The organism is Arthrobacter sp. AG367 (genome assembly GCF_007828995.1).
Lineage (GTDB): Bacteria > Actinomycetota > Actinomycetes > Actinomycetales > Micrococcaceae > Arthrobacter.
The window spans coordinates 512,745-563,236 of the sequence record NZ_VIVE01000003.1 but is presented as its reverse complement, the minus strand read 5'-3'; the positions used below and the strand labels follow the sequence as shown (position 1 = coordinate 563,236).

At 62.3% G+C, this 50,492-nt stretch carries 45 protein-coding genes and 1 pseudogene (1 of these 46 only partly in view); 20 read left to right on the top strand and 26 right to left on the bottom strand.

The window, feature by feature from the left end; translation table 11 throughout:
* Window positions 1–167 precede the first annotated feature (167 nt).
* From FB478_RS12300 to pxpA, 5 genes are read right to left on the bottom strand one after another with little or no spacing between them, the layout of a single operon-like run.
* Window positions 168–1,154, bottom strand: a complete 987-nt coding sequence (locus FB478_RS12300; RefSeq protein WP_144600675.1) for a biotin-dependent carboxyltransferase family protein — start codon at window positions 1,152–1,154, stop codon at window positions 168–170.
* Entirely contained in the window at window positions 1,144–2,049 is a 906-nt protein-coding gene (locus FB478_RS12295) for an allophanate hydrolase subunit 1 (protein WP_144600674.1), read from the bottom strand. Before FB478_RS12295 ends, FB478_RS12300 begins: the two co-directional genes overlap by 11 nt.
* Window positions 2,046–3,395, bottom strand: a complete 1,350-nt coding sequence (locus FB478_RS12290; RefSeq protein WP_144600673.1) for an acetyl/propionyl/methylcrotonyl-CoA carboxylase subunit alpha — start codon at window positions 3,393–3,395, stop codon at window positions 2,046–2,048. The genes FB478_RS12295 and FB478_RS12290 overlap by 4 nt, the downstream gene beginning before the upstream one ends.
* A 9-nt stretch (window positions 3,396–3,404) precedes the next feature.
* On the bottom strand, window positions 3,405–3,644 hold the full coding sequence (locus FB478_RS12285) for an acetyl-CoA carboxylase (protein WP_018770516.1): 240 nt from the start codon (window positions 3,642–3,644) through the stop codon (window positions 3,405–3,407).
* 13 nt (window positions 3,645–3,657) lie between these two features.
* Window positions 3,658–4,422, bottom strand: a complete 765-nt coding sequence (gene pxpA, locus FB478_RS12280; RefSeq protein WP_144600672.1) for a 5-oxoprolinase subunit PxpA — start codon at window positions 4,420–4,422, stop codon at window positions 3,658–3,660.
* A gap of 100 nt (window positions 4,423–4,522) precedes the next feature.
* On the opposite strand from pxpA, the gene FB478_RS12275 reads away from it, so the two are divergent.
* Window positions 4,523–5,968 (top strand): helix-turn-helix domain-containing protein, encoded by a 1,446-nt coding sequence (locus FB478_RS12275; RefSeq protein ID WP_144600671.1) that lies wholly within the window; start codon window positions 4,523–4,525, stop codon window positions 5,966–5,968.
* Here the strand turns inward: FB478_RS12275 and FB478_RS12270 are convergent.
* Window positions 5,965–7,020: a LacI family DNA-binding transcriptional regulator gene (locus FB478_RS12270; protein WP_144600670.1), complete on the bottom strand. Its 1,056-nt coding sequence runs from the start codon at window positions 7,018–7,020 to the stop codon at window positions 5,965–5,967. The genes FB478_RS12275 and FB478_RS12270 overlap by 4 nt on opposite strands.
* A gap of 267 nt (window positions 7,021–7,287) precedes the next feature.
* On the opposite strand from FB478_RS12270, the gene FB478_RS12265 reads away from it, so the two are divergent.
* From FB478_RS12265 to FB478_RS12235, 7 genes are read left to right on the top strand one after another with little or no spacing between them, the layout of a single operon-like run.
* Window positions 7,288–8,307, top strand: coding sequence for an asparaginase (locus FB478_RS12265; RefSeq protein WP_144600669.1), 1,020 nt, complete (start codon window positions 7,288–7,290; stop codon window positions 8,305–8,307).
* A gap of 44 nt (window positions 8,308–8,351) precedes the next feature.
* Window positions 8,352–9,242, top strand: coding sequence for a polysaccharide deacetylase (locus FB478_RS12260; RefSeq protein WP_018770511.1), 891 nt, complete (start codon window positions 8,352–8,354; stop codon window positions 9,240–9,242).
* Entirely contained in the window at window positions 9,239–10,630 is a 1,392-nt protein-coding gene (locus FB478_RS12255; protein ID WP_144600668.1) for an MFS transporter, read from the top strand. Before FB478_RS12260 ends, FB478_RS12255 begins: the two co-directional genes overlap by 4 nt.
* On the top strand, window positions 10,617–11,384 hold the full coding sequence (locus FB478_RS12250; RefSeq protein ID WP_144600667.1) for an SDR family NAD(P)-dependent oxidoreductase: 768 nt from the start codon (window positions 10,617–10,619) through the stop codon (window positions 11,382–11,384). The genes FB478_RS12255 and FB478_RS12250 overlap by 14 nt, the downstream gene beginning before the upstream one ends.
* A 20-nt stretch (window positions 11,385–11,404) precedes the next feature.
* Window positions 11,405–12,139 (top strand): SDR family NAD(P)-dependent oxidoreductase, encoded by a 735-nt coding sequence (locus FB478_RS12245; RefSeq protein ID WP_018770509.1) that lies wholly within the window; start codon window positions 11,405–11,407, stop codon window positions 12,137–12,139.
* Between the two features lie 41 nt (window positions 12,140–12,180).
* Window positions 12,181–12,519 carry a hypothetical protein gene (locus FB478_RS12240; protein WP_144600666.1) on the top strand — a complete coding sequence of 113 codons (339 nt, stop codon included), beginning with the start codon at window positions 12,181–12,183 and terminating at the stop codon, window positions 12,517–12,519.
* On the top strand, window positions 12,516–13,619 hold the full coding sequence (locus FB478_RS12235; protein ID WP_144600665.1) for an NADH:flavin oxidoreductase: 1,104 nt from the start codon (window positions 12,516–12,518) through the stop codon (window positions 13,617–13,619). Before FB478_RS12240 ends, FB478_RS12235 begins: the two co-directional genes overlap by 4 nt.
* Before the next feature lie 54 nt (window positions 13,620–13,673).
* Here FB478_RS12235 and FB478_RS12230 read toward each other — a convergent pair whose 3' ends face one another.
* Window positions 13,674–14,102: a MarR family winged helix-turn-helix transcriptional regulator gene (locus tag FB478_RS12230; RefSeq protein ID WP_144600664.1), complete on the bottom strand. Its 429-nt coding sequence runs from the start codon at window positions 14,100–14,102 to the stop codon at window positions 13,674–13,676.
* Window positions 14,102–14,518 carry a polyketide cyclase gene (locus FB478_RS12225; RefSeq protein WP_144600662.1) on the bottom strand — a complete coding sequence of 139 codons (417 nt, stop codon included), beginning with the start codon at window positions 14,516–14,518 and terminating at the stop codon, window positions 14,102–14,104. The genes FB478_RS12230 and FB478_RS12225 overlap by 1 nt, the downstream gene beginning before the upstream one ends.
* Window positions 14,519–14,870: 352 nt before the next feature.
* Here FB478_RS12225 and FB478_RS12220 point away from each other — a divergent pair, with 352 nt between their 5' ends.
* Complete coding sequence (locus FB478_RS12220) at window positions 14,871–15,944, top strand: class I SAM-dependent methyltransferase (protein WP_144600713.1); 1,074 nt, start codon at window positions 14,871–14,873, stop codon at window positions 15,942–15,944.
* Between the two features lie 198 nt (window positions 15,945–16,142).
* A complete protein-coding gene (locus FB478_RS12215; RefSeq protein ID WP_144600660.1) occupies window positions 16,143–16,874 on the top strand; it encodes a hypothetical protein in 732 nt (243 codons plus the stop codon).
* Window positions 16,875–17,385: 511 nt separating this feature from the next.
* On the opposite strand, the gene FB478_RS12210 is transcribed toward FB478_RS12215, so the two are convergent.
* From FB478_RS12210 to FB478_RS12165, 10 genes are all read right to left on the bottom strand, one after another.
* Entirely contained in the window at window positions 17,386–18,945 is a 1,560-nt protein-coding gene (locus FB478_RS12210) for an HD domain-containing phosphohydrolase (protein ID WP_144600711.1), read from the bottom strand.
* 58 nt (window positions 18,946–19,003) lie between these two features.
* Window positions 19,004–19,759 (bottom strand): hypothetical protein, encoded by a 756-nt coding sequence (locus tag FB478_RS12205; protein WP_144600659.1) that lies wholly within the window; start codon window positions 19,757–19,759, stop codon window positions 19,004–19,006.
* An 84-nt stretch (window positions 19,760–19,843) separates the two neighbouring features.
* Window positions 19,844–20,593 (bottom strand): SDR family oxidoreductase, encoded by a 750-nt coding sequence (locus FB478_RS12200; protein WP_144600657.1) that lies wholly within the window; start codon window positions 20,591–20,593, stop codon window positions 19,844–19,846.
* A gap of 95 nt (window positions 20,594–20,688) precedes the next feature.
* Window positions 20,689–20,823, bottom strand: coding sequence for a hypothetical protein (locus FB478_RS21375; protein ID WP_261377392.1), 135 nt, complete (start codon window positions 20,821–20,823; stop codon window positions 20,689–20,691).
* Window positions 20,824–20,844: 21 nt separating this feature from the next.
* On the bottom strand, window positions 20,845–21,222 hold the full coding sequence (locus FB478_RS21370) for a hypothetical protein (protein ID WP_261377391.1): 378 nt from the start codon (window positions 21,220–21,222) through the stop codon (window positions 20,845–20,847).
* A gap of 586 nt (window positions 21,223–21,808) precedes the next feature.
* Complete coding sequence (locus FB478_RS12185) at window positions 21,809–22,150, bottom strand: hypothetical protein (RefSeq protein WP_144600655.1); 342 nt, start codon at window positions 22,148–22,150, stop codon at window positions 21,809–21,811.
* A gap of 245 nt (window positions 22,151–22,395) precedes the next feature.
* Window positions 22,396–25,881 (bottom strand): DUF3376 domain-containing protein, encoded by a 3,486-nt coding sequence (locus FB478_RS12180; protein ID WP_186447791.1) that lies wholly within the window; start codon window positions 25,879–25,881, stop codon window positions 22,396–22,398.
* A gap of 579 nt (window positions 25,882–26,460) precedes the next feature.
* Window positions 26,461–26,880 carry a hypothetical protein gene (locus tag FB478_RS12175; RefSeq protein WP_144600651.1) on the bottom strand — a complete coding sequence of 140 codons (420 nt, stop codon included), beginning with the start codon at window positions 26,878–26,880 and terminating at the stop codon, window positions 26,461–26,463.
* 351 nt (window positions 26,881–27,231) lie between these two features.
* The gene (locus FB478_RS12170) at window positions 27,232–28,890 is read right to left on the bottom strand and encodes a thiamine pyrophosphate-binding protein (RefSeq protein ID WP_144600648.1); all 1,659 of its coding nucleotides are present in this window, start codon (window positions 28,888–28,890) and stop codon (window positions 27,232–27,234) included.
* A 116-nt stretch (window positions 28,891–29,006) separates the two neighbouring features.
* On the bottom strand, window positions 29,007–29,510 hold the full coding sequence (locus FB478_RS12165; protein ID WP_144600646.1) for an Lrp/AsnC family transcriptional regulator: 504 nt from the start codon (window positions 29,508–29,510) through the stop codon (window positions 29,007–29,009).
* Window positions 29,511–29,603: 93 nt separating this feature from the next.
* Here FB478_RS12165 and hisC point away from each other — a divergent pair, with 93 nt between their 5' ends.
* Window positions 29,604–30,695 carry a histidinol-phosphate transaminase gene (gene hisC / locus FB478_RS12160; protein WP_144600645.1) on the top strand — a complete coding sequence of 364 codons (1,092 nt, stop codon included), beginning with the start codon at window positions 29,604–29,606 and terminating at the stop codon, window positions 30,693–30,695.
* 44 nt (window positions 30,696–30,739) lie between these two features.
* Window positions 30,740–32,149 carry an amino acid permease gene (locus FB478_RS12155; RefSeq protein ID WP_144600643.1) on the top strand — a complete coding sequence of 470 codons (1,410 nt, stop codon included), beginning with the start codon at window positions 30,740–30,742 and terminating at the stop codon, window positions 32,147–32,149.
* A gap of 141 nt (window positions 32,150–32,290) precedes the next feature.
* On the opposite strand, the gene FB478_RS12150 is transcribed toward FB478_RS12155, so the two are convergent.
* Together FB478_RS12150 and FB478_RS21240 are read right to left on the bottom strand one after the other, a co-directional pair.
* Window positions 32,291–33,355, bottom strand: coding sequence for a hypothetical protein (locus FB478_RS12150; RefSeq protein ID WP_144600641.1), 1,065 nt, complete (start codon window positions 33,353–33,355; stop codon window positions 32,291–32,293).
* Between the two features lie 13 nt (window positions 33,356–33,368).
* Window positions 33,369–34,478: a hypothetical protein gene (locus tag FB478_RS21240; protein WP_222430065.1), complete on the bottom strand. Its 1,110-nt coding sequence runs from the start codon at window positions 34,476–34,478 to the stop codon at window positions 33,369–33,371.
* A 646-nt stretch (window positions 34,479–35,124) separates the two neighbouring features.
* Between FB478_RS21240 and FB478_RS21365 the strand changes: the two genes are divergently transcribed.
* From FB478_RS21365 to FB478_RS21350, 4 genes and pseudogenes are all read left to right on the top strand, one after another.
* A complete protein-coding gene (locus FB478_RS21365) occupies window positions 35,125–35,469 on the top strand; it encodes an amino acid permease (protein WP_315898345.1) in 345 nt (114 codons plus the stop codon).
* Window positions 35,391–35,705, top strand: coding sequence for a hypothetical protein (locus tag FB478_RS21360; protein ID WP_315898344.1), 315 nt, complete (start codon window positions 35,391–35,393; stop codon window positions 35,703–35,705). Before FB478_RS21365 ends, FB478_RS21360 begins: the two co-directional genes overlap by 79 nt.
* Window positions 35,621–36,046, top strand: a pseudogene (locus FB478_RS21355) (amino acid permease); the annotation flags it as partial. The gene FB478_RS21360 and the pseudogene FB478_RS21355, both read left to right, overlap by 85 nt.
* Window positions 36,047–36,098: 52 nt before the next feature.
* Window positions 36,099–36,284 (top strand): hypothetical protein, encoded by a 186-nt coding sequence (locus FB478_RS21350; protein WP_261377400.1) that lies wholly within the window; start codon window positions 36,099–36,101, stop codon window positions 36,282–36,284.
* 765 nt (window positions 36,285–37,049) lie between these two features.
* Here the strand turns inward: FB478_RS21350 and FB478_RS12130 are convergent.
* Complete coding sequence (locus FB478_RS12130) at window positions 37,050–39,296, bottom strand: hypothetical protein (protein ID WP_144600639.1); 2,247 nt, start codon at window positions 39,294–39,296, stop codon at window positions 37,050–37,052.
* Window positions 39,297–39,488: 192 nt separating this feature from the next.
* Here FB478_RS12130 and FB478_RS12125 point away from each other — a divergent pair, with 192 nt between their 5' ends.
* Window positions 39,489–39,818 carry a nitrilase-related carbon-nitrogen hydrolase gene (locus FB478_RS12125; protein ID WP_261377390.1) on the top strand — a complete coding sequence of 110 codons (330 nt, stop codon included), beginning with the start codon at window positions 39,489–39,491 and terminating at the stop codon, window positions 39,816–39,818.
* A 388-nt stretch (window positions 39,819–40,206) separates the two neighbouring features.
* On the opposite strand, the gene FB478_RS12120 is transcribed toward FB478_RS12125, so the two are convergent.
* Both FB478_RS12120 and FB478_RS12115 read right to left on the bottom strand, forming a co-directional pair.
* A complete protein-coding gene (locus FB478_RS12120) occupies window positions 40,207–41,157 on the bottom strand; it encodes a hypothetical protein (protein ID WP_144600637.1) in 951 nt (316 codons plus the stop codon).
* 976 nt (window positions 41,158–42,133) lie between these two features.
* Complete coding sequence (locus tag FB478_RS12115) at window positions 42,134–42,376, bottom strand: helix-turn-helix domain-containing protein (protein ID WP_144600635.1); 243 nt, start codon at window positions 42,374–42,376, stop codon at window positions 42,134–42,136.
* Between the two features lie 655 nt (window positions 42,377–43,031).
* On the opposite strand from FB478_RS12115, the gene FB478_RS12110 reads away from it, so the two are divergent.
* The gene (locus FB478_RS12110) at window positions 43,032–44,408 is read left to right on the top strand and encodes a DNA cytosine methyltransferase (protein ID WP_144600707.1); all 1,377 of its coding nucleotides are present in this window, start codon (window positions 43,032–43,034) and stop codon (window positions 44,406–44,408) included.
* A 99-nt stretch (window positions 44,409–44,507) separates the two neighbouring features.
* Here the strand turns inward: FB478_RS12110 and FB478_RS12105 are convergent, their stop codons facing one another.
* A complete protein-coding gene (locus FB478_RS12105) occupies window positions 44,508–45,713 on the bottom strand; it encodes an MvaI/BcnI family restriction endonuclease (protein WP_222430064.1) in 1,206 nt (401 codons plus the stop codon).
* Window positions 45,714–45,848: 135 nt separating this feature from the next.
* On the opposite strand from FB478_RS12105, the gene FB478_RS12100 reads away from it, so the two are divergent.
* Window positions 45,849–46,259, top strand: a complete 411-nt coding sequence (locus FB478_RS12100; protein WP_315898343.1) for a very short patch repair endonuclease — start codon at window positions 45,849–45,851, stop codon at window positions 46,257–46,259.
* 383 nt (window positions 46,260–46,642) lie between these two features.
* Here the strand turns inward: FB478_RS12100 and FB478_RS12095 are convergent, their stop codons facing one another.
* Window positions 46,643–48,070, bottom strand: a complete 1,428-nt coding sequence (locus tag FB478_RS12095; RefSeq protein WP_144600629.1) for an IS1380 family transposase — start codon at window positions 48,068–48,070, stop codon at window positions 46,643–46,645.
* A 526-nt stretch (window positions 48,071–48,596) separates the two neighbouring features.
* On the opposite strand from FB478_RS12095, the gene FB478_RS12090 reads away from it, so the two are divergent.
* Complete coding sequence (locus FB478_RS12090; RefSeq protein ID WP_144600627.1) at window positions 48,597–48,914, top strand: hypothetical protein; 318 nt, start codon at window positions 48,597–48,599, stop codon at window positions 48,912–48,914.
* 584 nt (window positions 48,915–49,498) lie between these two features.
* Here the strand turns inward: FB478_RS12090 and FB478_RS12085 are convergent.
* On the bottom strand, window positions 49,499–50,492 hold the 3' portion of the coding sequence (locus FB478_RS12085; RefSeq protein ID WP_144600625.1) for an ATP-binding protein. 770 nt of this gene lie beyond the right edge of the window; 994 of the gene's 1,764 nt are visible here — the last part of the coding sequence; its start codon lies beyond the right edge, outside the window; its stop codon occupies window positions 49,499–49,501.

The following is a 50,492-nucleotide window of genomic DNA, read 5'->3' as shown; positions in this document are numbered from 1 at the left end:
GGCATGGCTGCACCACTACAATCACCACAGGCCCCACACCGCAATCGGAGGCCACCCGCCCATCAGCCGCTTAACCAACCTGCCTGGGCAGTACAACTAGCCCAAGCGCTTCGGCTGATGCGCCGGGCAGAGGCGGGTCCCATATTGTTGGGGCCCGCCTCCACATGTCAGCGGCTGGCGCCCAGCGCCGCCCACGCCTTATTGCGGCGTTCAGCAAGATCGCGGCGCGCCTCCAAAGCATCCGCAAGGCTGACGGGCACAAAACGGGTCGCCGTTCCGGGAGCCGCCCTGGCAACCAGATCCATGTCGGCGCTGATCACGGTGCCCACCATCGCGTAGCCGCCGCCGGAGACGGCATCGCGGTGCAGGATGATCGGCTGGGTGCCGCCGGGAATCTGGATGGATCCCACGGCATACCCCGCGTCCACGATGTTGGAAGGGTCCGAGCCGGCGCCGAACGGCTGTTCGCGCTCTTTCCATTTCACCCCAGGTCCGGAGTAGCGAAGACCCATCCGGTCGGCCACGGGAGTCACTTTCCACTCCTCGTGGAGGAGATTGCCCAGGCCTTCGTCGGTCAGGCGGTGGTCGTACAACCCCAGCACGATCCGGACTTCCTGCTCCTTGGCGAAAACGGGCCGGTATTCATCCGGGACGCTTTCGGCCTGGGGGAGGCTTCCGCCGTTGAGGGGAGCGCCCACGGGGACAACGTCGCCCGCCTCGAGCTTGCGGCCCTTGAACCCGCCGATCCCGCCCAGGCTGTACGTGGACCGGCTGCCCAACACCTCCGGGACGTCGATGCCGCCCTGGACGGCGATGTAGTAGCGGGTGCCGCCCTGGATCACGCCGAAGGAAAGCTGGTCCCCGGCCTTCAGCAGCAGGCGGCTCCACTGCGGCCGCGGCTCCCCGTTGACCTTCACCTCCACAGGAGCGCCGGTGACGGCGATGACGGCGTCGCTGTCGGTGGTCAGCACCGGGCCCAGGTAGGTGCACTCAAGGACCGCTTCCCGTGCCGTGTTTCCCACCAGGGCGTTTCCCAGTTCGGTGGAGTACTGGTCCATGGAACCGCTTTGCGGTATGCCCACGTTGTAGTGGCCCGTTCGCCCCTGGTCCTGGACCGTGGTGGCCAGGCCCGGGTTTCCGATTTCAAATGCCATTGAGGGCCTCCATGAGTTCACGGTTGTAGCCTTCCGGGTCGGCCAGCGCCCTGGACAGGTCGAACGTCACCGGTGCCTGGCGGTAGCGGAAGGTGCCAGCGGAGATCTCCGCCTGGATGGTGTTGTATTCCGCCTCCGTGACCGGTTTGAACTTTACGATGTCCCCGGGGCGGAAGAACACCATGAAGTCCTTGAAGTCCGCCAAGGCCTGGCCGGGGTCGAAGATGGGGGCGGCGGCCACTCCGAACATCTGGTACCCGCCGGCGCCCCGGACCGAATAGATGCAGCCGAAGCATCCGCCGTGCCCCACGGTCAGCTTGGGGGTGTCGGTCCGCGGGCTCAGGTACTTGGGCACCTCCAGCTGCTTCTCGCGGTCCACCAGCTGGAACAGGAACGGCAGTCCGGCCACGAAGCCCACCATGGACACCAGCCACGGCTGTTCGTGGTGCCGCTGGATGAACTCCGTAGCATCCTTGAGGTGGTTGACCTTAGCCGCGTAATCGATGTCGCTGCCTGCAGGCTCCTGGTGGAACCCTTCACGGAACCGCTGGGCCACTTCCGCGGTGAAGGGGTCCTCGTACCAGACCGGAACCTCGACGATCCGGGTCTCCAGTGCCCGTTCCTGGTGGGACGTCAGGTCCCGCTCGATGTCGCGCACAGCAGTTTCCAGCTGTTCCGGAGGTAGGACGTCGGGGTCGAACCGCACTAGCAGGGATGCGTTGGCCGGGCAGATGTCAACGATTCCCGGAAGCGCGGCGTCGGATAACCTGCCGGCGATGGACATCACCTTGAAGTTCGCGGGCAGGCTCATCGCTTCGGAGACTTCCACGAACAGGAATTCGTCCCCGCCCCAGGTGTAGCGCGCACCCGGGAGGATGGCGGCTTCGGTGGTCATTTTGCCCCCATGAGGTCGGCTGCGGTTTCAATGAACTTGGAGTGGTGGCTGACTTCGGCGAATTCAGGCCGCGCCAGCAGCGCCAGGTGGACGGGGACGGTGGTCTTGACCCCTTCAATGTGTGTTGCCTCCAGCGCCGCCAAGGTGGCCGCGATGGCGGCGTCCCGGTCCGCGGCGTGGACGGCCAGCTTGGCCAGGAGGGAGTCGTAGTAAGGGCTCACCACCGAACCTGCTTCCACCCCGGTGTCCACGCGGATGCCATCACCCGATGGCCAGTCCAGGGACCGGATGGTTCCCGGGCTGGGGAAGAAGTGGTGGCTGGGGTCTTCCGCGTTGATGCGGCATTCGATGGCGTGGCCGCTGAAGTGCACGTCGTCCTGGGAGATGGACATGGATCCGGTGGAGGCAATCAGGAGCTGCTCGCGGACCAGGTCCACGCCGGTGATTTGCTCGGTGATGGGGTGCTCCACCTGGATGCGGGTGTTCATCTCAATGAATGCGGCCTCATGGTTCCCGGGGTCGTACAGGAACTCCACCGTCCCCGCCCCGTGGTACCCGCACTGGCGGGCAAGGGCCACGGAGGACTCCCGGATGGTGGCCCGGACGGCGTCCGGGAGGTTGGGTGCAGGGGCTTCCTCCAGTACCTTCTGCGAACGGCGCTGCATGGAACAGTCGCGGTCGCCGAGGTGGATGAAGTTGGTCCCGTCGCCCAGGACCTGCACCTCCACATGGCGGGCATGCTCCACGAACCGTTCCAGGTAGACGGTGGGGTCGCCGAAGATGGCGGCGGCCTCGCCCCTGGCCATCTCGATGGTTTCCAGCAGATCGCTTTCGTCATGCACGAACCGGATGCCCCGGCCGCCACCGCCGGCGGAGGCCTTCACCACCAGCGGGTACCCAATCGAACGCGCAATGTCGACGGCGTCCGCCTCCGGATCCAAGGGGCCGTCAGACCCCTTGAGCACGGGGACGCCGGCGTTGGCTGCCGCTTCCCGGGCCAGGGATTTGTTGCCCATCATGGAGATGGTGTCCGCGGTGGGGCCCACCCAGGTGAGGCCGGCCTCTGCCACCCTCCTGGCGAAGTCGGCGTTCTCCGACAGGAAACCGTAGCCCGGGTGGACGGCGTCGCACCCCTGCTCGAGGGCCGCAGCGACCAGGGCGTCCTGGTTCAGGTAGCTGGCGGTTGCCTGGGCCGGGCCCACCACCACGTAGTGGTCGGCTGTCCGGGCTGCCAGTGATTCCGCGTCGGGCTCGCTGACCCCCAGGACGGTTTCGATGCCCATGTCGCGGGCAGTCCTGGCGATCCGCACGGCGATCTCGCCGCGGTTTGCGATAAACAGTTTCATGGGCTGCCTTTATCCTTCCCGGATGACGACGATCGAGTCGCCCGGGTTGACCATGTCGCCTTCGTTGACTTCAAAGGATTCCAGGGTCCCGGCGACGTCGGACTGGATCTCGGTGAACTGCTTCATGATTTCCACGATGCCGATGGTCTGGCCGACTTCGATGGTGTCGCCTTCGTTGGCAAAGGGGGGTTTGCCCGGCCCGGGCTTGCGGTAGAAGACTCCGGGAAGGGGTGAAACGATGGTGGCCATGTGCTGCTCGCTTTCAGGGGTGGGCGGATCGGGATGAGTCGAGTGCCTTGCGCACGGCGGAGGCCACGGCGACGGCGTTGGGTGCATCCGAGTGGACGCAGATGCTCTGGAAGGCGATGTTCAGGGGAGTGCCGTCGACGGCGGGCACGGGCCCGCCTGCAACCGCCCGGATGACGCGTTCCGCGGCGGCGTCCGGGTCGGTGGGTGCGGGGCGTCGCTGGATGAGGAGCTCGCCGCCGGGGCCGTAGTTGAGGTCCACGTAGAGCTCCGCGACGAAGTCCACGCCCATGGCGCGGCAGACGGATTCATGGGCGGTGCCGGCCAGGCCGTAGAAGGGAACCCCGAACTGTTTGGCTGTTCCGGCCGCCGCCTGCATGAGCTCTTCGTCTCCGGCGAGCATGCCGTAGAGCGCGCCGTGGGGTTTGATGTGGTTCAGGGACAGGCCGTTCTTGGCCAGGAAGGCGGTCAGCGCCCCGGTCTGGTACAGGATGATCGATTCGACCTCCTCCGGTGTGAGCACCATGCGGCGGCGGCCGAAACCCATGGGATCGGGGAGCCCGGGATGGGCGCCCACGGCCACGCCGTGTTCGGCGGCAAGGGCCACCGTCCGGTTCATGACGTCCGGGTCCCCGGCGTGGTAGCCGCAGGCGACGTTGGCGACGTCGATGATTTCCATGAGCGCGGCGTCGTTGCCGAACTCGTGCAGGCCGAAGCCTTCACCCATGTCCGAATTCAGGAGCACCTGGGCAGGCGTGGTTTCCGTCACGTTTTTTTGCATGCAGGCAACGGTACAGAGGCGGCGAGCCGGCCGGAATTGGGCGGATCGCCGAATGTGCCCATGCGGATTATGCTTTTTGCACTAACCAGGAGGGCTTGCCATGCGTGTTGCCGATCTCGTCGCGGATACTGCGCTGAACATCCGCCTTGCCGTCCCGGGCAGCCCCGGACGCCTGGCCCGGCCCATTGCCTGGTGTGCCCCCACGGAGCACATGGACCCCACGCCGTTCCTCAGCGTCAACGCGCTGCTGCTCACCAACGGGATGGGCCTGAACGTCAGGGACTACCGCATCTGGGATGCCTACGTGGAGCGGCTGATGTCCGTGCCCGTGTCAGGCCTGGTTTTCGGCCTGGGCGCCGCGCACCGCGAACTGCCGCCGGGACTGGTGAAAGCCTGCGAAGCCCACGGCCTTCCCCTGCTTGAACTGCCTCCGGAAGTGCCGTTCGTCCAGGTGATGCGGCACGTTGACCAGCTCATTGCCGCCGAGCGCTATGCCGAACTGCGCGCCGGGTGGGACCTGGCGGATGAGTGCACCAGGCTGGCCGCGGGCGGCCATTCGCTGGCGCAGGTCCTGGAACGGGTGGCCACGACCATCCGGGCGCGGGTGGCGGTCCTTGACCACAACGGTTTTGAACTGATGTCCGCGGGGACGGCTGCGGGGGGCACGGCCCGGACCACCCTGAGCCTGCCCAGCGGCGGGATCCTCCGGTTCAGGCTGGCGATCGAGGGAATCAAGAGCAGCCTGGTGCTGCAGCCGCTGCTGGGTCCGGTGGCTGCGGTGATCGCCATGCAGCTGAGCTACACCCTCGGGTCCCGGTCGCCTTTGCATTCCCGCGAAGCCGCCCGGTTCATCGAGGCACTCTACGAGGCCAGGGGGACTCCGGCGCCCGCCCTGCGGCGCTATGCCGCGGAGGCCGGGTTCGAGCCGGACAGGGAGTGGGGCTCCGTGCTCATCGGCGGCGCGGGCGAGGTTGCACCGGCCAAGCTGCGGACCATCGCCTGGCGGGTCCGGGTGGGACTGCAGGCTGAATTCGGGACCGTGCGGTTCATGGAGGAAGCCGGCCTCACCACGGTGCTGGTGCAGCGCGGGGAAGCCGGGATGGAGCTCATGGAAGCCGTCCAAAAGTCCTTCCAGGACGCGCCGGAACTGTCCGCCGTCGTCTCCGGGTGCGGGAACCTGGACGAACTGCCGCTGGTGCTGCAGCTGGCCCGCCGCCGGGTGGGTGAGCCGGGGCTCCATCGGGCGCCGGTGGCTGACCTTGCCGGCGTGGTGGAAGGCCTGCCCGGCGCCGGGCTGGTGGCCATGTCCCGGCGCCTCCTGGCCCCGTTGATGTCCGACGGCGGCACGGCCTTGCGCGAAACGCTTGAGGCATACCTGCGGTACAGCGGGAATACCCGCGAAACCTGCAGGGAGCTCTTCATCCACCGCAACACCCTGACGTACAGGTTGCGCAAGATCGAGGAGCTTCTCCGGGTGGACCTGGATGACGGCGAGGTGCGGGCCACCTGCCTGCTGGCACTGCGGATCGTCGCCGCCGGAACCTAGTTGGCCGCCATCTCGGCGGGCGCCCTGGCGGCGCTGCTTTCGCGGACGAACAAGGTGGGCTCCAGCTGTACGGGTTCGGGTTTTTCGCCCCTGAGCACGGACTGGATGAGCTGCACCGCCGTCCGTCCAATGTCCGCCATGGGGGAGTGGACCGAGGTCAGCGGAATGGGAAGTTCGGCGGCCAGGGAGGTGTCGTTGTAGCCCACCACCGCCACGTCCTGTCCTACGGTGAGGCCGTGGGAGCGCAGGGCTCCCATCGCGCCGATGGCGGCGAAATCGTTGACCGCGAAGATTGCCGTGGGGCGCGGCCTGCCGCTGGCGAGGATCTTGTCCCCGGCCTCCCGGCCGCCGGCGGTATCGAACCTGGACCACACCACGTCGTCGTCGGAGATGGTGCCGCCCAGTGACCGCCAGCGGTCCAGGAAGCCCGCGGTGCGGTCGACGGCGGTGCTTGCGTAGGGCTCGCCGGCGATGACCGCCACCTGCCGGTGGCCCATTTCCCAGAGGTGGCTGGCCACGAGTTCGCCGCCCACGACGTCGTCGCAGGTGGCGGACGGGTAGCCCGGCACCCGGCGGTTCATCAGCACGAACGGGACCTTCCGGTCCGTCAGCTCCTGCAGGAGGCCGCCGTCAAGATGGGCGTCGCCAATGATCAGGCCGTCCACGCGGCGCGCCAGCATGAGGTCGATCTTCCGCCGTTGTTCGTCCGGGTCATCGCGGGAGTTCATCACGAACGCGGAGTAGCCCACCTCGGCCGACGCCTCGTCGATGCCCTCGTACATGATGGCCAGGACCAGGTCCGAAAGCCGGGGGACGATGACCCCCAGCAGCTTGGTCCGCCGGGTGCGGAGGCTGGCGGCCTGCGGGTCGGGGGAGTAGCCCAGCTTGCGGGCCAGTTCACGGACGCGCTCGGCGGTGGCGGCCGAGGCCGCTCCCTTGGCCACGTCGGAACCGGAATGCAGGACCCTGGAGACGGTGGACGGATGGACGCCCAGCTCCCGAGCCAAATCCTTCAGCGTGACCGTCCGGCCGCCGTCGGCCTTTTCTTTCATGTCCCTCTCCTGCCCACCGGGGCCACTGTAGCCCAGGTCTGCCCGGGCTGCCCGGAAGGGCGCCAAGGCAACCCTTGACGTGACCCGCTTCACATCCTATAGTCGTTCATCAGCGCTACCCAAACGTTTGGGTAGACCACCCCAAAAAAATCCTCCGGTGCCCCCACCCCCAGGCGCCGCCCCCCGTTTCCAGGCATCTCCCCATTTTCGTGGAAGGTCACCCAATCGATTGGGTTGCGTACCGCGCAGCAAACATCCGGAGCTGAAATGACTGTTACCGACTCCCACGTCGTGCTGCTGGCTACTGGAGGCACCATCTCGTCGCGTTCTTCCCAGGCCGGCGGCGCGGTCGCCTCCGATACCGGCGAGCAGGTGTTCAAAGCCCTCGGCTCGCGGGTGTCCCACCCCGTCCGGGTGCTGGACGTGTTCCAGAAGGGGTCCTACCTCCTGACGTTCGACGACATGCTGAGGATCTGCGCCACCATCCAGGACGTCCTCAAGGACCCCAGCGTCCTGGGCGTGGTGGTCACCCACGGCACCGACACGATGGAGGAGACCGCCTACCTCGCGGACCTGACGCACACGGACGAGCGGCCGGTGGTGTTCACCGGCTCGCAGCGGGCCGCCGACTCCGACGCTCCCGACGGGCCGGACAACCTGGCCCGGGCCATCGCCGTCGCGGGTTCGAAGGACGGGCGGGGAAAGGGCGTCATGGTCCACTTTGCGGGCACCATCTTCCCGGCCGCCGGCGTGCGGAAAAGCCAAACTCTTCGGCTGGATGCCTTTGCGAACCCCGATTTTGGGGTACTTGGCCAGGTATCAGCCCAGGGAGAAGTTGCCATGGACGGCAGCGGCGGCAGGCTCGAGGCCCTGCCCCTGCCCCAGCCGGGCGGCGGCTCCCCGCGGGTGGACCTGGTGGCCGCCTATCCCGGCGCCGATTCCACCCTGATGCACGCCGCCCTTGAAGCAGGAGCGGAAGGCATCGTCCTGCAAGGAACCGGAAGCGGCAATGCAAACGCCAGCCTCTGCGCAGAGGTGGCCGCCGCCGTCGCGTCCGGCGCCGTGGTGGTCACCAGCACCCGCGTGGATGCGGGACCGGTGGTGCCCATCTACGGGGCCGGCGGCGGTGGCGAGGACCTGCGCGTTGCCGGTGCCATCAGCTCCGGCCACCTCCGGCCGTCACAGTCGCTGATCCTGCTCAGCCTCCTGCTCAGGATCAATCCTGACCGGGACCGGATCACCGAAATTTTTGCCCAACGAGGGAGGCCCCCTGAACCTTCCGCCTGACACCCAGAACACCCCGGTTTTGAACGAATTGAAAGGAAAATCTCATGGCTAAGGACATCCAAGTCGCCTTCGGCGTGGACGTAGACGCAGTGGCAGGCATGCTCGGCTCCTACGGAGGAGAGGACTCCCCGTGCGACATCAGCCGCGGCCTGTTCAGCGGTGAAGTCGGCGGACCCCGGCTGATCCGTTTGTTCCAGAAATACAACCTCCCGGCCACCTGGTTCGTGCCGGGCCACTCAATCGAAACCTTCCCCGAACTGACGCAGATGATCGTGGATGCCGGGCACGAGATCGGGGTGCATGGGTATTCGCACGAGAACCCCATCGCCATGACCCGGGAGCAGGAGACCGCCATCCTGGACCGCGCGATTGAACTGATCGAAAAGGTATCCGGCCGCCGGCCCACCGGCTACGTTGCACCGTGGTGGGAGTTCTCGCCTGTCACCAACGAGATCCTCCTGGAGCGCGGCATCAAGTACGACCACTCCCTGATGCACCGGGACTTCGAGCCGTACTACGTCCGGGTCGGGGACTCGTGGAAGAAGATCGACTACACCAAGGACGCCCAGACATGGATGGAGCCCCTGGTGCGCGGGCAGGAAACGGACCTGGTGGAAATCCCGGCCAACTGGTACCTAGATGACCTGCCTCCCATGATGTTCATCAAGGCATCCCCGAACTCGCACGGGTTCGTCAACCCCCGCGACATCGAAGAAATGTGGCGGGACCAGTTCGACTGGGTCTACCGCGAAATGGACCAGGCCGTCTTCACCATGACCATTCACCCGGACGTCTCCGGCCGCCCCCAGGTGCTCCTCATGCTCGAGCGGCTCATCGAACACATCAACTCCCATGAGGGCGTCAGCTGGCTGACCTTCGACCAGATCGCCGACTCCTTCCTTTCCCGCAGCCCCCGTAAGGAGAACAAGTCATGACCATCCAAGAACCGGCTGTCGACCTGTCACAGCCCCGCCCGGACGAGAAGCGCCGCTTCCCGGTCTTTACCAAGCGCCACACAACGACCGCAACCGTCCTTGCCTTGCTGGCGTGGACCGTTGCCGTCTTTGACTACGGCTTGTTCGGTACCCTGCTGCCGGCCATGCAGCAGGAATTCGGCTGGTCCGCCACGGAGGCGTACGCCATCAACACGTGGATCGCGGTCGGCACCGCTGTCGTCTGCTTCGGCATCGGTCCCGTCATCGACAGGCTCGGCCGCCGCAAAGGCATGATGACCACCATTGGTGGGACCGCCGTCGTCTCCGGCCTGACGGCACTGATCCCTACGGGCGTGCCTTTCTTCAGCAACGCCATGCTGGTAGTGATTCGTTCGTTCGGTGGACTCGGATTCTCCGAGCAGGCCGTGAACGCCACCTACATGAACGAGGTGTACCAGGTCACAGAGGTGGCCGATAAGCGCAAGCGCCCCGGTTTCCACTACTCCTTCATCCAGGGCGGATGGCCGCTGGGGTTCCTGCTGGCCAGCGCACTCGCCCTGGCTTTCCTGCCCTCCCTGGGCTGGCGCGCCCTGTACCTCATGGCCACGATTCCCGCTGCAGTGATCGTCTGGGTGATCGCCAAGAAGCTCAAGGAAACTCCCCAGTTCGAACTGCACCACAAACTGACCGAGCTCGAAAAGCACGGAAAGACGGAGGAGGCCCACTCCCTGGCCCACGCTTACGGCGTCGAGCACTCCTCGGCAGCCCCGCTCAAGCGCATCTGGGAGCCGCACCTGCGCCGGAACACCATCGTCTTCTCGCTGGCCTGGATCTTCAACTTCTTCGGCATCATGATCTTCAGCATCCTCGGCTCCTCCGTCCTGAAGAACGCCAAGGGCGTTGAACTCTCGGACGCCTTCTGGATGCTGATCGTCATCAACATGCTGGCCTACTTCGGCTACGTCTTCCACGGCTGGCTGGGCGACAAGATCGGCCGCAAACGGACCATCATCGGCGGCTGGATCCTCTCCGGCATCTCCTTCACCATCATGCTCAGCCCCATCGCCACCAGCCCGTTCATGATCATCCTGACCTACGGCGCCGGCCTGTTCTTCCTGGTGGGCCCGTATGCGGCCATCCAGTACTTCATGGCCGAGTGCTACCCGGTCAGCTGCCGGGCCACCGGAACCTCGTTCATCGGCGCCATGAGCCAGCCCGGCGTGATCCTCGGCGGCGCCCTGTTCACCGCTGCCGCAGCCGGCGCCGGAACTGGGCCCGCCGCTCTGTGGGTCGGAGCCGTGGGAACCCTGTTCTCCGGACTGCTGATGATCGCCGCCAAGCCCCCCGCCGAAGCCCTCCTGGAGGACCACCCCCATGACGTCGCCTAACAAAGCCGCCATCATCACCGGTGCCGCCAGCGGCATCGGCCGCGCCCTCGCCGTCCACTACGCCCGCAAGGGGGTGGTGTCCATCATCGGCACCTTCCCCGGCGACCCCCACGACCCAGAGGAAACCCTCCGCCTGGTCAAAGAGGCCAACGGGGAAGCGGTGATCCACGAAGTGGACGTACGCACCACCGCGTCCGTGGACGCCCTGGCCCAGCGGGCCGTGGACGAGTACGGCCGGCTGGACTACGCCATCGCCAACGCCGGAATCCTGCGCAACTCCCCGCTGGGGGAGATGACGGACGAGCGCTGGCATGACATGCTCAACGTTGACCTCACCGGCGTGCTGCGCACGCTGCGTGCCGGGGCGGAGAGAATGACCGACGGCGGAGCACTGGTTGCGGTCTCGTCCATCGCCGGCGGGGTTTACGGCTGGGAGGAACACGCCCACTATGCCGCCGCCAAGGCAGGCGTGCTGGGCCTGGTCCGCAGCGTGGCCGTAGAGCTCGGCCCGCGGCAGATCCGCGCCAACGCCGTCATCCCCGGCCTCATCGAGACCCCGCAGTCCCTCGACCCGGTGAACTCGCTGGGACCGGAGGGCCTGAAGCGTGCCGGGAACGACATCCCCTGGGGCCGGGTGGGCAAACCGGAGGAAGTGGCCAGCGTCATCGGCTTCCTCACCTCCGACGATTCCCGCTACGTCACGGGGCAGGCGCTGGTGGTTGACGGCGGCCTCACTGTGAAGATGCGCGCCTGACAGCCCAAAGAAAGGACACCATGAACACATCGACTCATGCTTTCGGAAACGCCCAAGCCTCGAACGGCCGCCGTGTGGTGGTCACCGGCGGTTCCAGCGGAATCGGCAAAGCCATCGCCGAGGCCTTCCTGGCCAACGGCGACCGTGTTGCCGTGCTGGACCGGGCCGGAGAGGACGGCGCCATCCGCGTGGACGTGGCCGATGAAGCCAGCGTGCGCGCGGCCTTCGCCGAGGCCCGGGAGGCGCTGGGCGGCATCGACGTCCTGGTCAACAGCGCGGGCCTGCTGACGGAGTCTCCGCTGGAGGACATGTCCCTGGACATGTGGAATGAGACCCTCACTGTGGACCTGACCGGTGTGTTCCTGTGCTGCCGGGAGGTGGTGCGGGAGATGCGGCAACGCAAGTGGGGCCGCATCATCAACATCGCCTCCCAGCTGGCCATCAAAGGCGGTGTGGGGCTGACGCATTACAGTGCCGCCAAGGCCGGCGTCGTCGGCCTTTCCAAGGCGCTTGCCCTGGAAACGGCGGCGGACAATGTGCTGGTCAACTGCATCGCCCCGGGGCCGATCGAGACGCCGCTGGTGGAAGGCATTTCGGAAAGCTGGAAGGCCGCGAAGCGCGCCGAGCTGCCGTTGGGGCGCTTCGGGACGCCCGCGGAAGTGGCTCCCGCGGCTCTCCTGCTGGCCAGCGATCCGGGTGGAAACCTGTTTGTGGGACAGACGCTGGGACCCAACTCCGGCGATGTGATGCCTTAAGGAAAGGGAGCGACATGTGCGGTGCCTGCGGAAGGACCACCGTGGCGGACCCCGCCCTGGGCCCGGCACGGACCATGCGGCAACACCTGATCGTGGCAGCGACGGTCAATGCCGTCTGCGCCGGCCTCCCCGGTGTTCCGAAGGTGACCGCCCTCAAAGACGGGTGGCTGATGACCGGGGCCGCCGGAGCCTCCGCGCAGTGCCAGACGCTCAACGAACTGTGGTCCGCGGTGCTCGGGTGCTTCAAGGATGCATCCGTGTTGGACCAGCTGAACGGCCGCCGGCAGGCATACGCGGCTGATCCGGCCAATGCGGGCCTGCCTGCGCGGGCAGCCGGTCTTCTGCCGGACCCCGAATACTATCAAGGAGATTTTGCATGACTGATTACTCCCCGCTCTGGTCACCCATCCGGATCGGTGCCACCGAGTTAGACAACCGGGTGGCCCTGGCACCCATGACGCGGATCAGCGCCACCGAGGATGGGCATGCCACAGACAGAATGGCGTCCTACTACCGGACCTTTGCACGTGGAGGCTTCGGTCTGCTGATCACGGAAGGCATCTACCCGGACACCGCCCACAGCCAGGGCTACCATCACCAGCCCGGCATTGCGACGGAGGAGCAGGCCCGGTCCTGGGCCACGGTGGTCGACGGCGTCCATGCGGAGGGTGCCAAGATCTTCGCCCAGCTGATGCATGCGGGGGCGCAGAGCCAGGGTAACAGGTTTGTGGCCTCCTCTGTGGGGCCATCGGCGGTGGCGCCCAAGGGGGAGCAGCTGGGGTTCTACCGCGGCGAAGGTCCGTACCCGGTTCCTTCCGCGATTACCCTGTCCCAGATGAAGGAAGTCCGGGACGGGTTCGTCACGGCCGCGCTGCATGCGCAGCAGGCGGGGTTCGACGGCGTGGAGATCCATGGTGCCAACGGGTACCTGCTGGATCAGTTCCTCACGGACTACCTGAACCAGCGCGACGACCACTACGGTGGTTCAGCCGAAAACAGGGTGCGATTCGCCGCTGAAATCTGCCGGGACGTCCGCGAGGCTGTTGGCCCGGACATGACCGTTGGTATCCGCATTTCCCAGTCCAAGGTCAGCGACACCGAGCACAAGTGGAGCGGGGGAGTGGAGGAAGCCGAGGTCATTTTCGCCACCTTGGGCGGGACGGGGATTGATTTTGTCCACACCACCGAATACCGCGCCACCGAGGCCGCGTTCGCGGATGCCGGGGAGACCCTGGCTGCGCTGGCGAAGAGGTACTCGGGCCTTCCGGTGATTGCCAACGGCAAGCTTGATGATCCGGATACCGCCGTGTCCATGCTGGTGGACGGCTGGGCGGATGTCGTGGCGCTGGGCAAGGGGGCGCTGGCCAACCGGAACTGGCCCCACCTTGTCCGCAACAACCTGGAGTTCGGGGAGCTCGACCCCGCCGTGTTCGCTCCTTTGGCGGACGTCAAGGACTGGGAGCTGGAAGATCCCGCATAAGTCCCAACAATGGGCCGTGTGACATCCGGCGCCCGGCTGGGCGTCACGCGGCTCTCACCCCGCGGGCCGGGCCAGGCGCCGGAGCAGGGACACGGCATCGTCGACGGGCACAGGCTGGAAGAACTGCGCGTCGGCGAGTTCGACGGCAGCGATTGCGCGCGGCGCCAGCTGGGCTCCGGCGCCGGTGACGCGCAGCCGTTTGGCACGGGTGTCCGCCGGATCGACTTCCCGTTCGATGAGTCCCTTGGCTTCCAGTGCGCGCAGGACCTGGGAGGCCATCTTGACGTCGGTGCCGGCATGCCGTGCCAGGGCCAGCTGGTTCGGGTGTTCACCTTGGTTATTGAGCCACCAGGCGCCGGCGAGCAGCACGAACTGCACGTGGGTGAGGTCGAGCGGCGCCAAGGCTGCCGCGATGTCCCGCTGCCAGCGCAGCGTGGTGTGCCAGAGCAGGAATCCGGGACTTTCGCCGGGGTTGAGGGGCATCAGCCGCCAGCCATCCTGACCAGGGCGGCCATGGTCTCGGGCCAGTCGGCGGTGATGCCGGGTCCAATCTGCGGGCCGGCTTCGTTGGCGCCGTCGCCGGTGATCTTCATCCGGTACACCACCCGGTTCCGGTTGGGTTCGATGGTGTCGATGCGGTGGGTGGTCCTTAGGAGAAGGTCGCCGAAGCGGGCCTCGTCCACGAACCGTTCGTTTTCAATAGCTTCGGCGATGACCAGGGGGATCGGATCGTCGCCCGGGGCCTTCATCAGGATCTGCGAGCCCGTGGCGAACGGGCCGTTGATCTCGATCTTCTCGATCTCCCCGTTCCAGGCGCCCCAGTTCTCGACGTCGGACCACAGCCGCCAGATGGACTCAGGCGTGGCACTGGTTTCGATGCTGTTCTCGTATTCCCACATGGTGGCCTCCTCGGCAGATGGTCTATACAAAGATTATCTATGCACAGACTATTTTTGTCCAGAGGCAACCCGTGCCGCTCCTGTATCCTGACATGTAGGTTCAAGGGCTTCATCGCCCCATCGACCAAGCCCGGTTTACTGCCGGATGTCGGTCTGGAATCCTGGCCCGCCGCCTTGGACGTCATCGAACCGTCACTGCAATCGTCAGGATCCGATTGCCCCCAATATCTTGGAATGGATCTTCATCCCTACTCACACCCCAGCTCCCGCGGGAATCCCACCCGCTGACCCCAAACCTTCGCGCGCTGCTGCGGTGGATGGATACGTGGCCTGGGTTGAGGCCGGCGCCGGCATGGCCGCGCGGTGGCGCTCGGCGAACGGCAGGCCGGCACCGGGGCACGTGGAAGTGGTGGACGACGCCCTCACCGCCGATGCTGCGTACCGCATGGCGTCACAGGGGATGGCGATGCTCTGGCACGGCGACTTCCACAACGCGCGGCAGATCCTCAACGCCCTGGACCGCCGGATAGGCACCGGAAAGAAGGCCGGCGGAACCCCTGCTGAGCAGTTCTACCGGCACCGGCAGGCCGCCTCACATCGGGCACGCATTCTGGGCCTGCTGCTGATTCCCCTTGATCCGGGTCCGGTGGTGCCGCTGCGCCGCGCACCGGATATCCGGGAAGCCGCGGCGGAAGCGTACGGAGGCATTGGAGAATCTTCCGTGGTGTCCCTGCATGAGCTTGTCGGGGCCGTCGGCGCCCACGAGTGGCGGCGGAATGGTGTCTACGTCGATGCTCTGCAGGACCGCATCCACCCGCACTACGGCGCGTTCTTCCCCACCCGCAGCGAGTACGTGGATCTCGTGGCGGCGGCCGCGCTGCCCTCCGATACGCTGGCGTTCGACGTCGGAACCGGCACCGGAGTGCTCGCCGCCGTCCTCGCCCGCCGCGGCGTCCGCCGCGTGATCGCCACCGACAACGAGCCGCGTGCCATCGCCTGCGCCGCGGATAATTTCCGGAACCTCGGGGTTCAGGACCGTGCCGAGGCGGTCCTGACCGACATGTTCCCGCCCGGACGGGCACCGCTGATCGTGTGCAACCCGCCCTGGATTCCGGCCACGCCGCATTCCAGCCTGGACAGCGCCGTCTACGACCCTGGGAGCAGGATGCTGTTCCGCTTCCTGAACGAACTCCCCGGCCATCTGGAGTCGGGCGGTGAGGGCTGGCTGGTCCTGTCCGACCTGGCCGAGCACCTGGGCCTGCGGTCGCGGAAGGACCTGCTGGCCGCCGTCGAAGCGGCCGGGCTGAAGGTGACGGAGCGGCTCGACACCAAGCCAACGCATCCGAAAGCTTCCGACCGCGACGATCCCCTGTTCGCGGCGCGCTCGGCCGAGGTCACGTCACTGTGGCGGCTTGTCAGCCGCTAGCACCGCTGGCGATCCTACCGAAGAGATGGTTTTCACACCGATCACGGACCTCGGGCTCCCGTAGCGGAGGCGGCTGCGGGACTCGCCATCCGTTCCCGTTATCGAAAAAAGGGGGGAGCGTTGGCTTCTGGCGCCTCTTGCCGTCAGTGTTGGCTGGGCGTAACGTCCGCAGCATAAGGGTTGCCTTTGGAGGCCTCCATGCGTGTGCTGCTACGCCGTTTCATCTCCATGACATCAGTCTTGTCTGTCTGCCTCGGCCTTTCGGCGTGCACCGTCGCCGAGACGCCATCCCCGGCACCGACTACGGAGGCCCGCACGGTCCCACCGTTTTCCACGGTCCCACCGCTGCCGGACAGAGGCGACATCGACCCAGGTACATATCTCGTCAACAGCTTCGCAGAGAATTTCGAGATCACCGTCCCGGACGGCTGGTCGGCCGACGGTGATGGCTTGGGAAAGGACGACCCGGATCACCCGGATGCGATGGCGGTCTTCGTGGGTTGGTGGCACTCCGACCATGTGCCGACGGACGCATGCGCGTGGCAGGGCGCGCTCGTCGAGGTCAATCCGTCGGCCAATGCATTCGTCGACGCGATGATGGCGCAGACGTCAACGGCGAGCACCCCTCCGGTCGAGGTTGTGGTTGGCGATTATTCCGGCGTCGAGTTCGATCTCTCCGTCGAGGGTGACAGGGACATCAAAGCCTGCGACAACGGTCAGTTTTGCGTTCACTCAGAATATTCGAACCTATGCACCCGCTGGTACTCGAGCGCCGCTGAGCGCGAAACTTACCGGGTGGTCAACCTGCACGGCCAACGCGCAATGTTCTGGGTGGTCCAATTCCACGAATCGATCAATCCGGAGCTGACACGAGAGGCACGCGCCGTCTTCGACTCGATCGTGTTCAAGCTCCGACAAGTGACCAGCTAATGCGGTAGGCGATCTCCTTGCGGGACGGACGGACCAGGCACTTAGGCCCTTCTCTTTTCCGGAAGTACTGACGAAATAGGCCATTGGCGTTCGCGTTTGACGCGCGCTGCCAGGGGCCCGGGCGGAGCACATAAGCGACGAGGAGTCGCGAAGTGCGTTCAACCAGCGTCACTATCGCTGAATTGTTTCCTTTCCCCATGATGAGGGCACCTACCAAATGGCCAGCTTCCTCCCTGGTGGCGGTGTGGGCTGGGCGGTCCCCGATCTTCAGCTCATCAGTAATGTACTTGCGTGGCTTCACCTTGGTCCTGGACCTTGGTCGCCTGCTGAACTTAACCGAACGCAGCAGGCGGGCAGATCCTGCTGGAACGGGGCGGATGCTTAATTGGTAGAGCGCACGCTTCTCAACCAAGCCCTACGGGCCCATTCTTCGCGATAGGCGCGTCGAACTGCGCATGATCCAATACCTCTTTCAGATTGGTGTTGCGACGTTCGTGAGAAGCCGACGGCGCTAATTGGGTGCCGTCCCGTAATCGGTCAGGCCGTTCCTGATCGCGAACAAGGTGGCCCCCACCCGGTTGGTTGCACCGATCTTGGTGTAGATGTGCTCCACGTGGTTGCGGACGGTCTTCCGGGAGAGGAAGAGGCTGTCCGCGATCTCGGCCGGAGTCATGCCGCGGCAGAGCATGCCGAGGATTTCCACTTCCCGCGGGGTGAGCCCAGCCGCGGCGGCATGCGAACGGCGGGGCTGCTGGCCGGCCGCCACCAGCACGGCCTCCACTGCTCCGGCGGCGAGCCTCCCGGCCGAAACTTCCTGCCGGAGACGGGCGGCCGCATCAGCCGGCGTGAGTGCGGGCCGGTGCGGGCGTGGCTCCACGGAGGCATGGTAGGAGTCCGCTGCCGCCAGGATCCGCTGCTTGATCCCCAGCTCGTTTCCGCCGATCCCTCGTGGATAGCCGGACCCGTCCAGCCGCTCGTGGTGTGAGCCGGTGAGGGCGGCCTCGCCCTTCAGGCCGGGAACGCGGCTGAGGATCCGCTCGCCCAGAAACGGATGCATGCGGATTCGTTCCTGCTCCAGCGCTGAGAGGGGCTCCTTCTTGTCCCACACCTGGTTGGACACCCCCAACCGGCCCAGGTCATGCACCCAACCTGCACGGCGGAGCTCCGTGACGTCGTCGGCTGGCAGCCCATGCTCCTCGCCGGCGGCGGCCGCCAGGGCCGCCACCGCGCGGGAGTGTCCGGCCGTGTAGGGGGACTTGAGGTCTGCAAAGTCGCCGATGGCGCGCAGTACTGTATCCAGCTGGCTGCCCGACAGGGGAGCGTCAGTGGGAGCCAGGTCAAGGGCCGCCTGCCAGCAGTCGACGTCGAGGAGTCCTTCGGTGAGCGCCTCAGCCTGGTCGATGAACATCCCGGCCAGTGCCGGGTCGAACTGGCTGCCGCGGCGTGCCCGCACCATGGCCACCGCGCCGGCCACTCCTTCCCTCCGCAGGAAGACCTCGGCCGTATCCGCCAGGTGCATGATCCGCATCTCCAATGGAATGTCCGCCCCCGCCACCCCCTCCGGCAGGCCCTTGCCGTCCCACCGCTCAAAGGTGTGGGTGAGCAGTCCTGCCACGCCGTCGTCGAGCCCTACACTGCTGGCCAACACCCCGGCCGAGACGCAGTGCGAGGCAATCATGGTCCGCACCGCCCCGCTGCCGGTCGCCGCGAAACGCGTCCAGCGGGCAACGCGGGCCAGCGGCGGGAGGCCGGCGCCGGCGTGGCTGAACATGCCGGCGTACATGGGCAGGCCGTGCTGGTCGCGGTCGTAGTAGTCGGCGCGGAAGGCGATGTCGTCCGTGAACAGCGCGGCGAGTTCAAAGGAATCCGCGTGGCAGCCGATCCAGGCCAGCTGGTTGGCGTAGTAGATCCTGCCCTGGCCGGCGGCGTCAATGCCCGCTGCCCCGGCGATCCGCAGGGCCAGCAGGGACGCACGCAGCATGTGCTCCATCGGCTGCCCCAGCCCCAGGTCGATGGCGAGCGACAGCGCGGCCAGGACTTCGCTGCGCCGGGGCGCAGCCGGTGACTGCATCACACCTGCCATTCTAGGAAGCCGCCAGCCACGGCAGTAGGGACCGCGCGTGCGGCTGTTATGCCGCCTGGTTCTTCCCAGTCCGTGCCTGGACGGGGCCTGGTCCGGCGGATTGTGCGGTGGACGGGAACCGGACGCCCACCTGCGCTCCGAACAGTCCACGCTGTGGAAGCCAGAAGTCCGCCAGGTGGTCCTGGACCGGCAGCGGGCCCGGAGCTCCCGCGTCCTCACCCACGATGGTGGCCTGGGAATCCGTCACGAGCCACAGCTGCCGCGGCTGGGCCTGGAACGTCTGGCCATTGGGCACAACGCCTGATACTTTCATCCTGCCCGCACCGAGCAGCGGGCCGGCGAATGCCCCCATGGCCCGGAGCACCAGCTCGTTCCGCCACAGGCTTTCCGGCATCCGCACGGCCATGGCGGTCAGCATCGTGGTGGCCGCGGAGGTGCCCAGCTGCAGGTCCCAGTTGAGGACTCCCGGCACCGTAATCAGCGCGGTGAAGGGCCCGCTCCACTGGATGTCGACGTCGGTCTCCACCGTATGGTGGACGGCCGCCCCGAAGTAGCGGGCGCAGCTGAACTCCGGTGCGGTGTTGGCGTAGATGGTCCACTCGCCGCCGGGTGTGCGGTGCCAGACGGAGCGGTAGCCGGGGCCAACGGAGCTCACCGGGAAATCCCGGAACGCCAGGTAGTGGCCGCTGGTGAAAGGCAGCCCCAGGACGGCGTAGCCGGCGAAGTGCTCCGCTGGGTCCTCGGGAAGGTCGGCAACGTTCGGTGTTGCCTCTGCTGATGACTGCGGCTGGTAGATGGTCATGGCCGCCTCCTTTTCTCTATGAGGCGAGACTATGACCGGGCCGCAGCAGGGGCATGGGGCAGTTGCCCCATTTAGCATCGGCTATTACGCGGCGTCGATGGCTTCCAGCCATTCCAGGAACGTCTGGCGTCCGACGGCGGAACCCGGCGCCGGGATCAGCCCGCCGTTGCGCATTGCCTTGCCCATGGGCCCCGGCACCCGGAGCGGTACGATCAGTTTTTTCTGCTGCGTCTTGGCCAGATAGGCCGCCACCAGGCCTTTCAGGTGTTCGGTCCGCGGGCCGCCGAGGTCTGGAATGCGTCCCTTCGGCCCGGACTCGGCCGCATCCACGAGGGCAGCCGCCACCTCCTTTGCCGCCACCGGCTGGGTGACCATCGTGGGCACGAGGACCAGTGGGCCCACTGAGGCGGCCTTGATGGACATCGGCACGAACTCGTGGAATTGAGTGGACCGGAGGAGCGTCCACGGAATGCCGCCGTGCCTGACTTCGTCCTCCTGCACCAGCTTCCCGGCGTACAGTCCCGAGTTGGCTTTATCGATGCCGACAATGGACAGCACCACGTGGTGCGTTACGCCGGCCTTTTTCCCGGCGGCCAGCAGGTTCTGGGTGGCGTTGGTGAAGTAATCCACGGCCTTCTTGGTGGACATGGCCTGGATGCCGGAGGCGTCGATGACGGTCTCGACATTTTGGAGTGCCTGATCGAGGCCGCGCCCGTTGACCAGGTCCACCCCCTCCGCGCGGCTGAGGCTGGCCACCTCATGCCCGCGTTCCCTGGCGATGGCCACGACGTGGCGGCCCACTGTACCGGTTCCCCCTGCAACGGCAATCCTCATGGAAGAAATCCTAAGCCGGTCCTACCTAAGGAGTCAGGCACCTTGGCAAGTGGGCCGTCGTCGTAATTTACGACGACGGCCGGTCGGCGCGCGGATTAGGTGTTCAGTGCGTCGATGGCATTGGAAGCAGCCTGGATGCTTTCCCAGCCGCGGCAGCCAGCCGCCGCCGTGAGGGGGTCCGGCGGGGTGCCCTTGTTCTGGAGGATGGCGACGTAGGTTGCGTTGACCACGTCCTCCCGGAGCTTAGGGAGCTAAGGACCGCGGATGTTCGGCATGACTGGCACCTGGGCGCGGCAGGTCAGGAAGTGTCCGGCGACAACGGCGAAGGCAAAGCAGGAGATGCCGACAAGCAGGAGCCTCAGGATGTCGTCCGGGCTGGTTGCCACGATGTATGCAGGAGGACCGATCAGCGCGGCCATCAGCCCCAACCGCAGTGCCAGGACTTCCCGGCTGCGGCCCGCGGACCTGCGCCGCGCCCAGATACCGGCCAGCTGCTTATCCCGGACAGCCTGGGCTTTAATGCGCCACTGCCGCTGGGAGCCGAGGTGAAGCCGGACGAGGGGCGCGGGCTGCAGCCAGTTCGTCGGGATTGTCGCGCCGGAGTGCTTCCACAGCCGGGCCTGGTTCATCCGCCCATGCGCTCCTGAGCCGGCGGTCAATGGCGGCTGCCATCACGTCCAGGCTATGTTTGGCAGCGCCCTCAACCACCTCCGCGGGAGCAGCGAAGGACGTCGCCGTCTGGACTGCGCCAGTTGAATCCGTGCGGTGGCCATAGCGTGGCGATCCGTCGGCGAGTTGGTATCCATTGTTCATGGTTCCCCCCAAGAAGGCCCTGCCGAGGCAGTAGCCCTGAATTTTGTTCTAGTCCTTTGAAGAAGGTCTTCGCATTGGCTGCTGAAAATATCGTGTGCGAGGCAGCAGGCGCAAAGCGCAATTCTTGGCGAAACCTTCGCCGATTTTGAGCCTGGACTGAGGAAGCGCAGGTCTCCGATGACTTGTCGTGCAGCGTGCGAACAAGGCCGTGATCCGGGCAACCGCGTTCGAGCCAGACCCGGTCGGCGCCGACCAGAAGGACGCCGGACAGGCGCCGCACCTGCGCGAGCGGAGGGTTTGTCTCGTGGCAGCGGGGACAGAAGGCAGTGACGTACTGGTGGATTCGGTCTCCGCGCAGCGGCTAGCCGCGGCCGGGCAGTGTCCGCCGAGACGATGACGCAGTCATATTTGGCTCCTCATCTGGGAAAGGGCAAGAACGCAGATTCCGCCGCCGAGCAGGATGAAGATGCCCAGGCCAATGAGCAGCCCCGCACCCAACCCGGAAGTGCGCGGCCAGACTGCCAAGGCACCCGCTATCGCCAGACATACTCCGAGGGGGATAAAGACGGCAGGCCCGGCGAGGGGTGTCTTATAGCCTTCATCCGGCGCGATACCACGAGTTGTCCCGAAGCAGAGGGCATAGAGGGCAGTAGCTCCTGCCAGGATTCCGAGCAGCATGAGGAGGCCGCCCCCGGACTTATAGGGCGGCTCCACGTCCTGTGGCATTGAGTTGTCATCGCTCATGATGCTGCTCCTTCCACCTTCGGGCGGAGTGGTTTCCCGAATACCCGAAGCATCCGCCCGAGCAGCAGGGGGAGAACCAGCTAGGCTCTTCGCGGTTCCCGGGGAAACGGGTTCCCGGAGAGAGCGTCATGTCGCCGGTAGAGGTTTCGGTGGCGACAGTGGGGCAGGTACGGGAGTTGTTCCCGACGTTCCGGCAGATGGACTTCTCTGTCTGCCAAGTTCACGCCGCCCAGCACCAGCGGCCGTCATCCATGGTCTGGTTTGCGGGAGTCTGGAATGTCGTTCACCTCAACAGCTCCGTAATTCCCGAGGCCGGGAATGCTTCCTGCCCACCAAAGGTAGTGAGCCGCCACAGCATAGAGAATCAGCGAAGTCCAAATTGTACCGACTCCTGCCGTCTTCAGCCCGAACGCCACCCCACATGTGACCAGGCCACTACCGAGTGACAAGAGAAACCATTGGATCCAAGCCTTTCGTGGTCTTTCCTTATATGCGGATACGAGCCACAAGCTGAGCACTGCGGTGATGACAACTGTCGCGAAAGGGCCCGTCAGCCAAATTGGCAATAGCGCTGTTTGCCTTTGCTGATTTGTAAGGAAGATGAGGCCGACTGCGAGTAGACCTGACATAATGCAGGCAACAGTCCATGCAGTAGCCGCCGTTTGATTGGCCACTTCGGACGGGAGGCAGACAAGATTCCACCAACTAGTGACGGACAATGAAAAGGTCACTATGAGAAATATGAGTGTGCGGGCTGACCATCCGTCATGGAATCCCACGGCCACTGAGGCTACCCCTGTGAGTAGTGCTCCCCAAAAATACCAACGAGACCATTTCTCCCCTCTCGCCATGCGTGCGGCCAGATCACAATATAACCGCTCTTTAATACTGTCTATGGGCCCGGAACTACTGTTTTTAGACTCGCAGTTGATCAGTCTCTTTCTTCGGAGGCTGGCTTTCCTTGTAGACAACAGCGGAATTAAACACAGCACTGCGAGGATGATTATAAAGATGCTTGCGTATACGGACGGGCTTCCGGAAGTGGACGAGAGGGAAATGGCAACAGCGATCACCGAGGCAGAGAAAATTGCTGGGAGGTGCACCAGTGAGAAAGGAAGCAAAACAAGAAACAAGGGCGCTATGACCTTGACCAACGCTTCACAAATCTTCATTGGCCAACTGTCTCCTATGTCAAAGGAGCGGAGAAGTAGACGGCTGAGGCGATGCAAAATAGCTGCCACGTAGGCTGGCTGAAGGCGAAACAGATCCCCGGGGCCGGAAAGGAGGATTGGGTCTCCCTCAGGTCCAGAGGTTCCCCGAGGCTGCAGTTGTTTCACCTGAGCGACGACCTCGGACTGAACTTTCCGGGCGTCCGTATCAGGGGCGCCTGCGAGAGAGTCTGGATCATCAGTCGCGAGCGGCGGGGGGTCTAAATCTGCAAGCATTCTCACTATCCCAGCGGACGCGTCGACTCTCCCCCACCACCAGTCGTTAGTGCGCCAACGTTCTGAGAAGAAGGCTGCGAAGTTGAACAACGAGGAGCCAGCGAGCTTTGAGTCAGCGTCCAGTTGCTCCGGCAAGCCCTGATTTAGAACCGCTTCACCGAAATCCTCATCAAGGGCAATTCTCAAGTATTTCTCGGCTTGCCGCGCTCGGCGAGCCGCAAGCAATTCTGCGAGGTCGATTCCCGAGTCCAAGGCCGTCGGCTCTGACGCGGTAATCGCAGTGAACCCCACCGCTTCATGCCCCTCTGATCTAAAGGCCAGCGCGACGAAGGGTGTTAGGTCCCACGATCGCCAATTCTGAGGAAACGCAGCCCACGGGTTGACGGGAGTCGAATTCTTCGTCGAGAGCTCTCTGAGGCACTCCACTACGTCATCAAGCTCGGCCCATATCGGCGTGCATCTTTCCAATCTCGCGTCCTGCTCCCGCAACCATCGTTCTTTCGCGGTGCTGCTTTCCGTGTCCTTCAGAACTCCTAACACACAGGTGTCCCGGAGATGGCGAGCCTGCGCCTGAAGTTTGTAAAGGTTCTCCCTGATAGATTCCTGACGACCTGGGGGATCGAGCCGAGTCATCTCAGTTTTGCCAAAGGCCTGTTCCTCTTGGGCCCTGAGCCATGCCAGAGCAGCCCACACTGTTTCCAGCAGAGCCTGAGGGCCCTGGAGAACCGATGGCCGCTCCCTTGAATTTACTGATGCAAGCATGCTCTGGTAGCCCGACTTTAAGTCCCGCTCCAGAGTTCTCTTGGCGTTCTGCGAAGTGGGTTGAAGGCTCGGCCGGTCCAGGCTCTCTGTGTCCAACAACCAGCGCTCTGGATCCTCCATTGCCTCTCGAAGGAGGGCTAAATCTGTAACTGCACGTGCAACAATGTATGCGTCCTGCAGTCCTTTGCGGTTCGCCGAAGAGGCGGATGTGATCATGGAGGCCTGCTTCCAGGCGCGTAGACGTGCCTCCTGGGCGAGTGCCCGAAGCCTGTCTTTCGCCACCTGCTCGATCTCATCCTCTGCCGACTCCCGGAACCGTCTGATCGACTGCGCAGCGAGGAGGACCTGAGTGAAGCGGGACAGTCTGTCCTTGCGTATGACCTCCCTGTTGGCCCAGCTTGGAGGGTCTACGCTAACTGCGGCAGGTGGGATGATTCGGGCATCTGGGCTTGGATCGAGGTAAAGCAGACGCCGGGTGTCGTAAGTATCCGTGGGTGAAGTGCGAACCGCATGAAGCGCCCGATCAATGGGAACGTTGTCAAGGATTCCCCCATCAATCACCCTGAAAGGAATCCCTGGAAGATTCCCGCGCCGCGCGGCGAACTCCACACTCATGTCAACCGGTCCGTCTTCAAACGGATCGTTGTCCTGATACTCCTCCTCGAGGGCGTGAGACCATATCAGCGCAGGCTCAAACGCCCCAGGAAACGAAGACGTTGCGCGCGCGGCGTATGCAAGCTTTTTCACAAGATTGTTCTTGCGGAGACAACCGTCGCCATCTTCGATTTTTGAGGGCGGGAGGACAAAACGGAAGTGCCCCCTACCGCTATTCTGGGCCAAATAGTCGGGGTCTGAAATAGTAGCGGACAAATGAACTGATAACTTATCGGACTCGTGCAATCTGTTTCTTGGGCCGAACCTGATCGTGTTAATCGCAGACTCCACGCCGGACCAGAAGTACCCATCACCTCGAAAGACCGATGGAACCGCGTGCAACCCGTTTGGCTGGAGGAGCGCCCATATTGCTCCCTGCTGCTGCCAAACAGAAAGCACTTGGTCAAAGCTGCCGCCCACTCTTTGGGAAACGGCGTAGAGGACTGAGTTTAGGCCGCCCGCACTTGCGCCGGCGAGTATGTCTACTTCGACGCGATCATAGCGCTGCTTATCAAGCCATGCCGCATAAGTCTGGGCCCGGGATCGTACATGCGGATCTACCGTCTCGCCAGGCTCTTCTAGGACATAGAACCTGTGCACCCCAGATCCCGTTCGGATAAGGCGCACCCTTCGAAGAACGTCGATTTCGGCGACTGCTCCTCCGATCCAAACTGCCAGACTCACCCCGCCCTTGGCAGCCAAGGCCAAACGCAGGACTCGTCCGTAAGCGGACCCCTGCGAACTTGCACCTGAATTGGTGATTAGCGCGGCAACGTCCTCGGCAAGCGGGCAGTCGTTCGGGCCCAGGTATTCGACTCGTCTATCCATCAAAATCCCTCGAGAAAGTTGCTTTTTCTTGGGAGTGGCCATCAGCGCTTGGTGACAAACCAATATGGTCAACATCGCGGTAGTTATGAGGAAATTTAGACTATCTAAAATAAACAGTACGAGAGGATGATAAAAGTACGCGCAGGAGTTTGCTAGGGACTTTAGTCCCCGCGTGAAAGCGTGCTACCGGGACCTCACAGCGATGGCACTAATTAGCTGCAGAAGGCAGAGGCAAGGGGCAACCGGTTCAGGCTCAAGGCGCAAGAAGTTTCTGGCTTCCGGAAAGCAACAATTGTCACTGGGAGTTTGGATCGATGATAGGCGCAAGGAACTGCCGCGGGCAGGCGTCTCGGAACTCGAATCTCGGCTGTCAGCAGGATGCGGGCGACATTGAGCACGACAAGTCCTCTTCCGCCGGGATGTGTTGGCCCTGTATGCCTAGGGGTGACGGCACCTGCGGCGTCGCGGGTCACGATGAAGGTGGCTGCGCCGAGGCCGGCGCCGAGCGTTGCTGTTCGGCTGGTTTCCGCATGTGCGGTCGCCGGGCCTTGACAGCTTCATGGGGGAGGGCTTCGCGACCAAAGGGTTAGCCGGAAACAACTCCAGCTACATCCTCGATAGTCAACTTTTTGTTGGCCTCCGCGGAATGACTCCAAGCCGTTCAAGCTCGGTGTCTCTCTCCAAGATCACGTCGGCTTTTGCATGGTCCCACGCGGCGTTGCTGACGGACACCATGCTTGCCATGATTCCTCGCAACTCTGTCTCCACGTCGTTAACGTATGTTTCGGACCCGGCGGCGTGTGTCTCGATGTCACGCTGAATCTTGCGGTGCAGCTTGTGGAAGGCATTGGCTTGATCGTTCAGAGCCTTGATGCGGCTTCCAGTCCAAGCCTGAAGAGCCGTGATAGCGGTTGCTAAGACCATCACTACCCCTACCAGCACCCGAGCAGTGATCGAGAACTCCTCGTTTTGAAGACTTGTGAAGATTTCCGTCGCTGTGATCGCGCTGAGGACAGCTGTCGCTCCTCCGAGCCAAGGCACCCAGTGATGCGCGCCTACGTACTTTGAGGTTGCTTTACAGTAGGTCCAGGCATCAGTCCATGTAGTTCCACCTTTTCTACTTTGCGACCTCCACTTTGAGACCTGGGCAGGTAACTCGACAAGGGCCCAAAGACCCGCTGAAACATCTAAAACACTTGAACATGAGGAACCCCACCAGGGTGAAGCCGCAGCGTTAGTGCACCTGCTTACTGGGCAATCCTTTTCTCAAGCTACTGCGAGGGAGGAGCGTCTGAGGCAAGGTCACGACGGCCGCAAGTTTGGCAGCGCGACTGATCCGTCCGAGCCGCATGTCGTGGCCGGCCGAGCCTAAGTGAGGGTCGGAAAGGATTCTTAGCTCCCCACCGACGCCTTGGCGGCGCGCGTCGCGTTCATCCACTCGGTCAGCCACGGCGCCCGGACGCTGGAGGTGATGCGGCAGTCGGCCACGAAGGTACCGTTGGCGCCGGCATCGATCCAGTCCTGCAGCGCGGAAAGGTCATCCAGAAAGCGGATGACAGAGGATTCAGCACCCAAAGCCCGGGCAACACCGCTGAAGTCCACCTCCGGAATCAGCATCGGCTTCTCGGTCAGGCCCTGTGAACCGTACTGGTGGATCTCGGCACCGTAGGCAGCGTCGTTGTAGATCACCACAATGGCGCTGCGGGCGGCACCGATCAGTGACTCGAGGTCGGACAGGCCCATCAGGAAGCCGCCGTCGCCCGAGGCCAGCACCAGGGTGCGGCCGTCCTCCACAGCACGCGCTGCCCCGACGGCGCTCGCCAGTCCCAGCCCGATGGACTGGAATGCGGTACCCACCATCACCAGGTCCTGCGGGCGCGGGATGTTCCAGTACATGGGCGCCCAGCCGATAAAGTGCCCGCCGTCCTGGACCACCGTGCGGCGCTCCGGCAGCACGGCATCGAGCGCGGTGGCGAGGGCGCGCGGGTCCAGCCGGCCGTCCTCGGTTACCTCGGATCCGGCCTCGTGCCCCGGCCCCGCAGCCAGACGCTTCGAGGCTTCGGCCCGCCACCCCGCAACAGCAGCCTCGCCGTCCAGCAGCGACAGCAGACGCGAAGCAGCGGCCTTCGCGTCCGCCTGAATGAACAGGTCCACCCGCGCGTGCGTCGGCTGCACGGCTGTGTCGATCTGGATGACGGTGCTGTCCGGGCCCAGCAGGTGCCCGAACCGCATGGTGAACGGGCTCAGGCTGGCCCCGGCCACCAGGACCACGTCGGCCTCGCCCATGAGCGCGGCCGCGGTGTCGGTGCCGAAACCGCCGGCAACGCCCAGGTACCCCTCGCCATTGAGGAGGTTGAGCGCCAGGGCGGTTCCGGCGGTCAGTGCGCCGAGCCGGTCGGCGAGTTCGCGGAGCTCCGGGCCCGCGCCGGAGAGGTGCGCACCCCGGCCGGCCAGGATCAGCGGCCGCCTGGCACCGGCCAGCAGGCGGGCGACCTGCCCGAGGCCGCCGTCGACGTCGTCCGTCACCTTTGGTGCCGCCGGTTCCGGAAGGTCCTCATCCGAAGCCTCGAGTGCGGCGAGGTCGTAGGGGATGGCAAGGACGACGGCGGTGCGCCGGGTGAGTGCGTACTCCACCGCCTGCCGGGTGATGGCGCCCGCAGCGTCGCGGGTGACGGTGAAGGTGGCCGCGCCGAGGCCGGCGGCGATGGCTGTTTGGTCCACGTCCCAGGGCCGGGCGCCGGTGGTGGGGGCGTCGCCGGTGACCAGCACGACGGGGATCTGCGCCTGGACCGCCTCGGCGAGGGCGGTGAGCGCGTTGGTGTAGCCGGGGCCGTAGGTGGTGGTGCCCGCGGCGAGCCGTCCCGAGGTCCGGTAGTAGGCGTCAGCCGCGGCGATGGCGGCACCCTCATGCCGGACGGGGGAGAAGCGGAGGCCCTGCTGCTCGGCGGCGTCCAGGAAGTAGACGTTGCCGTTGCCCATGACGCCGAAGACGTCGCTGACATAGCCGCTGAGAACCTGTGCCACGCGGCCGGAGACGGTAAGTGAAGTCATGCAGGCATCGTGTGGCCTGCATCTCACGTTTGCAATACCGTGGGATGCCGCTGGGACTTTTGGCAGCAGAAGGCATTCACAGTGACAATTTGCCCACCTGTGGCGGGCGTCACGGGTTAGTCGTGTGTGCGGGATTCCTGCTCCGACAACCGGCTGATGAGGCCGTCGTACCGGGGCGGCATGAGCTCCAGGATGGAGATGGCCGTGCTGGTCCGCTCGATCCCGTCGATCTCCAGGATCTCGTTGGTGATGCGGTAGAGATCGGCCGTGCCGCGGGCCACCACCTTGGCCATGAGGTCCGCGTCGCCGGTGGTGGCATGCACCTCGATGACCTCCGGGATTGCGGCGAGCCCGTTCTCCACCGAACCTGTCCGGGTCTGGCTGATGGAGAGCGAGAGGAAGGCCATGAGTTCGTAGCCGAGCGCGGCGGGGTCCAGCCTGCGGCTGAACGAGCGGAGCGCGCCGCTGCGCTCCAGCCGGGCCAGCCGGGCGTGGACGGTGTTGCGTGCGACGCCGAGTGTCCGGGAGAGTGCCAGGGCGCTGGCTTCGGGGTCCTTGTCCAGGGCAAGGATGATCCGGCCGTCGAGCGAATCGAGGGTGCGAGAGTTTGCGATGGTCATATTTTCACCAGAGGTACTAGAAGTTGAGCAGAAGTCCCAAGCACCGGAGCCTACCTTGCATTGTGGTCCGGGTCACTTCCATGATCGGACTTCATGACCAGTGATCAGCTTGAAGCCGCCCCCGAAACTGCGTTGCCCACCCTGCGTGGCGCGGTGGCCGGCCTTCCGTCCTACGTTCCGGGCCGGCGCGGCACCGGCGCAGACATCGCCGCTCTCGCCAGCAACGAAAACCATTACGAACCCCTGCCCGCCGCCGTGGCTGCGGTGGGCGAGGCGGCCGGCAGGATGAACCGCTACCCGGACATGGCCGCCGTCGAACTCCGCGAACGGCTGGCCCGGCACCTGGGCGTCACGGCGGAGGAAGTGGCGGTGGGACCTGGCAGCGTGGGCGTCCTGCAGCAGATCATCACCGGACTGTGCGACGCCGGGGACGAAGTGGTCTTCGCGTGGCGCTCCTTCGAGGCCTACCCCATCCTGGTGGAGCTGGCAGGCGCCCGCGCGGTCCGCATTCCACTGGACGACGCCGAGGGACACCACCTCGAGGCGATGGCCGCGGCCGTCACCGACCGCACCAAGGTGGTCCTGCTCTGCACCCCCAACAACCCCACCGGCGTGCCGATCAGCCACGACCGACTCGAGTCCTTCCTGCAGTCCGTCCGTTCGGACGTCCTGGTGGTGATTGACGAGGCGTACGTGGAGTACGCCGACGCGGGCCCTGACTCTCTGGCGCTCTACCGCCGGTACCCGAACGTTTGCATCCTGCGCACCTTCTCCAAGGCCTACGGGCTCGCCGGCCTCCGCGTGGGCTACGCCCTGGCGGCGCCGGCAATCGCTGAGGGGCTGCGCCGCACCGCCCTTCCCTTCGGCGTGAGCGCGCTGGCCCAGAAGGCGGCCATCGCGTCGCTGGATGCGGGGGAGGAGATGGAAGCGCGGGCTTCGGCGGTGAAGCAGGAGCGTGCCCGGATGGCCGCGGAGTTGGCAGCCCAAGGCTGGAAGCCGCAGCCGAGCCAAGGCAATTTCCTGTGGATCCGTGCCGACGGCGAGCTCCTGGCCACGCTGGTGGACGCGTTCGATGCCGCGGGCGTCCTGGTCCGGGCCTATCAGGGCGACGGCGTGCGGATCACCGTTGCCGACCCTGCCTCCAACAACCGCGTGCTCCGGCTTCTCGAAGCCCACGCCGCCTGAAGTTTTATCCCCAACAGTTCCACCTACAACTAAGAGGAATCACCATGGAACAACAGACAAAGATGTCTGCCCGCCCACTCGGCGCGGCCCTCAAGCCCCGGCAGCTGACCATGATGGGCCTGGGCAGCGCCATCGGCGCGGGCCTGTTCATCGGCTCCGGCGCCGGCATCCAGGCCGCCGGCCCGGCGGTGCTGATCTCCTACCTCGTGGCCGGTACGCTCATCATCCTGGTGATGTGGGCGCTCGGCGAGATGGCTGCTGCCAACCCGGACAGCGGCGCCTTCTCCGTCTACACCGCCAAGGCCTACGGGCCGGTGGCCGGTGCCACGGTGGGCTGGCTGTGGTGGCTGCAGCTGGTGGTGGTGATCGCGGCGGAGGCGCTCGGTGCCGCAGGCCTGCTGGCCACCATCTTCCCTGCGCTGCCGGTGTGGCTGATGGCGTTTGTGTTCATCGTTGTTCTCACCGCCGTGAACCTGACCAGTGTTAAGAACTTCGGTGAGTTCGAGTTCTGGTTCGCCCTGCTCAAGGTGGCGGCAATCGTCGGGTTCCTGCTGGTGGGCTTTGCGCTGCTGTTCGGCCTGGTGCCGGGTGTGCAGTCGCCGGGCCTGTCGAACTTCACCGGTGCCGGCTTCGCTCCGAGTGGTTTTGCCGGGATCGCGACGGCGCTGTTTGTGGTGGCGTTCGCGTTTGGTGGCACCGAGATCGTGTCCGTCGCGGCCGCCGAGACGGCCGAACCGGCCCGGAGCGTGAAGAAGGCCGTCCGTACGGTGCTGTGGCGCATCCTGGTGTTCTACATCGGTGCGATCTTCGTGATCGCGGCCGTGGTTCCGGTGGGTTCGGCGGGTCTGAAGAGCCCGTTCGCCGCGGTGCTGGACGCCGCCGGCATGCCAGGTGCCGCCACCGCCATCACGCTGGTGGCCGTTGCGGCGTTGCTGTCAGCGTTGAACGCCAACCTGTACGGTGCTTCGCGTATGGCGTTCTCCCTGGCCGAGCGTGGCGAGGCGCCGCGCTGGCTGGCTTCCGTTTCCAAGGCCCGGGTTCCGGTGGCCGCGGTCCTCGCCAGCGTCGCCTTCGGCGTGGTCACGGTCGTGCTGGAGCTGGCCTTCCCCGAGAAGGTCCTTCCGGTCCTGCTCAACATTGTTGGTTCGACGTGCCTGCTGGTGTGGACGTCCGCGCTCCTGGCCCAGCTCGCTTTGCGGCTGCGCGCCGACCGCGAGGGAACCGAGCTTCCACTGCGGATGCCGGGCTTCCCGTGGCTCACTTCCCTTGGCCTGCTGATTCTCACCGCGATCTTTACGGTTGGCTTCATTGGTGAGGATTCTCGTCCGCAATTGCTGAGCACTTTCGGGCTCGTGGTTCTGCTGATGGTGGCGAATTGGCTGAACCATCGTAAGCGGCGCACTCCGAGAGTGGAATCTTCGGACGGAGCCAAGCAGCCGGTGCTCATCGACTGAACCACGTGCCCTGACCAATTGGGGGTCAGGGCACAGGAGGGCGCGTCCGGCTTTAGTCGGGCGCGCCCTTCGCCCTACATGGCCGGCGGCTGATGTTGTGCACGCCCTTTGCCGTCCTGCATCGCCGATTTGACCAAGGCATTAAGCGGAAATGGTGCTGACTCCCGACACTTCTTGTCCGTATGCATTATGGAACACATCGCTCGCGATAGAAACTAGAGCGTGACACAGTCGATTCCAGTCGATTGCGTCGAAGTTTAAGGGCTCATGAGCGGGTCGATAATGCACGATTCGATTGCGCAACTGGTAGATTGCCTTCCCAGCAGCGGAAGGCAAACTTGTATCTGCCATTAGGTTAACGCCCAGGCAGTCGCAGGCCTCACGCAGGTCCTCTTCCCGCGCATGGCTAAGTACCACCTTCAAACTCGACTCCTCAAGAGGGCGCCAAGACATTTCGTTCTCTAGCGCCGCTGCGATCTCTTGCCAACTGCCTTCTACTGCTAATGCAACCTTCAGCTTCGATGCTTTTTCGTGCGCATACGTCGCTTCGATGCAGCGGTAGAGGCTCATGTAGAGACTTCTTGGGTCGAGGTCCAATGTTGACCGGCACAGCTCGTTGTACGGCAAGGATTCGATATTGGAATGGGCAAGGTCAGTCAATGCGTCGGCGAGTGAGTTCTCAATCCAGGAGCCGCCGTGTCGGGACTCCTCCGCACTGAAGTTGAGAAAGAGCGACCACACAACGTCGTCGCTAATCAGGTCAGTGCTCTGGAAGACGCGGATCGGCGGAAACAGTGCCATGATCTTCGCGTTGTCGTGGCCTCCATACGTTGGATTGTCGTCGAGATTGTCGACAGCGACCACATCGTAAACCGTAATCGCAGATACGCTCGGAGAGATGACTAGTTCGGAGAGGAGACAAACATCGAAACCCTGGATATCATCGAGCGGGGCAAGACTGGGATCTTGAATATCATGTTCAAAACCAACGCTGGCTATGTAATGTCCTTCGTTAAATTCAAGCCAGGCTAAATGGCGGAAGCGCCCGAAGCTCATCGAGCGATGCACTTTTGTTTTTTTAAGTACCTCATCTGCATCTGGATTTGCATGGACCCAACGTGGAGCCTGAGGACTTGGAATGGATCGCTCACGCTCATCGGCGAACCTTACGAGACGCTGGAAGAGGGTTGAGTTGGCCTTCTTCATGTTTCGATCCACGTCAGCCCGCTCGCCAGCATTGCTCCAGATTTTTGACCGCAAAGTTTTCCTCGATTAGAACCTTAAACGCATCAGCAAATACTCCTCGCTCGTAGCGGCCAACCTGTCCGACTCGCTTGTCCAAAAGTTCTTCCAAGACATCTGTCTTCAGGAAGTCTCTTAGGTGGGAGGCGTCCAGGTTCGCGAGGCGGTAGATCAAGTCGTGGGCCGACTGCTCAAGTTGCTGTATCCGCGCGGTTCGTTCAGCCTGTGACCGGTCTGCGCCGGGGCGGCCGAGTATGGCTATGCCAAGCGCGACGATAAAGCCGATGCGTGCGGGCTGACGGTCAAAGATGAAGCGTCCCCCGGGGAAACCATCTTCGCCGTCATATCGCGAAAATGCCTTGTCGAGCTGACTCAGCATCGACAGAACGCCATAGAACTGCTCCTGAAAACCCTCGTTTGCAAGGTTGTCCACGAAATCTAGTCGAGAGAATTCGTCCGACAATGCCTCCTTCGTATCGACGCCTGTCTTCCGCAAGGAGAACGCAATGTAGAGCTCCACGAGTGCGTCACTGGAGTACTGAGCTGGTCCGACGCGACGCCCAGGCTGGTCGGGAGTGGATACCTTGTCGATATCCGGTACTCGTTCCACAATCTCGGCAAGAAGGGGGGCGTACACGACGGAAAGCTGCCGGCTGATAGTCCAGGGAACTTGACCGGTGTTCAAGATCAGCATGCGGTAAATCATCGCTCTGACGTTGTCGGTGAGCCAGAATTCGACCCGAACTTTGCTTTCCCCAATCTTTGGCTGATCCGCGTACGCTTCCTGAAGGGCGGCGGTCCGCTGCATTCCATCAATGATCGACAAATTCGAACGGTCTTCTGGCAGGAAGTCGAGCGAAGCGCCTGAGCTCAGCGGCCGTAACGCACTGAAGTCGTCCGGGGCAAGGACCGCTCCGATTACTACGGGCGGAAGAGTTGCCCCCTTCTTGAGGTCCTCGACCATCCGGTCACGGATCCTTTTTGCGGTCGTGGTCGCCATCACGCCGCGCTGGCCAGAAAGACCCCCTTGGGCGGCGTGGGCTGCGCTGGCCAAATCCAGGTAGTCACGCACGGTCATGGTCGTCATATAGGACCAACATGCAGTCCGTTTGTCATATATCCAGTCCGTATCCATACCACTCCAGTCGTTGCGCCCAAAGACGCGTGCGCGCCAAAGCCGATCGTATAACTGCAGGGCAGCGCTCGACTATTTGGCGCTATTGAGGCCCATAGTTGGTTCTCCATGGCCTACGGGCTCGCCGGCCTGCGCGTGGGCTAAGCAATTACGACAGCGGCAATCGCCGAAGGTTTGGGCCGCCCGCCCTGCCGTTCGCCGTAAGCGCGCTGGCTCAGAAGGCCGCCATCGCGTCGCTGGACGCGGGGAGGAGATGGCAGCCCGGGTTTCCCTCGTCAAGCAGGAGCGCGCCCGGATGGCCGCTGAACTGGAAGCTGCAGCCGAGCCAGGGCAACTTTCTGTGGATCCGCGCCGACGACCAGCTCCTGGCGACGCTGGTGGAGGCGTTCGACCCGCCGGCATTATGGTCCGGGCGTATCAGGGCGACGGCGTACGCATCACCGTGGCCGACCCCGCCTCCAACGACCGCGTGCTCCGGGTCCTAGCAGCCCAAGCGGCCTGACATCTTGCTGACCTTCCACCGATTCCTTCCACCTACAACCAGAGGACTCCCCATCGAACACCAGACGACGACGTCTGACAGCGCCCCGGCGCGGCACTGAAACCCCGCCAGCTCACCATAACGTGCCTGGGCAGCGCCATCGGCGCGGGGCTGTTCATCGGCTCCGGCGCCGGCATCCAGGCCGCCAGGCCTGCGGTGCTGATCTCCTACCTCGTCGCCGGCACGCTCATCATCCTGGTGATGTGGGCGCTCGGCGAGATGCCAGCCGCAAACCCGGACAGCGGCGCCTTCTCCGTCTACACCGCCAAGGCCTGCGGTCCGGTGGCCGGCGCCACCATGGGCGGCTCTGGTGGATCCAGCTCGTGGTGGTCATCGCCGCCGAAGCACTCGGGGCGGCGGGCCTGCTGGCCACCGTCTTCCCGGCCCTGCACGTGTGGCTGATGGCCCTCGTGTTCATCGTGGTGCTCACCGCCGTGAACCTGACCACCGTGGAGAACTTCGTCGAGTTCGAGTTCTGGTTCGCCCTGCTCAAGGTGGCCGCGATCGTCGGGTTCCTCCTCGTGGGCGTTGCCCTGCTCTTCGGCTCGATTCCATGGGGGAGGGCTTCGCTCCCAGCGGCTTCGGCGGGACCGCGACGGCCCTGTTCGTGGTTGCGTTCGAGTTCGGCGGCACCATAATCGTTTCCGTGGCGGCGGACGAGACCGCAGAGCCGGCCCGCAGCGTAAAGAAGGCCGTCCGCACCGTGCTGTGGCGCATCCTGGTCTTCTACATCGGCGCCATCTTCATCATTGCTGCGGTGGTTCCCGTAGGTTCGGCGGGCTGAAGAGCCCGTTCGCCGCAGTGCTCGACGCTGCGGGTATGCCCGGTGCAGCCACTTCCAATCACCCTGGTGGCCGTCGCCGCACTGCTCTCCGCCCTGAATGCCAACCTCTACGGTGCCTCCCGAATGGCATTCTCTCTGGCCCAGCGCGGCGAGGCGCCGCGCTGGCTCACTTCGGTGTCGAGGGCCCGGGTTCCGGTAGTTGCCGTGCTGGCGAGCGTCGCCTTCGGCGTTGTCACGGTGATGCTGGATGGCCTTCCCCGAGAAGGGCCTTCCCGTCCTGCTCAACATCGTGGGCTCCACCTGCCTGCTGGTGTGGACGTCCGCGCTCCTGGCCCAGCTCGCCTTGCGCCTCCGCGCCGAAGGCAACGGGACGGGGCTTCCTCTGCGGATGTCTGGCTTCCGTGGCTCACTGTGGTTGGCCTGGTTATTCTAGCGGCGATCTTCACGGTGGGCTTCCGCGGCGAAGATTCCCGCCCCCAGCTGCTCAGCACATTCGGGCTCGTGCCGGTTTTGACGGTGGCCAACTGGCTGAACCACCGGAAGCGGAACACCCGGCCGCATGTCGAATCTTAAGAGGGTGACAAGCAGGCGGTGCTCATCTAGTGAACGGGGCGCGCCTAAAACTCTTTACCGGAATCAGTTCATGCGAAGGGCGCATCCGCTTTCACCGATTCTCCATCGCCATGTGTGCCCGGTAGGCCAAGCTGAACGACCGAGGGAGGAGAAGCGCTGCTCCCGGATGCCATTCCCCGTAGGGACGTAATTCTCCTGTGGCTGTTGGCCTCCGGCGGAGCCGGTCCCGCTGTTCTCCCTCCGACGCAAACCCACTAGACATCGCCCAGAACGTCGGGGGAAAGTGCGCAGCGAATTGGTATGTCACTGTCACGAAGAGAGAAATGAACGGGCCTGTCACTATCGACCAATCCTGCCCGCTGAGGTGCGTTCTCCTAAAGGACTGTGTGTCAGGGGATTGTCGAGTACAAGACCGACCGGCGGGGGATACGTCGTGCTCTTCGTACAGCGTTCTGGTCGAAGGTGGGCCAGCTCACATCAGAGGAATTGTCACTACCCCTCCACCAAGTAATGCGCGCCCTGAAGTCTGGTTCAGGGCGCGCATTTTGCGCGTACCGGTCTTTCCTCATGGCACATCCGGAATGCGCGACGAAGAAGTACGCCGGCACGAACTCGAACGACTAGTTCACATCAAGACAACATCGAACTCTTCTGCCACCTCAGCTACGAGAGAAGCGACATCATTCATGAAGCTGTTCCTGTCGGGAGAGGCGCTAACTGTAGGAATAGGTGCGCCCTTGTCGTAAACCTCGTTCGCGATTATTCGAGCCCGGTCGAATGTAGATCCTGGGCCCCGCTGCACGTAGGCTTCTTGCCAACCAAGCCGTACATCTTCCCTCAGTCGCTGCCGGGTGAGACGCATCAGCTTCTTCGTTACCGCGTTTTGAACCTCATCGATGATGGCCTGCCTTTCATCGTCGCTCGGGTCCCCTCCCTCCCACCGAACTGGCTGCTGCAACATGAGGTAGACCTGTCGTTGAAGTGCGTTTCGAAGGTCCGCGACCGGCTTCAGGCTTTCGTATTCGTCAGTGCGTCCGTCGGCCAACCTCCTACTGAGCGCCTTCACCCGTGTCCAGTGCTCTTTGGGAGCATCTGGGTTCACATCCAAACCCAGCAATCCCCTCCAACGGGTGTGGAAGTTCTTCGCAGCCTCAGTAACGGCTAGAGACAGGTTCATCCGGTCAAAGACCGGCCGGCTGGGTCCAGCCTCCACTGCTGTCTCCGGGTTGCTCAAAACATGGACAAGTCCTTCAAACTGTTGGATAGTGCGTGCACCCACCTTTTTCCGGGAGCTGAGCTGCTCGTGTATCCCACCGACGAAGAAGCGGGCTCGATCGAGGCGGGACCGCAGGACCCGCTCCGCTGCTGGCCCGAGGTCATCACCTATTGCACCAAGCACGTTTTCCACCGAAGCGAGGACATGTTCCTCCCGCGCCGAAAAGGTCGGCAGGTTATCTCCCTTGACTTGGTCGAAGTGCGTGAAAAGGAAGTGCAGCTTTGCTGCGTTGCCGGATAGGGCGACACTTTTTAGCGCGGAAACAGGAGCTGCCTGCATGGGTTGTGTCGCGTTGTCGACCAGAAGTATCGCGTCGACGTACTCCAGCTGAAGGGCTACATGTGTTGAGAGCGTTGCTACAGATTTCGGTGTATGGCCTAGGCCCTCGCCGTCGATGAGCACTAGCTGTGATGGCTCTTCCGCCCACTCTGGGCGGAAGGGCCCCTTGACCCTAATGCCATTGACCAGAGGGGTGAGCAACCGACCAAATAGAGGCGCGTAATTGCTTGAAAACCGCGTCACGACCTTGATGAAGGCCTCCCGGTCTTCTGTCTTCCATGACCAACTCACCGGCCAACCTTGGCGGCTCTTTTTGAGCTGCCCAACGTCGAGGGTTGCGAATCGTTTCTCAATTTCATCAAGGAGGGCGTCCACGATGTCATGGAACTCGTCTGTCTGTCGAAGCTCAGCGTCGAGATTTTCCTCCAGATATTCGGTCACAACACGCTCATCGTCCTTGCTGGGTTGAAACTCATCAAGAGTTGCCTGGGCATGGCGCTCGACCACAGTTCGAACTGACTTGACGGCGTTGATGACTACCTGGTTCGTGGTCCCCAGATCCACTTGCCCGTAGTCCTCGGGGTTGATGTCCAGCAAGTCTGCGTCATCGTCATCAATGACATCGTCGGCATCCAGTGACGAGGTGCGTCCAAGGATGTAGCTGAAACGGAAACGCTGGTTGACGTGGTCCAGAAGTCGTCGGGATATCTCCTGATCATCCTTGCCCTTGAATGCAGCCAGAGCTGCATCAGAGACGTTTTCTGTCAGATAGTCAATAACCTCATCGCGAGGAGCGAAGGTTACGGCTGCCGTGAACTCATCATCGTTTGTCGTGATGATCTCAGTATCGGCGACGGTGGTTTTCGCTGTTGACGTAGAAGGAAATCGCTCAGTTTCCGGGTCAGTACCCATCAGCTGGCGGACCACGGTCGTCTTCCCTGCTCCGGTCGTTCCCAGAAGTAGAACTTTCCTGTAGCCATCGTCCTTAGACGGCAAGGGAATCATAACTTCACGCAGGGCAGAGAAATCTGTGTGCGCGGACTCAACTCCGTCATAGAAGATATCGACGACTCGCGCATCAGCCTGCTCGCCCGCTCGAACACGAGCAGAGGGCTCCCAAAGCTCCGGTGTGCGCAGTATCTCGTTCAGTTGCGCGACTAGGACTGATGCTTCAGCCTCATCCCCGGTCCCGAGGCCACGGCGAACCCGCCGACCAGGTTTACCGGTCCCCGGATCAAGTCTGACAGGATGCCGAAAAATTACTGAATAGCCGCCCCTGCCTTGCGTACGGCTGAGTGTCGCGGTGTAAAACTTCATACTGCCCCCATCGTTGTTCCTCGTTGTTCTGCTTAGTCGATAGTGACTCTCTGCACAGGCGTTTGTCAATGATGCTGGTACAACGGGGAACAACAGCGGATCTCCTTGCCTTCCTCGTATCTCAGCCGATCAAAGCCGGGCCGCCAGTTCTGGCTTCAAAATACTGGAGGAGCAAGGAGGCCCTGTTCGGCTATGACTTGCCACGATCTTCGGTTCCCGGAGTGGACCAGGCCCCTGACCGACTCCGGCGTGCATGTCCTGCCGGTCCGTCTGTCAAGAGTGCTGGGCATACACAAGAAGGAGCAGTGGCTGGCGGTGGATGCGGCGGGCGCTATCGAGAACAGCGCATATGTCGCCGGGTGTGCCAGCCGCCTGTGTCCGTGTGGCGGACCGTACCGGTGGACCCGATGGGCGCTGGGGGCTGAACATGGGCTGGAGCCCTGCGTGCGGGCTGTAGAGGTATTGGACACGGTGGATCGGGCAGGGAGTCGTTCCCGATGTTCCGGCAGCGGCCGGCTGTAGGCGCAGCGCCCCCGGAGGGAGGGGGCCGCCACGGACAGTGGCGCGTTCTCTGCCGATGGGGCCAAGGATAAAAGGTCGGCGGCCGGCGCCCGGAGTCTGCTGGGTGGAGGCAGCTCGTGGTGTCATCACGGCCGAAGCACCGGAGGTGGCAGGCCTGGAAGCCGCCATCTTCGCGGCCCTACTGGCGTAGCAGATGGCCTTCCGTTCATCGTGGTGCGCTCACTGCCGTGGACCAAGCCGATGTAAAGGAGTCGGGCGCTCAGTAGCCGGGGACGGGAATCTTCGCCTATGAATTGCTGAAAACCTAGCGCCAATTTACGGAAGGTTCTCCGTATCTCAACAGACAAGTCGGGTAGGCTTCGAACCAGAGAATGCCCTCACGCCACGATTAGGAAAAATCCAGTTCGAGGAACTTGCGGAGGAGAGCAGGCTCGGTGGTAATCTGCCTGCTTATATGGTTTGCCACGCTCCCGGTGAAGTGGGCACTGAAGTTGTTATTGAGAAAATCGGAGAATCCAGTGGCCACGCCAGGTTCGGTAGGTTTTCCCCAATAGTTTCCACCAGACAGGCCCAGTACCCGAGTAACCGGTACACTCCCCACTGCGTATCGTGCATTTCTATTAGTAGGGACAGTCACAAAGGCGTACTTTATAGAGCTGTCATGGAAACAGCGCGGATTCACGCCATTGCGTCCAAGCTGGATCGAACTCACATTGACGAACGGAAGGCTGCGGTAAATTAGATCCCACAACATTGGTATTTGCGCGTTATCGTTCCAATTCGTTTTGCACTGGACGACGGCAACCGAACAGGCAGCGGTATCTTCCTTGATACGATTATTGATCTCCGAGATTGTTAGAATTCCACTTGGACTCGCGTTCGCACCGGGTACAGAGAAAACAATCAAATCAGATTCAGTGGTCGTAGAATAACCATGAAGAGTAACAGATATCGCATCGGTAATAACCGAGGGTGTATTGGCCCTAGTCCGTTTCGATGCAAGAAGATCTGTGCCGTAACAAACAAAATTTAGATACCATGTAACTAGGCACTCCCAGACAACGCCGCCGGCCGAAACATCTGACTGCGTTCTTTGCGGGCTGCTCTGCTCGGAAATCGCAGAAGTTTCCCGTTGTTGCGCGGCAGCTATAGCCGCAGGTACTGAAAGGAAAATGCCGCTTAGGTGGTCTCCTAGCCGGAATATATCTTCCCCGCAAGGATTTTCGCCCAAGTGGGCAACAATTTTAGCGCGAAGAAAGGGCCAAGAGTTTCTGAATGAGCGAATTGCGGACAACTGAGACATCGTCTTCATGCGAAAAACGTCAATTGGATCGGGCACGTAACTCCATTAGCCGTAGTGAGACTGTCCCCAGCCTCAACGGCCCGGCACTCTTCTTGCGATTTTTGAGTAACGCTAGCTGGGGACTAACGGTCGGTCTAATCCCGACTAGCAGCGGTCGTAATACGTGCACGAATCGGCGGCGTCGGCTATAGGAGGTCAGGGCTTATTCGAGCGGCGGTGGGATGGGTGCACACGCCTCGGCCTGAATGCGTGACGAGACTGAAACACGGCGGGGATCTAGTAGGGCACAGAACCGGCGCTAGCCTCCGATTGGGAAGACGGAAGACACGATGGGCCAACGAATCATGCGCTTCCGGGGGCTTCTCGAAATCGTCTTCCAGATCCTGAGGTCCGATTCTTCTCTGCAGGCCTCGGTTATCTTGACTCGTCTTACGTGTAGGCATTGTTTGTCCCAGAGACTCTGCTACCCATTCCCAACACTTTTTAGGTGAGTGTGTGGATGACTGTTCCGTATCCAGATGAGGGTTAGGCTGGCTGAGATAACATCCAGTAAAGCGCAAAAACTCATTGGTCCTGGCGGTGCTTCTGGTCCTGAGAGTTACGATGTTCTCCGTGATCCGGTCTGCCGAGGCCGGGATAACCGCAGGCTGGTGTCGCGCGCCGAGCGGGTCTCCATTCCGGCAGGCTGGAAGCTGGTCCGGGAGTCTGTCGGGCCCGAGCGGTTCATGTGCATCATCACGAATCCCTGCCCCGGCCTTTTCCGCTGGGAAACAGGCGGTGAAGTCACCCACAGACAAGTCTCTGCAGTAATCGCGGACGTTCGGTTTGAGATGAGGGCGGACAAGCCCTACTACCGGCCGTCGGGCGTCATGGGAAACTGCCCGATCTGCACCTCAAGTGGAAGGGGCAGGGAGCTCGGATACAGTTTCACAATTTCGAGTGCCGGCACAGAAGAACCTCAAGGCGTCGTTATGCGAGTAGGCATGACCAAGGTACCTAGCTGCTCCTGCTCCTAAGAGTCCGGACCATCCTCAAGTTCACCGGCAGCAATCCGCTCGGCGGTGCGCAGGTAGGCCTGCTCGATGTAGTCTTCGACGTCCTGGCGGCCAATGCGCCAAAGACCCCTTCCACCGAGCTGAAAAGCCCGCAACTCCCTCGTCCTGATGAGCCCCTGAACGAGGCTTTGCTTCACGTTCAACTCATCGGCGACCTGTGCCAATGTCAGGAATCGGGGCTGGGTCGGTTCAGCAGTCACCCGGTCATCCTATCCCCGGGGCTATCTCGGGAGCCGCAGGCTCGGTCCCCATCGGATCGGGCTGGGGACGCTTGATAATCCTCTAGATTTCAGGCTTCGACTGTCTCCTAATTCCTATGCTTGAAGACCGGATACACCTGCACTCAGCATCCCTCGGACATCCGGCTCTGTAGGCCATCAATGTGAGGCCAGCAATCCTCACTAAGCCCGAGATGCAGAGCGTTTCCTCGCACCGAATCTCAGGAGCAATCCTTTATCCAGCGCACACAATCGGCAAGATAACCGCGGCAGCCTGCCAGCATACCCTAAGCTCGCCGCCGCTCAGCAGCATGAGTACTGTGGGCAATCCGACGTTCAGCTGTTCAGCTCCTGCTTGATGTCAAAAACGACCAAGTACTTTTTCGCTGTCGCGTTTGACAAGCTCCTCTTGTGATTTTCAACAAATATGGGCGACTGCGCGGCGGCAGGTGGCGGCGTCGTCGCCACCGGGTGATCTCCAAGCTGCCACCCGCACAGTAGTGAAGGATGGTCGGTTACTCCTGGGCTTTAAGGCTGCGGGGACATGCGGTGGGCGGACAGTAAGCCCTCCTATCAAGCTTCTGGAACTTCCTGCTTCCTGGAAAATGTCGGCGGCATACGGCACAATAAGTGGGTGATGAAATATGTGGACCTCTTTGCTGGATGCGGCGGGCTGTCGCTCGGAATCGAACGTGCGGGCGGTGAGCTTGTTGTCGCCGTGGAGAAGTCGGACATGGCAGCACGGACGTTCTTTCACAACCTTATTGACGATGCTTCCGACATGCACGAATGGTCTCGGTATGTGTCTAGCGCTCTGGCAGATCAGGTCCAGAGAGGGGTGGTTGTAAGGGAACTCAACGCTCTCTTGGCTGCGGGAGACGTCATGTCCGGACTTGCTGCGGAAGGCATCGACCTTGTCGTCGGAGGGCCGCCGTGTCAGGGCTTTTCGCTGGCAGGTCGTAGGAACCGGGACGACGTTCGCAACAAGCTTCCGTGGGAGTATCTGGAGTTCGTAGCACGGACGCAGCCAAAGGCTGTTGTCATCGAGAACGTCGTCGGGATGAACCAACGCTTCACACCGGACGAAGAGTCATCCTTCGTTCAGCTGCAGCAAGCGTTAGCCGAGACGGACCCTGGCTATGTCGTGCAGGGAGTGCTGGTCAACGCCATGCACTACGGTGCTCCCCAACATAGACCACGGCTGATGATTATTGGCCTCAGGGCGGACGTTGCAGCGGAAAAGGGGATCCGCACGACGGGTGCTTTATGGAAGTCGGACTTCATTGATGCCCTAAGTTCTCCCCTGCCTGATTTGGCTCCAGTTCCGACGGTGAAGCGCCTGGACGTTCGAACTGTAGAAGACGCGATTTCTGATCTGTCGCCTCATTCCACTTCGGGAAAGCGATCACGAAACCGTGCCTATTTGAAAGAGATGCGTGACACCGGCTGGAATCTCCGGCTGAAGCCTAAGGCGGAGGAGCTAAACCACGTACCGAGGCGACACGCTGCGCGTACGGTCGAACGGTTTCGTCTCTACCAGTATCTGTCTGAAGCCGGCCTCGATCAGCGCGTGGTAAGCCGCGCCGCAGTTATGTCGGATTCTGACGCGAGATTATATGTCAAGACTCAGTTGTTGGATGCGGAAGTGCCGGCAGTAGCTCCAGACGGCACAACCATTGCTTCTACGCTCGATGAGCTCTGCGACTTGGTGATCAATTTGGCCACCAAGAAGCATTCACAGAAAGTCTTGGGTTGGAACAGCCCTGCTCGAACTGTTGTGACCCTCCCGGACGACTATGTCCATCCCGTGGAACCGCGAATCTTTACCGTTAGAGAGATGGCCCGTTTTCAGGGATTCCCCACTGCGTTTGAGTTCTTAGGTAAAGAGACCACCGGGGCACATCGACGGCGTATAGAAGTGCCGCAGTACTCTCAGGTCGGAAACGCTGTCTCGCCGTGGCTCTCTTTCGCCGTCGGTAAAATGGTCGCCACCATTCTGAATTCGTCTCGGTAGGCCGGCGATCCTCTCATGGCGCCGTACCCCCGGAGTATGGCGCCATGGTTCCTTTATACCCACTGTTAGCGCCAAATGATCGCTGTCGAATGTCACCCGTCACCCCAACTTGTACACTTCAATGCAGGGAAAAAGCGTGTAAAATTCGCGGTCTGCGATCTTAAATAGCGGTCCTTGTTCCTTCACGCCTTTGCCAGGTTTTTTAGAGATCAAATGATCGACCGTGATGGATCCGGACGAAAGTAGCGGAACGACCTGATTGAGGACCGGTTTGCTCGTGTGGACTACTGAGTCGAACCGTATGTATTCGCCATCGCCCCTGCGTTCAGAGGTCGCCTTCACCCAAAAGGTCTCTGCATGTTTTTTACGCAGCGCTATTCGTAGAGACTCGAGTTCCCATTGAAGCCTAAATGTCGAGCCCGGTGTTTCAGCGTATTCTTGAAGAACCCTTTCATCGCGAGTGATGCGAAGCCTAAGCCCCTGGGAGTTTGCTCGCCGTGCACTAACCTCACAATTTAACTCGGGGAATCCGCGGCGTTGGTAACCATAGAGTTCGAGAAACTCAGCCGTGCTTCGAACCGTGCTCTGGTTCCAATCAGGCACCTTGGCAAACATCGTATGACGTGTTTGCGCCCTTGCTCGAGTCGATTTTATCTCGATACCCTTGTAGTCGGGGGCTTTACTGGAATTTGCCGCGATGCCCAACTCTGTCTCGAGGAGATGGCCCACTGCTGTGTCTCCGGTTCGATGAGTCTTGATAAAACCACGTTCTGCTAGTCCAAGCATGAGCTCCAGAAGCTCGGTTGAAGCGGAAATTCGGTTCATTGCTGCGCCACTTAAGATAGATCTCAGCAGTCCAGAGTGTTGCATTTCCGCGTCAATATCAAATTGATCCAGCCGCAGTATGTAGATCTTGTGCTCAACGCACAGGACCGCAGTAATATCGCCTGGACCGCAAATTCTTTTGATACTCGTTATTCTGAACCGTGGATCACCTGACTTAGTAACAGGTCGATACATGCCGACTTCGGATTGAACGGGCTCTCCGTTATCGATGATCATCGCGGGATGGACAACTTTGGCATCCTGTCCCTGCCCCTGCTTTGTGTAGTCATGTAGTCCGGACGCCTTCAAGAACTCCCGAAATTCCTGAGTTGCATCCGAGTATGCCTTCTCCAAAGTGGTCTTGGTTTGCTCGAGTAAGCCAAACTGGACGTCAAGACGCACAAGAAACTCAACATTGAGTCGCTCGAGTTCTGTCAATTCACGCATAGTCTCCCCAATCGCAACGTCTTGGCGTCTCATCCTCGCTCGGCTCCTACTATAGAGCCTTCGCGCGAGCGTCTCGCCCATACTTTTGGTACGCGAACATTCGCTTTGCGCGCCTAGTCGTATGTCACCCGTTTCTATCAGCCTTATAATCGAGTTGTGGCAGACTTCATGAGCCCGGAGCAGCGCAGCTCTCATATGGCCAAGATCCACTCAAAAAATACAAAGCCAGAAGTACGGTTGCGGAGCCTTTTACATCGCGCTGGTTATAGGTTTCGCCTCCACGACAAAGCCCTACCGGGACGGCCGGACCTGGTGTTTGCAGGTCGACGCAAGGTGATCTTCGTCAACGGATGTTTCTGGCACGGGCACGGATGCTCAGTCGGTTCACGTCTCCCTAAAACGAATACTGAGTTCTGGGCTTTAAAGCGCCGACGAAATCAGGAGCGGGATGCTCGACAACTCCGAGAGCTTGAGTCAATGGGCTGGACCGCACTTGTCGTTTGGGAATGCGATATATATGAAAATTCACCTGTAAGCGCGGAAGTATTTCAATTTCTAGGTTCACCCAGGTTGTCTTAGCCGCATTACTGTTGTCCTCTACGAAAGCAGCGTGCTCTAGGAAAGACTGACCTGTGCTTGGTTCCACGTGCCATACTTGCGACACGCAGCTCGGAGCGAGCAGGCCAACACGCTGTTGCTAGGGTTTGACCAGATTGCAGGCGGCATCGGGGCGCATCATAGAGCTCTGACGCGAGTCAAAACCCGCTTCCGTCCAAAGCACGTGTGATAGCTAGCCTCGATTTTTCATGACAGCTGTTTCCGGCCGCCGGTTTGTGTGGGCTGTTGATTTGCGATTGTTTTCTGTTTTCGGGCGCGGTGGTGTGGCCTGTTGATTCGCCTGGTTTGGCGCCGGTTCCACTTCCGGTGATGGGGCTGCTTGTCGGGCTTGGGTCTGTGCCTGCTCAGCCTGAGCCGGCGAGCACTTGTCTAAGGTGACGGGTGTTCTCCAGAAGCAGTTTCAGGAGGTCTTTCTCCGGTGCTGATTCGGGCAGGAGGAGCTGGGTGCGGCGGGCTCGGGTGATGATTTTCCCGGCGGTTGTGAAGAGCCGGTAGCGCCAGCGTTTGATGTCCCAGGTTTTGGCGTGGTGGCCGTCCGGGAGGGCGGCGAGCTGGAGCCAGGAGACCGCGTTGAAAGCCAGGGCGGCAATGTTCGCCCAGGCCTGGTTCGCGGCGAAATCGAAGAACGGGAGCTTGCCCAGGCCGGTGTTCTTCAGGGTTTTGATCCGGTTCTCACACCGTCCCCGGGCGCGGTGTCTGGCGTCCAGGAACGGTCTGTGCCAGCGCGGGGAGTTGGTCAGGAACGCGGTGATCCGGTGCCCGTCGGTATCAAGCAGAGTCGGCTGGGCGCCGGGGTGCAGCGGCTCGGCGCGCAGGAACAGTTTCGTGCCCGGAGGGTAGTCAGTGAGCGGGATGACGTCGGTGGCGTTGATGACCCACGCGTCGGTGCGGTTGTTTCCGGTCTGGTCCAGGGCCGGCTGCCAGTACTGTTTGTCGCTGATCCAGTCGACCATGTGGGCCTTGCCGAACGGGATGGTGTAGCTGGTGGTGAACTGCACGCCCAGGCTGTGCAGGTGCCAGAGGAATTTCCGTGAGGCCCCGGCACTGTCGGTCCGGACCAGGATCTTCTCCCCGGCCAGGACCCCGGTCTCGGTAAAGAAGCTCTGGGGCAGTTGGGCTGTGGCGGTATGGAAGACGCGGATGTGGTCCTCGGCGTTGTTCGCTCCGGCGTTTCCTGGCCGCAGCACCGCGGCCAGGATTTCCCCCGAGCCGTTACCGGCACCGTAATCACAGGATGCGATGAACGGGGCGAAGCCGTAGCCGCGTTTGTAGGTGCCGGCGACGTTTTCCTTATCGGAGTGGGAGGTCACCAGGGTCGCGTCGATGTCGATGACGAGCGGGTCTGCGGCGGTCGCGGCCCGTGCCGGGTTCCTTGCCCCGGCGGCGTTCCAGGCCTGGGTGCGCAGTTCCCGGGTGAGGGTTTCGAATCCGTAGCTGAACAGCTCCGGGTTCGTGACGGTGCGTTCGAAGAACCGGGACACCGTCGCGTTCGAAGGCAGTTGACCGAAGAGCGCGGGTGAGGACCGCAGGATGTCCAGGTCCGAGGCATGTTCACCGCCGGCGGCGAGCATCGCGGTCAGAGATCCAACCAGCCGTCCCGGCCGGTGCTTCGCTCCGGAGGGGACAAACTGGCCGAGCCTGTCCTCGCACAGCCCGCCGAAACCCAGCGCGTCCATGAAGCCGGTGAGCACCGAAACCCCGGCGTGGGAGATCAGCGACTGGCCGGTGAAACCGACGGGCAGGGACGGGAAAACGAAGGTAGACTTTTGCATCGAAAGGGTGCTCCCTCGCTCGGCAAATAACGGTCTCGACAACCACTATTTTCCCAGCTCAGAGCACCCTTTCCCCGATTAACACGCCAGCCCCACAGACCCGCCATGAAAATCCCGGGTTAGAGGCTCCGGTGGACAGCGAAAGCACCCGTGAAAACCCTGCTTTGGAAGAGCACTGAGACGGAGGCGCGCATGCGGAGCTTCCGGAAGAGATGAATCGGCATTCTGGTCTAAATGACCATCCTAATTAAGTGTCACCGGGTGTCCCGCGCATGTTCGGCAAGTTCTAGCCGTAACATGCAGTGGCTTTTTGGGGAATTCCGGAAGCCTGGTGGATGCAGATATGGAGCGGTGTTCTTGGTGTCACCGTCGCGGCCGGCGTAAGTGTCGTTGTAGCGCTGATCGTAGTTAAAGGGACAAACGCTCATCAATCCACCCTTTCGGACAGGATGCTGCTGGAGGAGCGCAAGAGAAATCGAGAGGCCTTGGCAGAGCAGCGGCTACGCGGGACGCCGCTGCTATAGAGATGCAAGGTGATGCGCCGAAGGCGCAATTGGCGCAGGAGAAGGCAGAAACGTCACGGCTGCGCATGATGTGGATCCGTGCCGAAGTGGTCATAGCCGCCAACAGCGTTCTTGACGCGGCACTGAACAACGCCAAGGCCATTGAACTTGCTGAGCCAGTCCTTGCAAGAGCCATCGCCAGATGGCGAATCGATAGTCAAGATGATGCGCTGGTCCAGAAGCTGCTGAGTTGGCCGCGATTTATCTGCTCGTTGGCATGGAGTTATCGGTGGGGCCGTGGACCACTGAAGGTCAAAGAAGGATGTAGGCCTGGCCTTTGAAAGGCTAAAGAACGCTGTGAGAATCCTTTCCGTAGTGGGCATTTACCTGCCTCAGGCTACTGAAGCTCGACCGGAGCTCGTTCACGTCCTACTAGACGAGGTTCGCGCGCATATCGAAGCAGGCGGCAGCGGGGAAGCAAGCGAGACAATGGCTCCTGATCTCGCCCGAGAGTCGGAGGGGTCGTTGAAGACCTGACCTCTGCGATGCATGCTGACTTCGAGGACTCCCGGCAGCTGGCGGTGGGATAAACATCCGTACGGTCCGTACTTGTGCTCGAAACTTCTGCTGCCCGAGCGACGCCTATGGGTGCCTGAAGGGCCGGGCCCTGTCTGGGGCTGGGGGTCCGGCCCCTGATTGGAAACTAACGTTCGGTTCCGCTAACGGTGGGCTGGAGTCGCAAAACTGCGCTCGTGCGTCCCTATCATGGCTGGCACATGACTTGGCGTCGCTCTTCTTACCGATTCGGAAGGCCTAAAATAGCCGAGGCGATCCGAAGGAGCAGTGCCGGCGATCACGCAAAGTCGATGTGGTCGCCGCCCGCCCTTCGCAGCAACCCACTGCTGGAGTGGGAAGAGCTCTTCATTCAGTGAAGACCATTGGCCTTCTTTATGCCGCTGACCAAAAGGTTTACCTGCTCATTCAGGTGGCTACTTTGCCAGTCGAGTAGGCTAGCCCGCTTTTCCGACGTTACATGCCGTGCGATTTTTACCTTATCCGGATAGGTCTTTGTATCGGGAAAAGGAGCGCCAATTGGGGATTCATAGAGGCTATCCGCGACAGGATAAGTGGCACTTCTGGGATGCGCCTTCTCGAGAGCGGCGCTCAACCAAGGAACAGGGACATAGTTTTCGATCGTGTACCCTTCTGTAATCCATGCCTGAGCTCCCATTTCTTCCAACTCCGTACGAATCCGCTGCTTCGTATCGTTCAAATCAGGCTTGTCGAGAGTTGCGTCCGAGTCGATGATGACAGCGAGGTTCCTATTAATCTTCAAAAGTTCAATGAGCTCGTCAACGTTGTCTTCATCTGCGCTGAGATGGCTCAGCATCGCACCTCCGTAGAATACGATGGAGTAGTGAACTCCTTCGAGAAGGTTGGAGTCGGCCAGTGTGATCCAGTGCTTCACGTAGATGCGATCAGATGGCCCCTCCACCCAAATCGCAAAATCAGATTGGACAAGATCCGATGCGCGGTTTCCGAGATCGGCCACTGCCAATGCCAGCGTATTACCGGAAGAAACGTTGTTAATCCTGTTGTGTTCATATGGGAGTGTGACGTGCGAGATTGAGACTCCCGGAGAGTTAAGTAGCGTCGCCGAGTGGGTAGCAATCATATAAGTATTGCTGGTCTCAAATAGGTACTTTATCAACTTTCGCTGTTGAGCTGGATGAAGGTGAAGCTCCGGTTCCTCAATGCATATGAGACTGTTGTCATAAAAAGTAGCCATAGCGGCAAGCATTATGATTTCACCTATGCCTGAGCCAAGCGATTCAAGTGGCATCCAGGGGGATGTTTCCCTACGCACCAAGATTGTTTCTTCTTTTGGACGAGGAACTTGCAGTTCAATCGATTGATCT

What these genes read in the sequence shown, in the direction of transcription:
- FB478_RS12300 (WP_144600675.1), bottom strand. Translation starts at nt 1,154, where the DNA reads ATGGCATTTGAAATCGGAAACCCGGGCCTGGCCACCACGGTCCAGGAC.
- FB478_RS12295 (WP_144600674.1), bottom strand. Translation starts at nt 2,049, where the DNA reads ATGACCACCGAAGCCGCCATCCTCCCGGGTGCGCGCTACACCTGGGGC.
- FB478_RS12290 (WP_144600673.1), bottom strand. Translation starts at nt 3,395, where the DNA reads ATGAAACTGTTTATCGCAAACCGCGGCGAGATCGCCGTGCGGATCGCC.
- FB478_RS12285 (WP_018770516.1), bottom strand. Translation starts at nt 3,644, where the DNA reads ATGGCCACCATCGTTTCACCCCTTCCCGGAGTCTTCTACCGCAAGCCC.
- pxpA (WP_144600672.1), bottom strand. Translation starts at nt 4,422, where the DNA reads ATGCAAAAAAACGTGACGGAAACCACGCCTGCCCAGGTGCTCCTGAAT.
- FB478_RS12275 (WP_144600671.1), top strand. Translation starts at nt 4,523, where the DNA reads ATGCGTGTTGCCGATCTCGTCGCGGATACTGCGCTGAACATCCGCCTT.
- FB478_RS12270 (WP_144600670.1), bottom strand. Translation starts at nt 7,020, where the DNA reads ATGAAAGAAAAGGCCGACGGCGGCCGGACGGTCACGCTGAAGGATTTG.
- FB478_RS12265 (WP_144600669.1), top strand. Translation starts at nt 7,288, where the DNA reads ATGACTGTTACCGACTCCCACGTCGTGCTGCTGGCTACTGGAGGCACC.
- FB478_RS12260 (WP_018770511.1), top strand. Translation starts at nt 8,352, where the DNA reads ATGGCTAAGGACATCCAAGTCGCCTTCGGCGTGGACGTAGACGCAGTG.
- FB478_RS12255 (WP_144600668.1), top strand. Translation starts at nt 9,239, where the DNA reads ATGACCATCCAAGAACCGGCTGTCGACCTGTCACAGCCCCGCCCGGAC.
- FB478_RS12250 (WP_144600667.1), top strand. Translation starts at nt 10,617, where the DNA reads ATGACGTCGCCTAACAAAGCCGCCATCATCACCGGTGCCGCCAGCGGC.
- FB478_RS12245 (WP_018770509.1), top strand. Translation starts at nt 11,405, where the DNA reads ATGAACACATCGACTCATGCTTTCGGAAACGCCCAAGCCTCGAACGGC.
- FB478_RS12235 (WP_144600665.1), top strand. Translation starts at nt 12,516, where the DNA reads ATGACTGATTACTCCCCGCTCTGGTCACCCATCCGGATCGGTGCCACC.
- FB478_RS12230 (WP_144600664.1), bottom strand. Translation starts at nt 14,102, where the DNA reads ATGCCCCTCAACCCCGGCGAAAGTCCCGGATTCCTGCTCTGGCACACC.
- FB478_RS12225 (WP_144600662.1), bottom strand. Translation starts at nt 14,518, where the DNA reads ATGTGGGAATACGAGAACAGCATCGAAACCAGTGCCACGCCTGAGTCC.
- FB478_RS12220 (WP_144600713.1), top strand. Translation starts at nt 14,871, where the DNA reads ATGGCCGCGCGGTGGCGCTCGGCGAACGGCAGGCCGGCACCGGGGCAC.
- FB478_RS12215 (WP_144600660.1), top strand. Translation starts at nt 16,143, where the DNA reads ATGCGTGTGCTGCTACGCCGTTTCATCTCCATGACATCAGTCTTGTCT.
- FB478_RS12210 (WP_144600711.1), bottom strand. Translation starts at nt 18,945, where the DNA reads ATGCAGTCACCGGCTGCGCCCCGGCGCAGCGAAGTCCTGGCCGCGCTG.
- FB478_RS12205 (WP_144600659.1), bottom strand. Translation starts at nt 19,759, where the DNA reads ATGACCATCTACCAGCCGCAGTCATCAGCAGAGGCAACACCGAACGTT.
- FB478_RS12200 (WP_144600657.1), bottom strand. Translation starts at nt 20,593, where the DNA reads ATGAGGATTGCCGTTGCAGGGGGAACCGGTACAGTGGGCCGCCACGTC.
- FB478_RS21370 (WP_261377391.1), bottom strand. Translation starts at nt 21,222, where the DNA reads ATGAACCAGGCCCGGCTGTGGAAGCACTCCGGCGCGACAATCCCGACG.
- FB478_RS12185 (WP_144600655.1), bottom strand. Translation starts at nt 22,150, where the DNA reads ATGAGCGATGACAACTCAATGCCACAGGACGTGGAGCCGCCCTATAAG.
- FB478_RS12180 (WP_186447791.1), bottom strand. Translation starts at nt 25,881, where the DNA reads ATGGCCACTCCCAAGAAAAAGCAACTTTCTCGAGGGATTTTGATGGAT.
- FB478_RS12170 (WP_144600648.1), bottom strand. Translation starts at nt 28,890, where the DNA reads ATGACTTCACTTACCGTCTCCGGCCGCGTGGCACAGGTTCTCAGCGGC.
- FB478_RS12165 (WP_144600646.1), bottom strand. Translation starts at nt 29,510, where the DNA reads ATGACCATCGCAAACTCTCGCACCCTCGATTCGCTCGACGGCCGGATC.
- hisC (WP_144600645.1), top strand. Translation starts at nt 29,604, where the DNA reads ATGACCAGTGATCAGCTTGAAGCCGCCCCCGAAACTGCGTTGCCCACC.
- FB478_RS12155 (WP_144600643.1), top strand. Translation starts at nt 30,740, where the DNA reads ATGGAACAACAGACAAAGATGTCTGCCCGCCCACTCGGCGCGGCCCTC.
- FB478_RS12150 (WP_144600641.1), bottom strand. Translation starts at nt 33,355, where the DNA reads ATGAAGAAGGCCAACTCAACCCTCTTCCAGCGTCTCGTAAGGTTCGCC.
- FB478_RS21240 (WP_222430065.1), bottom strand. Translation starts at nt 34,478, where the DNA reads ATGACGACCATGACCGTGCGTGACTACCTGGATTTGGCCAGCGCAGCC.
- FB478_RS21350 (WP_261377400.1), top strand. Translation starts at nt 36,099, where the DNA reads ATGGCCTTCCCCGAGAAGGGCCTTCCCGTCCTGCTCAACATCGTGGGC.
- FB478_RS12130 (WP_144600639.1), bottom strand. Translation starts at nt 39,296, where the DNA reads ATGAAGTTTTACACCGCGACACTCAGCCGTACGCAAGGCAGGGGCGGC.
- FB478_RS12125 (WP_261377390.1), top strand. Translation starts at nt 39,489, where the DNA reads ATGACTTGCCACGATCTTCGGTTCCCGGAGTGGACCAGGCCCCTGACC.
- FB478_RS12110 (WP_144600707.1), top strand. Translation starts at nt 43,032, where the DNA reads ATGAAATATGTGGACCTCTTTGCTGGATGCGGCGGGCTGTCGCTCGGA.
- FB478_RS12105 (WP_222430064.1), bottom strand. Translation starts at nt 45,713, where the DNA reads ATGAGACGCCAAGACGTTGCGATTGGGGAGACTATGCGTGAATTGACA.
- FB478_RS12100 (WP_315898343.1), top strand. Translation starts at nt 45,849, where the DNA reads ATGAGCCCGGAGCAGCGCAGCTCTCATATGGCCAAGATCCACTCAAAA.
- FB478_RS12095 (WP_144600629.1), bottom strand. Translation starts at nt 48,070, where the DNA reads ATGCAAAAGTCTACCTTCGTTTTCCCGTCCCTGCCCGTCGGTTTCACC.
- FB478_RS12090 (WP_144600627.1), top strand. Translation starts at nt 48,597, where the DNA reads ATGCAAGGTGATGCGCCGAAGGCGCAATTGGCGCAGGAGAAGGCAGAA.